The sequence below is a fragment of the Methylocystis bryophila genome (assembly GCF_027925445.1).
Taxonomy (GTDB): Bacteria; Pseudomonadota; Alphaproteobacteria; order Rhizobiales; family Beijerinckiaceae; genus Methylocystis; species Methylocystis bryophila.
On sequence record NZ_AP027149.1, the window covers coordinates 965,209 to 1,021,289 of the forward strand.

Consider the following 56,081-nt stretch of genomic DNA (forward strand, 5'->3'; position numbering starts at 1 on the left):
CCGAGGAAGGCCAACCATTTCGCGTGGCGCACGACGATGTCGAATTGATCGCCGTGGATGATCAGCAACCGCTTGCCGTCGGCGGTGACGTGCTCGGCTTCTCGCACGACTTCCACGCCGCCGAAGGTCAGCTCCGTGTAGTCGCGGGCGAACTCATCGTGATTGCCGGGCGTGTAGATGACTTTCGTCCCCTTGCGCGCTTTGCGCAAAAGCTTCTGAACCACGTCGTTGTGCGATTGCGGCCAATACCATCCGCCCTTCAACCGCCATCCGTCGACGATGTCGCCCACGAGGTAAATCGTGTCGGCGTCGTTATGGCGCAGAAAGTCCAGAAGCAGCTCGGCCTGAAGTCCGCGCGTCCCCAAGTGCAGATCCGAGAGAAACAGCGTGCGATAGCGATTGCTCGGGATTTCTTCCGTCATCCGACTCGCGCCAAGTTTGGCGAGCCGCCGATTGGCGACGCGCTCTTATTTACCGCCCGTTAGGAAGGATCAGATTCGCGTTGCGAATTCATGACACGGGCGGCGATCACTCGTGATTCGAAGGCGCAGGAAGGCGAGCGACTTCGCTAAGTCCTTGGCGACTCGCCGCTTAGCGCAACCGGGCTCAAGCCGGCTTTTCGAATGGCCTCGGCTCGTCAAAGCTGCGATCCTGTCCGCGATAACGCCACGCTTCCGAAAATCCGCGGCAAAGCCAAAGTCCCGTCAGCGAGAGGAGCAGCCTCGCCCCGGGGCAAATCGAAAGAATTGCGACACGGCTCATTCCTCGTTAGCCTATTCGTCGAGATGCGCGAGGCGTCAAAGAAGCGCTCCCGATCACCTTGTGCTCAGGCGGAAGCGCCCGGCCGCGGAAAGCGTGATCGAATCTGAAATAGGGTAGAGCGCGCTTCATGAGGCAAACCCGCTTAGAGCTTTTTCGCGCGCTGCGTCGCTTCGGCGCGGCTCGAGCGGAGGCCTGCTGCGGTCGGCGCCTACCAGCATGAGCGACCTTTTCAAAGCGGCGGGTCTCGAGGACAAGGCCCCGCGCCCGCTCGCTGACCGGATGCGACCCCAGCGGCTCTCGGAAGTGGTCGGCCAGGACCATCTTCTCGGCGCCGATGGCGCGTTGACCAGGCTCCTGCGCGGCGGCGCCCTCGGCTCGATGATCTTCTGGGGGCCTCCCGGCTCCGGCAAGACGACGGTCGCTCGGCTGCTCGCCGGGGAGACGACGCTCGCCTTCGTGCAGGCTTCGGCGATTTTCTCGGGCGTCGCGGAGCTCAAGAAGATCTTCGACGCCGCGCGCGCGCGCCGGGCGACGGGTCAGGGCACGCTGCTCTTTATCGATGAGATTCATCGCTTCAATCGCGCTCAGCAGGACAGCTTTCTGCCTGTCGTCGAGGACGGCTCGATCACCTTGATCGGCGCCACGACGGAGAACCCCTCCTTCGAGCTGAACGCCGCCCTGCTGTCTCGCGCCCGCGTCTTGACCTTTCGCGCGCTCGACGCGGCCGCGATCGAGCAGCTGCTCGAGAGAGCCGAGCAGGTCGAGGGCAAGCCTCTTCCGCTCGACGCCGACGCGCGCGCGGCGCTCGCCGCTATGGCGGATGGGGATGGGCGCGCGGCGCTGACGCTTGCTGAAGAAGTCTGGCGCGCCGCAAAGCCTGGCGAGGTTTTCGAACGCGCAGCGCTCGCCGAGATCGTGCAGCGCCGCGCGCCGATCTACGACAAGGCGCAAGAAGGGCACTACAATCTGATCAGCGCGCTGCACAAATGCGTGCGCGGCTCTGATCCCGATGCGGCCCTTTATTATCTCGCGCGCATGCTCGACGCGGGCGAGGATCCGCTGTTTCTCGCAAGGCGAATCGTGCGCATGGCGGTGGAGGACATCGGCCTCGCGGACCCGCAGGCGCTGGTCGTCGCCAACGCCGCGAAGGACGCCTATGATTTTCTCGGCAGCCCGGAGGGCGAGCTCGCGCTGGCTGAAGCCGTGATCTATGTGGCGACGGCGCCGAAATCCAACGCCGCCTATGTCGCGATGAAGCGCGCCGAGAGGCTTGCGCGCGAGAAGGGATCGCTCGCGCCGCCGAAGATCATCCTGAACGCGCCGACGAAGCTCATGCGCGAGGAAGGCTATGGCGCGGGCTATGAATATGATCACGACGCGCCCGACGCCTTCTCCGGGCAGAATTACTGGCCCGAATCACTCGCGCCGCAAAAGCTCTACGAACCCGTCGAGCGCGGCTTCGAACGCGAGATCGGCAAGCGGCTCGATTATTGGGAAAGACTGCGCAAAGATCGCAGCCAATCCTAAAATAAGCTGAAGCTTCGCTGCCTGAAGATCATCAAGGCGAATTGACTGTGGCGAATATGCCACGCGAACTGTGGCTAATATGTCACGCTTGCCGAGATTCGACACGCGACGCGCGCAATTAGACCCGTTTCGATTGACCGAGAAAGAGGCTTCGACTTAGGTTCGTTGCATCGGCGAGGTCGAATGACAAATCGCCAACTCAACGTGGCTAATACTTACGACGGGGCGAATATCATGAAAAAGCATTCTGCTCTCGCTGGCCTCGCGCTGGCGCTCGTCGCCGGATCGGCTTTCGCAGCCGATCTTCCCAGCCGCAAGGCGCCGATCATCGTCGAGCCGCCGCCGCCGGTGTTCACCTGGACGGGGCTCTATGGCGGTATCAACATCGGCTATGGCTTCGGCAATGGCGATCGGGATCCGGGCAGCTTGTTTTACTCGCCTTACAAGTATGCCATTGATGGTGTGCCGTTCTCGGTTAACCCGGCGGGTTCGGCTTGGTCGATCGGCAACGATCTCAACGGCGTGCTCGGCGGCGGCCAGGTTGGCTACAACTATCAGTTTAACCCCTGGCTCGTCGTCGGCGTTGAGGCGGACATCCAGGCGACCGACATCCACAGCCAGGGGAACGGCATTGGTGGAGCGGTCGACGGCCTGGGCCCCCACACTTCCTACGCCACGCAGAACAAGAGCGTGGATTGGTTCGGCACGGTGCGCGGACGCGTCGGCGTGACCTTCCCGAGCATCCCGAATCTGTTGGTCTATGGCACGGGCGGTCTCGCTTATGGCGGCGTGGTGCACAGCTTCAACGTGTCGGATGTTTATTCTTCGTTCCTGGGCGGCGGCTCCCTCGCCGTTCTGGGCGCGGGCACGAACTACGATCAGACGAAGGTGGGCTGGACCGCCGGCGGCGGCGTGGAGTGGTTCCCGCTCATCTCGAACCCGCTCTTCAAGGCCTTCTCGGTGAAGCTCGAATACCTCTACACCGATCTCGGCTCGACCACGCTTTATGGATCGTCGATCGGCAGCATCCCGACCGGCGGACCGGCCTTCTTCTACCAGCAGACCTCGCACACCCGCTGGAACACGGTGCGCGTCGGCGTCAACTGGCACTTCAATCCCTTCGCGGCTGCTCCGGTGCTCGCGAAATATTGATCTCACCAAAGAACATCGCCTTGGAAAACCCGGCCTTTCTGGCCGGGTTTTTCTGTTGAAGATGGCTGTATATTATTATGAACTGTGCCAAAAATATCACGCTCTCCAAGATTCTAAATGGGTAAGCGCCAAACGGCGTAGTTTCCATTGACCAAGAAAGAGGCTTCGACTTAGGTTCGTTGCATCGGCGAGGTCGTAAGACAGTCGCCAACTCAACGTGCAGCTCGCCATTCGCATTTATCGGTCTTGCGGTTGCGCCCAACACTCACGACGGAGTGAAAATCATGAAGAAGCATTCTGCCGTCGCTGGCCTCGCTCTGGCGCTTGTCGCCGGATCGGCATTCGCGGCCGATCTTCCCAGCCGCAAGGCGCCGATCATCGAGCTGCCGCCGCCGGTGTTCACCTGGACGGGCCTCTATGGCGGTATCAACATCGGCTATGGCTTCGGCAATGGCGATCAGGACCCGGGCGCGTTGTTCTATGCGCCTTACACTCACATCGTTTATCCAGGCATCCCAATAACGACCCTTCCGATGGGCACGGCTTGGTCGATCCCCAACAATCTGAACGGCGTGCTCGGCGGCGGTCAAGTCGGCTTCAACTATCAGTTCAACCCCTGGCTCGTGGTCGGCCTCGAGGCGGACATCCAGGCGACCGACATCCACAGCCAAGGGAACGGCATTGGCGGAGCGATTGACGGCCTCGGCCCGCACACATCCTACGCCACGCAGAACAAGAGCGTCGACTGGTTCGGCACGGTGCGCGGCCGCGTCGGCGTGACCTTCCCGAGCATGCCGAACCTGTTGGTCTACGGCACGGGCGGCCTCGCCTATGGCAACGTGGTCCACAGCGTCAACGTCTCGGACTTCTTCAGCGCGGTTCCTTCCACCAGCCCCATAACTGGCGCCCCCCCCTTCTCCCTCGCAGTCATGGGCGCTGGGACCAATTACGATCAGACGAAGATCGGCTGGACGGCCGGCGGCGGCGTGGAATATTTCCCCTTCGTCGCTCACCCGCTGCTCAAAACCTTCTCGGTCAAGCTCGAATACCTCTACACGGATCTCGGCTCGACCACGCTCTATGGATCGTCGCTCGGCTCCATTCCAACTGGTGGACCGGCCTTCTTCTACCAGCAGACCTCCCACACCCGCTGGAACACGGTGCGCGTCGGCGTGAACTGGCACTTCAATCCCTTCGCGGCCGCTCCGGTGTTGGCGAAATACTGAGCCAGCGCGAAAGTCGATCGCCTTTGGAGACCCGGCCTTGTGGCCGGGTTTTCTTTTGAGCATGGAAACATACTGTAGCAGCCTGTGGCAGATATATCACGCGCGCCAAGATTCAATGCGCAACGCGCGCAAAAATACCAGTTTTGATTGACCGACAGTGAAGTCTCGACTTAGGTTCGTTGTATCGGCGGAGTCGAATGATACAAGTCGCCAATTGAACGCGGCTAACACTCACGACGGGGCGAATATCATGAAGAAGCGTTCTGCCGTCGCCGGCCTCGCGCTGGCTCTTGTCGCCGGATCGGCCTTCGCGGCCGATCTTCCCAGCCGCAAGGCGCCGCTCATCGAGCCGCCGCCGCCGGTGTTCGCCTGGACGGGCCTCTATGGCGGCGTCAACATCGGCTATGGCTTCGGCAATGGCGACCGTGACCCCGGCGTGCTGGCCTACTACGCAGTCGGAAACGCGATTGCTCTGCCGAACGGAACCGCGTGGCGCATTTCCAATGATCTTAACGGCGTGCTCGGCGGCGGGCAGGTCGGCTACAACTATCAGTTCAATCCGTGGCTCGTGGTCGGCCTCGAGGCGGATATCCAGGCGACCGACATTCACAGCCAAGGGAACGGCGTTGGCGCGGGGAGCTACGCCCTCGGCGTGCATACATCCTACGCGACGCAGAACAAGAGCGTCGACTGGTTCGGCACGGTGCGCGGACGCGTCGGCGTGACTTTCCCGAGCATGCCGAACATCTTGGTCTATGGCACGGGCGGTCTAGCCTACGGTGGCGTGGTCAGCAGCTTCAACATCTCGGACTACTACCCGACAATCGCTGCCGGCGGCTCCGGCGGCGTCCTGGGCGCGGGCACGAACTACGATCAGACGAAGGTCGGCTGGACGGCGGGCGGCGGGGTCGAGTGGTTCCCGCTCATCTCGAACCCGCTCTTCAAGGCCTTCTCGGTGAAGCTCGAGTATCTCTACACGGATCTCGGCTCGACCACGCTTTATGGATCGTCGATCGGCTCCATTCCAACCGGTGGGCCGGCCTTCGCCTACCAGCAGACCTCCCATACTCGCTGGAACACGGTGCGCGTCGGCGTGAACTGGCACTTCAATCCCTTCGCGGCCGCTCCGGTGCTCGCGAAATATTGATCCGGCGAAAGATCTCCATCGCCTTGGCAAAACCCGGCCCGCGCGGCCGGGTTTTTCTTTTCCGCCGCTCCATGACAGTTCGGCCCCCATGCGTTAGAGCGGAAGCCGGGAGCGCGCCGCCATGATCCGCAAAATCCTCCTCGCCGTCCTGTTGCTGGTCGCCGTTGCGTCGCCCGCCGGCGCGGAGCCGCCGAGCCGAATCGAAAGCGACTGGCCTTGCCGACAGGTGAAAGTCGCGAGCCTTTCTCTCGAATCCATTTGGACAGGGCCGCCGATCGACCGCGCGGCGCAAGCCGAATCCGACCCGGCGCTCTCGGATCTCGTCGCCCGGCTGGCGGCGCGGCGCACTCCCCTCGAAGACGCGCAGAAGCTGATCGTTGAATTCGCGCAGGCTGCGGGCGCGCGCCGTAAGGAGCGGCTGACCGCGCTCTTCGCGCGCCTCTATGACAAGCTCGATGCGGAGAGAAGCCAGGTCGTCGGCGGTTTGGAGCGTTATGGCCGCGCGCAAAAAGAGGGCGCGCAGCGCCTGCGCGAGGAGACGCAAAAGCTGCGCGAGGCGCAGGACGCGCACCGCGAGGCCGCCGAGATCAACGAGCTCTCGACCGCGCTCGCGTGGAACACGCGCATGTTCGAGGAAAGGCGCAAGGCCGTGGTCTTCGCTTGCGAGACCCCTGCGCTGATCGAGCAGCGCCTGGGCGCCTTGGCGCGGATGATCCTGGCCGCGATGGCGTGACGCACGAGAAGGCCCGGCGACGCTGTTTCCGCCGGGCCGTTGAGTCGAGGACCTTGCGCCGGATCCTATCGCCGGCGCCGGTTGAAAGGCTTACGCGTCGAAGCCGCCGTCGCCGCCGCCATCGTCATAGTCGCCCGAATCCCAATCGGCGTCCTGCGCCCCGGAGGTATCGTCGTCGGGCCCATATGAGGCGTCGCCCGAGTGATTATCGCCGCCCGATGAGTCGTCGTAATAATTGTTGACGATGGTCGTTTCGTTCAGCCCCCCAGGGTGGAAGCCCGCGTCCATGCCTAAGCCGCCCATCCCGCCGCCGTGGAAGAGGTTGCGGATGCCGTCGGCAAGCAGCACGCCGCCCGCGACGCCCGCCGCCGTTCCGAGCGCGCCCTTCAGAAACCCGCCGCCGGGCGCCGGAGCGGCGCCGGGCGCTTGTCCGAAGCCGCCAGGAGGGGCATAGCCCGGTTGACCATAGCCTTGTTGCGGAGGCGGCGCGCCCCAGGGTCCGCCCTGCGGCGGAGCGTAGCCTTGCGGCGGCGGGGCGGGGCGCTGCGGGGGCTGCGGAGCGCCGGCTCCGCCGAACAGGCCTCCAAGGAAGCCGCCCGACGGCTTCGACTGCGATTCGAGCTCTCGGACGCGGTTTTCGAGCTGCTGGATCTTTTCATTCGCCGACCGCAGCGCGAAATCCTGCACAATCACTGTCTGCGCGAGCAGATAAGGGGCCTCGGGCTGCGCCTTCACTTGCTCGGCGATGAAATTCTCGGCCTCCTTGTCGCGCGGCGCATTCGAGTTGGCCTTGACGCGATCGAACAGGCCGGCGAGCAGCTTGGCTTCTTCGGGGGACATGGATCTCTCCAATCTGAACCGCGCCCTGCGGCGCAGCGCCGTGGATATGGGAACGAGTCCCAGGGACGCCAAGGGGGACGACTCGGGTATCGCCCGTGCGGGTACGAACCAACTCCCGCCGAGGACGTTCATTGCAAAGATGTAACGCCCGCGCGTCCGTGTCGAGGGGGCGGCGGGTCGAAGAGCGGCTCACAACGGAAGAAACGAGGAAAACCGAGTGAAAGCATCGATCTCGCCCTGGCGCTCGTTATGGCTTTCGCCCGGCGACACGATTGCGCGCGTCGTCGCCGAAAATCCGCGCCGCAACGTCCTGGCGCTCGCGGCCGTCAGCGGCGCCGTGGAGGCGCTTTGTCTTCTCGACGGAGAGCTGCTTGGCGCGCCCCTGGCTTCCCTCCCGCAGGCCTCCAACGTCCCGGTCCTTGTCCTGGTTACGGTCGCGGGCGCGCTCGGCGGCGTCGTCAACCTCTATCTCTCGGGCTTTCTCATCAACCTAGCCGCGCGTCTCTTTGACGGCGAGGGATCGCCTCTGACGACGCGCGCGGCGCTCGCCTGGAGTTCGCCGCCTTCCGCGCTGGGCGGCGCGCTCGCCCTCCTTTTCAGGGCCTTGGGAGCCTGGGGGATCGGCGCCGGCGACACTTTTTCCGTCCTCGCCTCAGCCGCGCCTTTGACCTTCGAGCTCTGGGGATGGGTCGCGGCTGTCGCGATGGTCGCGCGGGTGCAGCGCTTCTCCTGGCCGAACGCGCTGGTGGCGCTTTCTCTCGTCGAAATCGTTGCGGCGGTTGTGCTCGCCCTGACAGTGCGGACCTTTCTCTTTCAGCCTTTCAACGCGCCGAGCCGATCGATGGAGCCGACGCTGCTCGTCGGCGACTATTTCTTCGTGAACAAATTCGCTTACGGCTATAGCCGCTTTTCCTTGCCACTCGCGGCGCCGATCATTTCGGGCAGATTATTCGCAGCCGAGCCCAAGCGCGGCGACGTGGTGGTCTTCGCCCTGCCGAGAGACCCGCAGACAGCCTATGTCAAGCGCATCATCGGCCTGCCGGGCGACCGGGTTCAGCTCATCGCCGGACGGCTCTACATCAATGGCGAGATCGTTCCGCGGCGGGCCGTTTCGGGCGCGAGCGAAGACGGCGCCGTCCCGACCTATGAGGAGACGCTGCCCGGCGGCGTCGTTCATTCCATCGCCGAGGAGTTCGGCGATGCAGCCTTCCTGGACAACACCGAGGTTTTCGAGGTCCCGCCCGGCTCCTATTTCGTCCTCGGCGACAACCGGGACAATTCGATGGACTCGCGCGTGAGCCCGGAAAAAAAGGGGATCGGCTATGTGCCTTTCGAGAATCTCATCGGCCGGGTCGCCTGGGTCTTCTTCTCGCTTCAACCCGCAGAAGACGGAAAGCGAAGAAGCGTCCGCGGCGAGAGAGCAGGGCGCCTCGTGCGCTGAATGCGCATATCGCTCGAACGGCGTCGTTCGAGCGATAAGAGGGCGCGTCAGCTTCGGTTGCGGGTCGAGTCTTGCGAAATTCCCGGGCGCGAACCTCGGGCTGCTCGGGGTCTCAGCCGGCGGTCTCCTGCTCCTCGCGCACGGTCATGGCGTTGCCGTGCCAAACGAAGTCGTCGAAGAGGCATGCGTCGAGGAACATCACCGGCAACATCGCGTCGCGAATGAGCATGGCGAAGGGGAAGCGCCATCCGCGCGTCCAGCCGCACAGGCGGGCAAGTTGATACTCGCCGCAGTAGAGCGCGGCCAGAATCGAGACGGCGACGATCGCCGCGAGCCAAGGGCCCTCCAGGATCTCCGCGGAATAGGCGCCGAGCAGCACCGGCATGAAGGCGCCGTTTTGGAATTCGGGAATGAAATAGCCCGGGAAGGTCACGCGCCGCAGTCGGGACCAGCGCACATGGCGGGAGTAAACCTCGCGCGCCTTGCGCGGACCGAGCGGCTGCTCGAAGGGCATGTCGACGAGGCGGATCTTCATGCCTTGCGTGCGGATGATCTTGGTGGAGGCCGCGTCCTCGGCGATGTCGGAGGCGAGCGCGCGAATGCCGCCGGCGCGGTCGAGAACCTCGCGCCGCCACATCATGTTCTTTCCCTGGGCGAAGCCGATGCCGACGGATTCCGCGCCATACTGCCAGCGCGCCTGGAAGGTGTTCAGGATGGCGCATTCCACCAGCGCCCAGAATCCATGCGGACGCGACCCGATGGGCATCGACACGGTCATCGCTGTCTCGTCATCGACGAAGGCAGCCAGCATGGTTTGAATATAGTCGCGCGGCGGCAGCGCATTGGAATCCGCGAGGATCACAAGGCGGTGCTTGGCGGCGTCCCAGCCCTTGACGCAGTTGTTGAGCTTGGGATTGGCGCTGACATAGTCGTCGCCAATGAGCAGACGCGCGGGAATGTTCGGATATTCGGCGATGACCTGCTGCACGAGCGGAATGATCGGATCGTGCGGCGCTTGCACGCAGAAGACCACCTCATAATCAGGATAGTCGAGCTCGAAGCTCGCGCGCAATGTCTCCTCGCTGAAGGCCTCGATCCCCCGCAACGGACGCACGAGCGACACCGGCGGCGCAGAAGCGGGCGGCGGAAGGTTGCGTTCACGCGCCCGGCACTTGCGGGCCGTCACGCTCATCGCGAAAAAATTGAGACAGAGAAGAACCAGGCACCAAGCGGCGCAGAAATAAGCGACCATCGTCATTGCGGCTTCTCGTTCCTTTTTCCAATTTCCGTGGGACGCGGTAAGGTTGCGTCAACCCGCGGGCGTCATGGCGCGCAGGCGCGCCCGCCGCCGATGCGGCCAAGCCGGGTCAGTGCGCAGACCCGGTCGGGGCAGCGTCAATATTCCGCCTGACATTTGTCCCGCATCTTGGCAGAAAGGCCTGAGTTCGAAGGCCCGGATCCGCCGTGTGTCCTTGGGAACATCGCGTCGAAGCTTGCTCATGACCGCTCCAATCGTACGATTCGCCCCCTCGCCCACGGGACGCATACACATCGGCAACGCACGCGTGGCGCTGTTCAACGCCCTGTTTGCCGTGACGCAACATGGAAGATTCGTGCTTCGTTTCGATGACACCGATTTCGCCCGGTCAACCGCGGCGTTCGCGCGGGAAATCGAAATCGATCTGGCCTGGCTCGGGCTGAAGCCCGACCTGGTCGTGCGACAGTCGGAACGCGGCGCGCTCTACGATGCTGCTGCAGCGCAGCTTAAGGAGCAGGGGAGGCTCTACCCCTGCTTCGAGACCGCGGAAGAATTGGAAAAGCGGCGCAAGCTTCAACAGGCGCGGGGGCTGCCGCCGGTTTACGACCGCGCGGCGCTCAAGCTCTCGGAGGCGGACCGCGAGCGCCTCGAGGCTGAGGGTCGTCGCCCACACTGGCGTTTTCTTCTCGAGCCCAAGACCGTCGCCTGGCGCGACCTCATTCGCGGCGACGCGCATATCGACTGCGCGTCGCTCTCCGACCCGGTGCTGATCCGCGAGGACGGTAGCTATCTCTACACGCTCCCTTCGGTCGTCGACGACATCGACATGCAGATCACGCACATCATCCGGGGCGAGGATCATGTCACCAACACCGCGGTGCAGTTGCAGCTCTTCGAGGCGCTGGCGGCGGATTGGCCGGCGCCGCAATTCGCGCATCACAATCTGCTGATCTCGAGCGAAGGGGAGGGGCTCTCGAAGCGCACGGGCGCGCTCTCGATCGCGTCGTTGCGCGAGGAAGGCTACGAGGCGCTGGCCGTGGCGGCGCTTGCGACGCTGACGGGCTCCTCGGAAGCCGTGCGCGCGGTGCGTTCGCTCGATGAGCTCGCCGAGCATTTCGACCTCGCGCATGTGTCGCGCAATCCGGCGCGGTTCGATCCTTCCGACCTCGACGCCTTGACGCATCGCGCCCTCGCGCTTCTCACCTTCGAGGACGTGCGCGAGCGATTGGCGCCGCATGACATCGTCGGCTTCAAGGCGGAGCCCTTCTGGCTCGCCGTGCGTGGCAATCTGGCGCGTTTTTCCGATGCGCTCGAATGGTGGCGCGTCGTCGAGGGCGAAATCGAGCCCTTGCGGGAGGACCTGGGGTTCCTTGAAGAAGCGCGCGCGCTGCTGCCCGAGGAGCCGTGGGACGGCGAGACCTGGAGTCGTTGGACGGAGGCGATCAAGGCGAAGACGGGCCGCAAGGGGCGCGCGCTGTTTCACCCGCTGCGGCTCGCCTTGACCGGCGCGGAGAAGGGTCCGGAACTCGCGGCGCTGCTGCCGCTGATCGGCCACGCCCGCGCCGCGGCCCGCCTTGGAGGGGAGTGAGCCGACGCCCCGAGGCTCCCGATCCGAGTGGATCTGAGCCGCGGCCTGCGCTCAGTCTTGCCCCTGAAGGATGCGGCCGCCAAGAGAAGCGGCCGCTGCGCGCTGCGCCCGCAACCCTTTCTTCATTTCCGCCGGGCGCGAATCGCGCGGGCCCGATTCGGTCCTGCTTCGTTGACGGTCTGTGCGAAAAATCCCGCAGCGGGACGAGGCGGGCGATCTACGGTTAAGCTCCCGATAACCGTCACCGTGGCCCGAATGCGTCCGCAAGGTTTTCTTCATCTCCGGCCGGCGCGAATCGCAGGCTCCCGATTCGGACCGGGTTCGTTCCGGCTTCGTGCGAAAATTCCCCGCATGGGACGCGGCGTTGCGGGCCGGCGCAAGCTTTTGGCAAGGAAAGCCGCGGCTAGCCCTTGCTCAAGAGCAGCAACCGCCGCGCCTCCGCGAGATCGGCCAGAGCGAGGCGCAGCGCACGAATCTCCTCGTCCCCCAGTCCTGCGGAAAAATGCGGCTCCGGCGAAACCACGGCTGGAAGCATGATTTTGCCGGATTGCCCGACCGGGGGCGACGCTTCGACCTCGGGCGGCTCTTCGATAGGCCCAGGCGTTTCGGCGGCGCGCGTCGTCTCCAAGGCGGGCTTTAAACCTTTAGAATCGATCACATTTTCTGCGTTCAGGCCATTCCGCATGAACGCAGCGTGATCTACGCGCGGCGTGGCCGGCGGCGGCCTCTGCGGCTCCGCCTCGTCCTCCCCCGCCTCCAAGGGCGAGGGCAAACCGCCCGCCCGGGCGCTTTCGATCACGGCGTTCACGCCGCGCTCGCGCAAGAGCCGCTGCACGCCCTTGATCGTATAACCCTGGCCATAGAGAAGCGCGCGTAGCGCGGTCGCGAGCGCCACGTCGCGCGGCCGATAGTAACGTCTCCCGCCGGCGCGCTTCATCGGCTCGAGATCCTCGAAGCGAGTCTCCCAAAATCGCAGCACATGCGGGGGCAGGTCGAGCTTTTGCGCAACCTCGCCGATCGTCAGAAACGCCCCTTCCTGCTTTTCGATCGCCATGCCGTCTCCTCGCCCGGGCGAATCGCCTTAAAGCATGTTCCGGAAAAGTGCGAAGCGGTTTTCCGATCAGGACATGCTTCAAGGTTTTGATTTGGAGCTTAGTCCTTTTCGATCGCGTGATTTCCACGCGATCGGGACGCGCTCTCGATCACGCGGCGCTCCAGGGCGACCCGCCTGGACGTGCAAAACGTGATCGACTCCAAAGGCTTAGAGCGCGTTCCATGCGAAAGGCCGGCTTCCGCTTTCCCGCAACGCTCTAAGCCCGAACAAGAGGATACGCGCTTGCGGGCCGTTTCGCCTCCAGCGGCTGGCTCGCTCGGGCGGCCTGTGGACAAGCCGCAACGGCGATCCTAAGAGAAGCGCCGCCTTCCCCCTTTTTGGCCGAGAGTCCGCGACATGGTCGAAGTATTCCACTTCCCTCATCAAGTCCCCGACGTCGTTCATCGGCCGACGCCGCGAAACGCCATTGCGCTGCGCAACTGGCTCTATCTCGTTGCTGCTCTTGTCTTCGCGATGGTGCTTGTCGGCGGCGCGACGCGGCTCACCGAGTCGGGACTCTCGATCGTCGAATGGAAGCCGGTGACGGGCGTGATCCCGCCGCTCTCCGCCGCCGAGTGGCAGGCGGCATTCGACGACTATAAGAAGATCCCGCAGTTCGCCCAGATGTTTCCCGACATGGACGTCGACGGCTTCAAGGCGATCTACGCCTGGGAATGGGCGCATCGTCTGCTCGGCCGTCTCATCGGGCTCGTCTTTGCGGTCGGTCTCGCCTGGTTCTGGCTCAGGGGACGCATTCCGCCGGGCTATAAGGGCAAGCTGCTGTTCATTCTGGCGCTCGGCGGATTGGAGGGCGTCGTCGGCTGGTGGATGGTCAAATCCGGGCTTTCCCAACGCGTCGACGTGGCGCAGGAGCGGCTCGCGATCCATCTGCTGATCGCCTCGCTGATTTTTTCCGCCTGCCTCTGGGTCGCCGGGGGGCTTGGCGAACCGCGCCCGTCCCATATCCACGCCGGCAGAGGCCGGCTTCGCTTCGTCTCGAAGCTCACCCTCGGCCTCGTCTTCATCCAACTGGGGCTTGGCGGGCTCGTCGCGGGCCTGCGCGCGGGGCGCATCGATAACACCTGGCCGCTGATGGAAGGCGGCTTCGCGCCCTCGGTCGAGACGCTGTTCCGGCTCGATCCCTGGTGGCTCAATCTCGTCAACAACGAAGTGACCGTGCAGTTCATGCACCGGACCATGGCCTATGTCATTTTCGTGATTGTCTTCCTGCATTTGCTCGACGCTGCGGCCAATGCGACCGGCATGGCGGCGCGCGGCGCGGCGATTCTTTTCGGCCATGTGCTCGGGCAGATCGCGCTCGGCGTCGCGGCGCTCGTGCTCGTCGAGGGCTATTGGTATTGGGCGAACACGCCGCATATTCTGTTGGCGCTCGCGCATCAGGCGATCGGCGTCGCCGTGCTCGCCGTCGCGACCCTGCAGGCGCGACGGCTGCACGCGTTGTAGGAGCAGTCGCCGAACGCGCTAAACTCGGCGGAAGCCCTCGCCCCTCTCGGCGGCATGACGTTCGGCGACGATGTCGACCATGCGCTCGGCGGCGTGGTCGCGCACTTCCTGGCTCTTGGCCTTGCTCAGCTCCTCGCTGGCTTCCTCGAGCTGGCGCTCGGCGGTGGCGAGCTTGGCGCGCAGATCGCTCAGCGAATGCGTGAGATTGTCGCGCCGCGAACGCGCCGCCCGGGCGTAGGTCGGATAGGCGAAGTGGCTGGGGTCGCTGATGTTGGCGCGCTGCTCTTCGTTCGCGATCTCGCGGTCGAGCTCGTTCGCCATGCGCGTGAATTCGGCGATCATCTGCTGCAGTTGGGCGATCCGCCGACGCTTCTCGTCGACCTGAAACTGCTTCAGGCGCACCAATGTATCTCGCGACTTCATAATCTTTTGCTCCATAACGCACGGCCGAGCCGTCACGACGCGCCACCTTGCTTGCGAGACGGGGCGACTATGCGCGAAGGAGGTTGCGCTTTGGTTACCGCCATTTCAAATCAACGAGGAAAAGAGGTAAGCTTTTCAAATTAGACGGCGATAAGCTTTCGCTCACCAAATTCGTTAGAGCCTGTCCCGGAGATGTGCGCGGGGGTCTTCCGATCAGAACATGTTCTAGATCATGCTGGTCGGAATCGCCTGAAGCCAGCGGGCGACGCGCTAAGCCTCCGCGTCGACCCGCAGGCTCGGAAGGACCACGCGAAACACCGCCCCCATGCCTGGCGCCGAGTCGATCGTGAGCTTGCCGCGATGACGCAGCACGATATGCTTGACGATGGCGAGGCCGAGCCCGGTTCCGCCCTTGGCGCGGCTCTTTCCGACATCCACGCGATAGAAGCGCTCGGTCAGACGCGGAATATGCTCGGGCGCGATGCCCGGGCCATTGTCTTGCACGGAGAAGATCGCCTCGCGCGCCGTCGTGACGAGCGTGACCCGGATCTTCCCAGGCTCGCCGCCATCGGGACGACCGTATTTGATCGCGTTCTCGACCAGATTCTCGAGAACGCGCGCAAGCTCGTCGCGATCTCCCGGCGTGATCACATTGGGCGCGATGTCGATCTCGAGCGAAAGGCCCGTGTCCTCGGCCATCGGAACGAGCGTGTCGCAGATGTGAGCAACGAGCATGGTGAGATCGACAGGCGTGTCGGGGCGCAGATGCAAGTGCTGCTCGATGCGCGACAGCGACAACAGATCGTCGACGAGCCGCGCCATGCGCTGCGTCTGCTCGCGCATGATGCCCAAGAATCGTTCGCGCGCCTTGGGATCGTCGCGCGCCGGCCCTTGCAGCGTCTCGACGAAGCCCAGGAGGGACGCCAGCGGCGTGCGCAGCTCGTGACTGGCGTTGGCGACGAAGTCGGCGCGCATTCGTTCGACGCGTCGCGCTTCGGTGAGGTCGCGGAGCGCGATGACGGCGGCGGGCGCGTATCCCTCGACGCGGAGCGGCGCGATCAGCGCCTCGAACCAGCATTCGACCGGCAGCCGCTCGATCCACAAGGCCTTCTCGGTCCGCCCGCTCTCCAAGACCCGGCCGAGCGCATCCAGCACGTCCGGCGCGCGCAGGCTTCGCGCCAGAGGCTCGCCCTCCCGCAGCGTCGGCAGCAGCGTGCGCGCGGACGGGTTGGCCGCGGCGACGCGCTCGCCCGCGTCGATGAGGAAGATCGCCTCCGGCAGCGTGTCGATCAGCGCGCGAAGCGGCGCGTCTTCTTGGAGGGGCTTGGCTTCTTTTTGCGGCGTGGCCGCTGGTCTCTTGCTGAAAGAATCAAATCTCATCATGACGGCCCTCGCCGGCGGAGCAGCTTGAAAAAGACCTCCCGGAGCTCGGCCCAGCGATTCCCGCCGCCCTGCCGGGCAATGAGCAGCGTCGCGATCGAAAAAGGCACGAGATAATAGAAGATGCGGAAAAGCAGCAAGGCGGCGAGGAGCGACTCCTGCGAGGGCGCGTAGAGCACGCCGAGCATGAAGGCCTCGAACACGCCGATCCCGCCCGGCGCGTGGCTCGCCCCACCCACGATCGCCGCCGCGACATAGACGGCGCCGAGCGCCAGCGGGCCGACGCTCTGGGTCTCGGGCGGCAGGAAGGCGTAAATGGTCAGCGCCGCGCCGCCGAAGTCGGCGACCCCGACCGCGAGCTGGCCCAGGAACACGCGCGGACCAGGCAGTTGCAGCACGCCGCCGAAGAGCCGTAGCGTTCCGCGCTTGCCGGCGATGAAGAACGCATAGGTGTAAAGTCCGCCAAAGAGCAGGAGCCCGGCCGCGATATTCGCGAACCACGGCAGATGGTCGATCGAGGCGAGCGACACCGCGCCGAAGACGAAGCCGAGCGCCGCCAATGTCGTCATGCCGAGCCAGAAGGTGAGCGTCGCAAACAGCGTGATCGTCACGACCTCGCGCGCGGAGAGGCCTTCCTTGGAGTATATCCAGTAGCGCGTCGCGACCCCTGTCAGGAGCGGAAAGCCGAGCGTGAAGGAGAAAGCGTTGCCGGCGAGCGAGGCGAGCGCGGTCACCCGCAGCGGCGGCCGTCGGTCGAGCACGTGGAGCGCCAGCAGGTCGTAGCCCAGCAGCGCGGTATAGGAGGCGATCGTCGTCGCGAAGGCGAACAGAAGCCTTGGCCCCGATGTCGCTTTAAGCGCGGCGATGAACTCCTCAAAGCGCAAATTGACGATGATGCGACCGAGAAAATACATCGCGCCGGCAAAAAGCGCGATGGAGAGCGCCGCGCCAAGCCAGCCGCTGAGGTTATGCGGCAGGATCTCGCGCGCCTCGGGCGCGAGCGCCTCCGGCAGCGCCGCCTCGTCCAAAGCCAGCGAGTCCGCATCCGCGTCGCTTCTTCCCAACTCCTCCGACCCTTTCATAGAGCCTCCTTTGAAGAGGCGCTTTTTGATCCGTTGCATCGACTCTCCCGCGCGAACGATGACATTAGGATGACTGGACGGCCCCGAAGCTCTCGGAAGCGCTCCAAGGAGCCGCAGACGGGCGGCTCAGGCCAAGGCCTCCCTTGCCTTTCCTGCTCGTCTAAGCTTGAACTGACGGAATCTCCTGGGCCGCCCGATTCGCCGCCCCGCCAAAGGACCCTCATGCGTCTGTCCCGTTACTGCTTGCCCATTCTGCGCGAAAAGCCGAAAGAAGCCGAGATCGTCTCGCATCGGCTGATGCTTCGCGCCGGTCTCATTCGGCAGGAGTCGGCGGGCATCTACGCCTGGCTACCGCTCGGGCTCAAGGTCCTGAACAAGATCAACGCGATCATCCGCGACGGGCGGCCCGGCGCAAAATTCGCCACGCTCGATCTGATCGGTCTGCCCTGGCGGATTGTCGTCGGCCCGAAAGACCTCGCCGACGGCAAGATCGAGCTGAAGCGTCGCCGCACGGGCCAGCGCGAAAATCTCTCCCCAGAAGCTGCGGTCGCGCATGTTGTCGCCGCGGTGAAGGCGGCGCAAGGGGGATCCGAGTGACCGACGCTTCCCGCGCCCGCAATGGCGGCGGCATCTTCTCCGCCTTCGAGTGGATGGTCGCGCTGCGCTATCTGCGCGCGAGACGAGCGGACGGCTTCGTCTCGGTCATCGTGCTCTTTTCTTTTCTGGGCATCGTGCTCGGCGTCGCGACGCTCATCGTCGTGATGTCGGTGATGAACGGCTTCCATCGCGAATTGATGGACAAGATTCTGGGCTTTAACGGTCACGCCTTCGTGCAGGCGGCCGAGCCGCCCTTTAACGACTGGCCCGACGTCACAAAGCAGCTCTCCTCGATCCCCGGCGTGACGCTCGCCGTGCCCATGGTCGAGAGCCCCGCGGGGGTCTCCTCGCAATACGAGCAGAGGGGCGTTTTTGCGCGTGGCATTCGCGAGGAAGACCTCAAGCGCCTGCCCGGCGTCGCCGGGAACGTGCGCGACGGGACTTTCAACGGCTTCGACAAGGCGGGCGGTCTCGCGATCGGCGCGCGCCTCGCCGAGCAGCTCGGCGTCGGCGTTGGCGACAAGGTGAGCCTCATCATCGCCAAGGGCGCGCAGACGCCTTTCGGCGTGATGCCGCGCATCAAGGCCTATCCGGTCGTCGCGATCTTCTCGATCGGCATGTCGGAGTTCGACAGTCTCTTCCTTTATATGCCGCTTGCCGAGGCGCAGGCATTCTTCAACCGAGGCAACGAGGTCACAGTCGTCGAGGCCTTCGTCAAAGATCCGGAAAAGATCGACGATCTCAGGACCGCTGTGGGCAAATTGATCACGCGGCCGCTGATGCTCCAGGACTGGCGCGAGCGCAACAAGACTTTCTTCGACACCTTGCAGGTCGAGAAAAACATCCTCTTCATCATATTGATGCTCATCGTCGTTGTCGCGGCCTTCAACATTGTGTCGGGCCTCACCATGCTCGTGAAGGACAAGACGAAGGACATCGCCATCCTGCGCACCATGGGGGCGACGCGCGGGGCCGTGCTGCGCATTTTTCTGATCGTCGGCGCCTCGATCGGGGTGCTCGGCGATCTCTTCGGCTTCGTGCTCGGCCTCGCGCTCGCCAAGAATCTCGAGAGCATCCGCACGATGCTCAACCAGCTAATGCATTTGAACCTGTTTCCGGCGGAGTTCTATTTCCTTTCGCGCCTGCCCTCGATCGTCGAGCCGGGCGGGGTCGCGCTCGTCGTCGGCATGGCCTTCGCGCTGGCGATTCTCGCCTCGATCTATCCGGCCTGGAAGGCGGCGTCGCTTGACCCCGTCGAAGCCCTGCGAAGCGAGTAACACGCATGGCCCGTGCCGCGCTCCAGCTCATCGACCTCTGCCGGCATTATCGAGAGGGCGACGCGCGTCTCGACATTCTCGCGGGCGCGAGCCTCACGCTCTATCCCGGGGAGACCGTGGCGCTGATCGCGCCGTCGGGCGCCGGCAAATCGACGCTGCTGCACGTCGCCGGCCTCCTGGAGCGGCCAGACGCCGGCGAGGTGCTGATCGACGGTCAGCCGACCTCTCGGATGAACGACGATCTGCGCACACGGCTGCGGCGCAATTCGATCGGCTTCGTCTATCAGTTCCACCATTTGCTTCCGGAGTTCTCGGCGCTCGAAAACGTCGTGCTCCCCCAGACGATCGCGGGCTATTCGCGAAAAGAGGCGGCGGCGCGCGCGCATGAGCTCCTGAGCTATCTGGGTCTCGGCGCGCGCTGCTCGCACCGTCCGGGCGAGCTTTCGGGCGGCGAGCAGCAGCGCGTCGCCATCGCCCGCGCCGTCGCCAATGCGCCCGCCGTGCTGCTTGCCGACGAGCCGACGGGCAACCTCGATCCGCGCACCGCCGACCATGTGTTCGCGACGCTGCTGGCGCTCGCCCATGGCAGCGGCCTCGCCGCCGTCGTCGCGACGCATAATCTCGAGCTCGCCGCTCAGCTCAACCGCCGCGTGACGCTGCGTGACGGCCAGCTCATCGAGCTTGATTAGCGCGTCGTTTCCGTTGGCGCAGATGCTGTCGCGGCGCCTGTGGCGCCTTTGCAACACACTCTGAGAATTTGGTCGGCGCCGGCGACTGACATCGCATTTTCATCGAACCGTCATGCGCCGGTATGCACGTGCTGCGCGCGCCTCGATACGTTGAGAATCCGTCTCGCCGGTCAGCGCCGCAGCCCTAGAGCGCGATGCGAAAAGTGGCATTCGGCTTTTCGCATAAATCGCGCGCTAAAGCTTTGGAATCGATCGCGTCTTCCACATCCAGGCGATTCCGCCTGAACGCAGCGTGATCTCACGCCAGTCCACCCCGGAGCCTTCGAAAAATGTCCGCCGCCGTATCGCCATTGAACCGCACGCTTCTCGCTCTGGCCGCCCTGGGCGCGGCGACGCCAGCCGCCGCCGGCTCGATTTCTTCCTTCACCCAAGGGGACCTCGTCATCGAAACCGTGACGAACAGCACGGGCTTGAGCAACGCGAGCGCGCTCGACACGGCTTCGCCGATGACGCTGCAGGAATTCAGCCTCGGCTCTGGGGGGACGTCCGCTACGTCGGTGGGGACCTTCACGCTCCCGCAGACCGCCAGCGGCGCCAATTGGGCGATCTCGGGCGAATATGGCTCGGCCTCCGAAGGCTTCTTGCAGCTCTCGGGCAACGGCCATCTTCTCACGATCATGGGCTATGGCGTGAACGCCGCGACCTTCAACTCGGCGCCGCTCTCGACCTACGGCACGGCGGCGCTCGGCCAAACCACGAGCGTCTCCGGCGGCTCCTACACGGTCGTGCCGCGTGTCGTGGCCGCTATCGGCGCGAACGGAAGCGTCGACACCTCGACGGCGGTCTTGAACTTTGCGAACACGAACAATCCGCGCAGCGTCTATACGGTCGATGGTTCGTCCTTCTATGTTTCCGGCCAGGGCGGGAGCAAAACCGATCCGACGCAGGGCGTCCAGCTCGTGAATCGCGGCGCCTCGACCGGCACGACGATCAACAATCAGACCGATGTGCGCTTCGTGACGGGCTACAACAACACGCTCTATGCTTCTCGCGACTATAATCCCTCGGGAAGCGGCGCTCAGAACTACACCGGCGTCGTTCAACTCGGGTCGACGAGCGTGCTTCCGACCTCCGCGGTGACGACGCCGACCCACATCGTCCCGGCGGCTTCGCCTCTCTCTCTCGGCGGCAACAACGGCTCCATCAATCTGACGGCCGCGACCGCCAACGGGGTCAACAACTCCCGCATCGGCAGCTTCGTCTATCTCAGCCCCGAAGAATATTTCTTTGCGAGTCCGACCGTTCTTTATGTCGCGGACAGCGGCCAGCCGAAGAACGGCAACGCCAACAAGGCTGCGCTCGGCGAGGGCGGATTGCAGAAGTGGGTTCTCGACACCTCGACCGGCGTGTGGAGCCTCGAATACGACCTCTACCAAGGCCTGAACCTGGTGAACAACAACAACGTCAACCTTGCGGGCAATACGGTCACGACGGCTGGCGTCACCGGATTGTTCGGCCTGACCGGCAAGGTCGTCGGGAACCAGGTGGAGCTTTTCGCGACGAGCTATGGCTTGAACGAGCTGTCGCCGAGCTACCTCTATGAGATCACCGACACGCTGGACGCCACGACGGGGGCGGGTGAGGCTTTCACCACACTGTTTTCCGCTCCGACGAACGTCTCCATCCGCGGCGTCTCCTTCGCTCCGGCGCCGGGCCCCGTCCTCGGCCAGGGGCTTCTGAGCCTTGGCGGGCTTGTCGCAGCGGGGGCGCGCACGCTCTTGGCCCGCAGGCGCCGCCGCGACTGACAAGCCTGAGCCTAGAGCATGTCCTGGAAAAGCGCGAAGCGGTTTTCCGGTCAGAACATGCTCCAAACTTTTGATTTGGCGCGGTTCCTTATCGCCCGAACGTTTCCGTTCGAGCGGGAAACGCGCTCGCGAGCGCGCGAGATCACGCTGTCTTTGAGCGCAGTCGCTCAAAGGCGGCGGGGTCGTAATTCCAAAGGCGCTCGCATCGGAATTGGTCGCGCGGGATCGAAGGCCGAGCGGCGTCCCGCTCGAGCGAGACCACTCGGAAAGATATTCGAAGCCCGGGGCGCGAAAATCGCGCCCATTCCCTGCGCCGCGTAAACCCGGCCTTAATCATAACGACGGCTAATGTCATTTGGACGTTCGCAAGCTCGCGGGCGATCCATTTGCGATCCTCAAGCCCGCGCGGGGGCGAGCCTTGAATAGCCCGAACGTGGAAACGAGCTTCGGCAGCCCCGCCGCTCCGCGTCATCGCAGATCGCTCTGCGTTCAGGCGCCGCCGCCTGGCGCGAGCTTCGCGCGGGAAGGCGGCTTCCACTTTTTTGCAAGGCGATCTAGATGGCGTGCCGATTGCGCGGAATCACGCGATCGAAAAGGACTCGCACCAGATCAAGAAGTTAGAGCCTGTCCTAATCGGAAAACCGCTTCGCGCTTTTCGGGGACATGCTTTGGAGGCTGGCGGCGGCCGCACGGGAGGAGGACCATGACGCCAACGCGCCCGCCCGTCGACCGACACAGGCCTGTGATGCTCTCCGAGGCGATCGCCGCGCTCGATCCGCGGGCCGAGGGGCGTTATCTCGACGCGACTTTCGGCGCCGGCGGCTACAGCCGCGCCCTGCTCGAAACGGAGGGGGCGCGCGTGCTCGCTCTCGACCGCGATCCGGCGGCTGTTCGCGATGGCGCTGGGCTCGTCGAAGCGGCCCGCGGTCGGCTCAAGCTCGTCGAGGCCCGCTTCTCGAAGCTCGAGGAGGTCGCCGCTCGCGAAGATTTTCTCCCGTTGCACGGCGCGGTCTTCGACATTGGCGTCTCGTCGATGCAGCTCGATCAGCCGGAACGCGGCTTTTCCTTTCGCGAGGACGGGCCGCTCGACATGCGCATGGGCGGATCGGGACCGACCGCCGCGGATCTCGTCAACACGGCTTCCGAGGAGAAGCTCGCGGATGTTTTCTATTATTTTGGCGAGGAGCGCGCTGCGCGGCGGATCGCCCGCGCGATCGTCCATGACCGCCAGGCGGAACCCTTTCTGACGACCGGCCAGCTGGCGGGCCTCATCGCGCGCGTCGCGCCGCAGCGCCACAGCGACATTCACCCCGCGACGCGTAGCTTCCAGGCGCTGCGCATCGCCGTCAACGACGAGCTCGCCGAGCTCGTCGAGGGCCTCTGCGCCGCAGAACGCGCGCTCGCTCCAGACGGACGCCTGGCCGTGGTGACCTTTCATTCGCTCGAGGATCGGCTGGTCAAGCTCTTCCTGGCGGCGCGCTCGGGGCGTGGCGAGACGCGCTCGCGCCGCCTGCCTGGCGAGCCGACGCCCCCGCCCCAGACCTTTCGACTCGAGGGGCGTCAGCCCGTCGCGCCGCTCCCGGGCGAGATCGCCGCCAATCCACGCGCCCGCTCGGCCAAGCTTCGCGTCGCCGTTCGCACGGCGGCGCCCGCCAGGGACCGCGACGAAGTTCTGGCCCAGCGCGCCCGCCTGCCGGCGGCGCCCGGCGAAAGGAGCTAACATGCTCCGTTTGTTCAATATTCTCTCGATCTTGGTGCTGCTTGGCTCTGCGGTCTACGCCTATACGATCAAATATGAGACGACCTTCCGCACCGAGCAGATCGCCAAGGCGAAACTCGAGATCAAGTCGGAGCAGGACGCGATCGGCGTGCTTCGCGCCGAATGGGCCTTTCTGACGCGGCCCGAACGCATCCAGAAACTGGCGGACCGCTACCTCGATCTCGAACCGCTGTCGCTTGCTCAGATCGACAGTTTCGCGGCGCTGCCGGAGCGGCTCCCCCACGCCGACGCGATCGGCGACAAGATCGACCTGCTGGGGCTCGGGGTCGCGAGCACGCCTTCAGCCGACCCGGCGGCGGCGCCGGCGACGCCGCGGGCGAGGAGCGGCGCCTCGACCAAAACGACGGCGACCGCAAGATGAGGATCGCGATCGAAACCTCTCCTCGACCAACCGCCAAGGCCCAGGGCCGGTTGGCGCGGCTCGGCAGGCTGGCGCGCGGCCTCTTCTCGACGAGCCTCGCTCTCAGCGCGTCGCGCATGCGCCTCGTCGCGCTGCTTTTTCTCGGGATCTACGGGCTCGTCTGCTGCCGGCTCGTCTATCTCGGCCTGAAGCCAGAGCCCGTCAACCTGCGTCGCGCCGCGGCGGATGCGGTGGCGGCGGCGCGTCCCGACCTGCTCGACCGAAACGGGGAAATCCTGGCGACCGACGTGAAGACCATGTCGGTGTTCGCGGAACCCAGGCGCCTCAGCGACAAGGACGAAGCCACCGAGCTCCTGACCGCGACTCTGCCGGTCGACGCCAAGCAGTTGCGCGAGCGGCTCGGGTCCCGCAAGGGCTTCGTCTGGGTCAAGCGCGAGGTGACCCCGCATCAGCGCGACGAGGTCTTCCATTTGGGGCTCGCGGGCGTCGGTCTCCTCGCCGAGAACAAGCGCATCTACCCCAATGGCCCTCTCGCCGCGCATGTGCTCGGCTTCGCGGACACCGACAACATCGGCGTCGCCGGCATGGAGAAATACGTCGACGGTCAGGGATTGGCCAGCCTGCATGGCGCGGGCTTCGAGCTGACGGCCGAAACGCTGCAGCCAATCACGCTGTCGCTCGATCTCAAGGCGACGCACGCCGTGCGCGATGAGCTTGCGAAGGGAATCGAGCACTTCAAGGCCAAGGCCGGCGCGGCTGCGATCATGGATGTCAACACCGGCGAGGTCGTCGCGATGGCGTCAGTGCCCGACTACGACCCCAACGGCTCGCCGAATATCCGCGACAAGGAGCTGATCAACCGGCTCAACGTCGGCATCTATGAAATGGGCTCGACCTTCAAGGCGCTGACGATCGCGATGGCGCTCGATTCCGGCAAGGTCAATCTGAACTCGCGCCTGGACGCCCGCGGCGAGCTTAGCCTCGGGCGGGCGACGATTCATGACTATCACGCGACGCACGCCATGCTGACCGTGCCCGAGGTGTTCGTTCATTCCTCGAATATTGGCACGGCGCGCATGGCGCTCGGCCAGGGGGTCGAGAAGCACAGGGCGTTCCTGTATAAGCTGGGCCAGCTCACGCGCATGCACACGGAGCTGCCCGAGAGCGCCGAGCCGATGTGGCCGAGAAAGAGGTGGAGCGAGCTCAGCACGGCGACGATCGCCTTCGGTCACGGCATCGCCGTGGCGCCGATGCAGGCGATGATGGGCGTAGCCGCCTTGGTGAACGGCGGCTATCTCATGAGCCCCACCTTTTTGAAGCGCAGCGAGGAAGAGGCGAGGAAGAATGCGACGCAGGTCATCAAGCCGGAAACCAGCGAGGCTATGCGCTGTTTGATGAGACTGAACGCTGAGATCGGCACGGCGAAAAAGGTCAACGTCCCCGGCTATTACGTCGGGGGCAAGACGGGCACGGCCGAGAAGGCCATCCACGGACATTATGTGAAGAACAGGCTTTTCACGACCTTCATGGCGGTGATGCCGGCGGACAAGCCGAAGTATCTCTTCCTCACGCTGATGGATGAGCCTCAGGGCCTGCCGGAAACGCACGGCGAGGCGACCGCGGCCTGGAATTCCGGCATTGTGACCGGCGAGATCATCAAGCGCGTCGCGCCTATTCTGGGAATGGCGCCGCGGTCCGATCCGACGCAGCCCTTCCCGTTGCTGGCCAAGCAAGGCTATAGCTGCTCCCTCGCGCCCACCGTGGCCGCCGCCTCTGGAGCGCATTAATGCGCCTCGGGGAGCTCCTGCCCGGCGCGGACCTCGCGCCCTCCTTGCGCGACCTGGAGATTTCCGGGCTGAGCGCCGACAGCCGCGCGATCAAGCCCGGGTATCTCTTTTTCGCAATCCCCGGCCACAAGGGCGACGGTCTCGATTTCGCTTCCGACGCCGCGGCCCGCGGCGCGGTCGCCGTTGTCGCCCAGCGCGTCGCGGCGAGCGCTCCGCCGCTGATCCTCGTCCCCGACGCGCGCCGGGCTCTCGCGCTCGCAGCCGCCCGCTTTCACCCCCGCCAACCGACAACAATCGCCCTCGTGACGGGAACGAGCGGCAAGACCTCCGTCGTCGCTTTCCTGCGCCAAATTTGGCAGGCGCTCGGTCATGAGGCGGCGTCTCTCGGCACGATCGGGCTCGTGGACAAAGCGGGCGCCCGCTATGGCGCGCTGACCACTCCCGGCCCCGTCGAGCTGCACGAGATCCTCGACGCCGGCGCAGGGCGAGGAATCACCCATCTCGCGATGGAGGCGTCGTCGCTCGGCGTCGAGCAGCGCCGGCTCGACGGCGTCAAGGCGACGCTCGCCGCCTTCACGAATTTCTCGCGCGACCATCTCGACCACCACCCGGACCTGGAAGCCTATTTCCAAGCGAAAATGCGCCTCTTCGAGGCGCTCTTGCGGCCTGGCCAGCCGGTCGTCGTCGACGCCGACAGCGACGCCGCGCCGCGCGTGCTCTCGGTGCTGCGCGCGCGCGGCCTCGAGCCCTTCACCGTGGGCGCGAAGGGCGAGACGATCGCCCTGCTCGAGATGCGACCGCGCGCGCTCTCGACCGCGTTGCGCCTGCGTCACGAGAACCAAGAATACGAGATCGAGCTGCCGCTCGCGGGGGCCTTTCAGACCTCCAACGCCTTGGTCGCCGCGGGGCTCGCCATCGCCTCAGGCGACGCGCCGGCGCGGGTCTTCTCGACGCTGTCGCGGCTGCGCGGCGCGCCGGGGCGGCTCGAGCTCGTCGGCGAGAAGAACGGCGCGCCGATCTTCGTCGATTACGCGCACAAGCCCGACGCCTTGGAGAAGGTCCTGCAAGTTCTTCGGCCGCTGGCCCAGGGCCGGCTCATCGTCGTCTTCGGCTGCGGCGGCGACCGCGATCAGGGAAAGCGGCCGCTGATGGGCGCGATCGCTACGCGCGAAGCCGACGTCGTCATCGTCACCGACGACAACCCGCGCAGCGAGGACGCCGCGGCGATCCGGGCGGCCATTCTGGCGGGCGCGCGCGAGGTCGATCCCGCCAAGGCGAGCGAGATCGCCGATCGCGAGAACGCGATCAGGAGCGCCGTCGCCGGATTGGGACTTGGAGATGTCCTCGTCGTCGCCGGCAAAGGCCACGAGACAGGCCAGATCGTCGGGGGGACGACCTATCCATTCTCTGACCAGGACGTCGTCGCCAAGGCGCTCGGCCTCAACCGAAAGGACGTGGCGTGACGAATCATGCGCTCTGGAGCGGGCTAGCTCTCGTCGGCGCCCTCAACGCGCGCGTCAGCGGCAGCGCCCTGCCGCTCGGCGTCGGCGGGGTGTCGATCGATACGCGGAGCCTGGCGCCCGGCGACCTGTTCTTCGCGATCAACGGCGAATCGCGCGACGGGCACCAATTCGTGGGGGCGGCCTTCGAGCGCGGAGCGGCGGCTGCGGTCATCGACGAGGCGCACGCCGCCGAGCTCTCGGGCTCGGGGCGGCCGCTCTACATCGTGAAGGACACGCAGCAGGCGCTCGAACGCCTTGGAGCGCAAGGGCGGGCGCGCGCCGCCGCCTATGTTGCGGCGATCACGGGCTCCGTCGGCAAGACCTCGACGAAGGAGATGGCGCGAGAGGTTCTCTCGCATTTCGGCCCCACTCACGCATCTGCGGCCTCCTACAACAATCAATGGGGCGTGCCCCTGTCGCTGGCGCGCATGCCCGCCGACACGCGGTTCGGCGTTTTCGAGCTCGGCATGAACCACCCCGGGGAGATCGCCTCGCTCGTGCAGCTCGTTCAGCCGCATGTTGCGGTTGTGACCAGGGTCGCGCCGGCGCATCTTGAGCATTTCGGATCGATCGAGGCGATCGCCGACGCGAAAGCCGAAATTTTCGGGGGCTTGATCGAAGGCGGCGTGGCCATATTGAACCGCGACGACGCGGTGTATGAGCGCCTCCTCGGCGCGGCCCGGATTCTTGGGGCGGCGCATGTCTTCACCTTTGGAAAAAGCCCCGAGGCGCAGGCGCGCCTGCTCTCCTATGAAACCATAGACGGCGCGGGCGTCGTAAACGCCGAGATTTTAGGACTTTCCATGCAGTTTGGCGTTGGCGCGCCGGGAGAGCATCTTGCGCTCAACGCGTTGGCCGTCCTGCTCGTCGCCTATGTCTTCGGCGTCGACCTCGACGCGGCCGCCGCAAAGCTCGATGGCTTCCAGGCCTCCAAAGGCCGCGGCGGGCAGGAGAAGATCGCCCTGGAAAATGGCGAGATCACTTTGATCGACGAGAGCTACAACGCCAATCCGGCCTCCGTGCGCGCGGCGCTGACGCTGCTCGCCGACGCGAAGCCCGGTCCGAGAGGCCGGCGCATCGCCGTGTTCGGCGACATGCTCGAACTCGGCCCGCAATCCGGAGAGATGCACGCCGATCTCGCCGACGACTTCCGGCGCGCCGGCGTCGATCTGCTGTTCACGGCGGGGCCGCAGGCGGCAAGCGCCTTCTACGCCGTCCCCGACGCCATGCGGGGCGCACACCGCAGAACCGCCGCGGAGCTCGAGGAGCCGTTTCTCTCGTCTCTGCGCGACGGAGACGTCGTCATGCTCAAAGGATCGAACGCGATGCGCATGGGTTCGCTGGCGCACCGTCTGCGCGCCAATTCTGCAGCGAATCTGCCGCAAGGACGCTGATCATGCTCTCGTTGCTCGCCGAATATTCCCATCTCTTCGGTCCGCTCAATGTCTTTCGCTATATCACCTTCCGCGCAGCCTGCGCGGCGGCGACCGCGCTGTTCTTCGTGTTCTTCTTCGGCCCGCAAGTCATCAATGCTCTGCGCGTCAAGCAAGGCAAAGGACAGCCGATCCGCGCGGACGGCCCGCCTTCGCACCTGCTGACGAAGAAAGGCACGCCCACGATGGGCGGGCTGATGATCCTCTCGGGGCTCGTCGCGGCCACGCTGCTTTGGGCTAATCTGCGCAATCCTTACGCTTGGATCGTGCTTTACGTCACGGTGGCCTTCGGCTCGATCGGCTTCTATGACGACTATCTGAAGGTCACGAAGCAGTCGCACTTCGGCTTTTCCGGCTGGTTGCGTCTCGGCTTCGAGTTCGCCATCGGAATCGGCGCCTGCTATCTGATGATGCGCGCCGGCGGCGACGACATGCACAAGGTCGCCATTCCGATCATGAAGGGCTATTTGCTCGACCTCGGCTGGCTGTTCCCGATCTTTGGCGGCTTCGTCATCGTCGCGGCGGGCAATTGCGTCAATCTGACGGACGGCCTCGACGGATTGGCGATCGTGCCGTCAATGATCGCCGCCGGCACTTTCGCGATCATCGCTTATCTCGTCGGCAACAGCGTCTTCTCTTCCTATCTCGGCATCAACCATGTGGCGGGCGTCGGCGAGCTGACGATTATCTGCTCGGCCATGATTGGCGCGGGCCTCGGCTTCCTTTGGTTCAACGCGCCGCCGGCGCAAATCTTCATGGGAGACACGGGCTCGCTGGCGCTCGGCGGCCTCATCGGCACGATCGCGGTGGCGGTGAAGCAGGAATTTCTGCTGCCGATCATCGGCGGACTCTTCGTGCTCGAAGGCGTCTCGGTCATCGTGCAGGTCGGCTACTATAAGGCGACCGGCAAACGCATCTTCCTCATGGCGCCCATCCATCACCACTTCGAGCAGAAGGGCTGGAAGGAGCCGCAGATCGTGATCCGTTTCTGGATCATCGCCTTCGTGCTGGCGCTGATCGGCCTGTCAACGCTGAAGCTAAGGTGAGCCGATGACCCCGATCGAAAGCTTCCGCGAAAGACAGGTCGCCTTGTTCGGGCTCGACGCCCCCGGCCTCGCCACGCTGCGCGCTCTGATGGCGGGCGGGGCTTCGGTCACGGCCTGGGACGACGCCGAGAGCGCGCGCCTCCAGGCGATCGCCGAAGGGATGAACGTCGCGGATCTTTCCGTCGCGGATTGGGGCCGCTTCGACGCACTGATCTTGACGCCCGGCGCGGCGCCGACCCATCCCGTCCCGCATTGGACGGTCGAGCGCGCGCAGGCCGCCGGCGTGGAAATCATCGGCGATCTCGAGCTTTTTTGCCGGGAGCGGGAGGCGCGCGCGCCGGGCGCCGTTTTCGTCGTCGTGACCGGCGCGAACGGCCAGTCCACGACGAGCGCGCTCATCGCGCATATTCTGCGCGAGGCCGGCAGGGAGCCGCAGCTCGGAGGAGACGTCGGCCAGCCGATCCTCTCTCTTGCGCCGCCGGACGACGAGCGCATTCATGTCGTCGAGGTCTCTTCCTTCCAGATCGACCTCGCGCCCTCTCTCTCGCCGACCGTCGGACTTTTGCTCAATCTCTCTCCCGATCATCTCGATCGACAGGGCTCGATGGAGCGCGATGCGGCGGTCAAGGAGCGCGTCCCCTCGAACGCTGAAATCGCCCTGGTCGGCGTGGACGACGCTTATTGCCACGCGATCGGCGCAAAGCTGATCGCGGAGGCCGCCGAGGGTCGGCGGGTCGCGCCCGTGTCCGGCGAACGCAGCCTCGACTGGGGCTTCTACGCCGAGGGAGACGAGATCCTTTATCGCGCGGCGGGAGATCCGGAGGTTCAGGTCGAATCGCTCGGCGCCTTGCCCAAGGCGCGCGCGCTGGTTGGCGCGTATAATCGCCAGAACGCGATCTTCGCCGCCGCCGCCTGTTGGGAGCTCGGTCTCTCCGATGAAGAGATCGCTCAAGGGCTCGTCAGCTTCACGGGCGTGCCGCATCGCCTCGAAACTGTCGCGAAGGTCGGCCGCGTGCTCTTCGTCAATGACAGCAAGGCGACCGATGCGGCAGCGGCGGCGCGCGCGCTCGCCGAGTTCTCGGAAATCTTCTGGATTCTCGGCGGAAAGCCCAAGCACGGCGGGATTGAGTCCCTGCGGCCGTTCTTCCCGCGCGTCGCCAAAGCCTATCTCATCGGCGAGGCGACCGAGGAATTCGCCGAAACCCTTGAAGGCTACGTCCCCTTCGAGCGCTGCTGCGCGCTCACCGTCGCGACGGACCGGGCGGCGAGCGACGCGGTGGCGAGCGCCGCGCGCGATCCCGTGGTGCTGCTGGCGCCGGCCTGCGCGTCCTACGACCAGTTCGCTGACTTCGAAGCGCGCGGCGAGGCCTTTCGCGAAATCGTTCAAAGAATCGCCGCTCTCGATCAAGGAGACGCCTCATGATGTCGCGCGCGCATCGTTCGCCGATCGGCGAATGGGCCTGGACGGTGGATCGCTGGCTGCTCGCGGCGATCGGCGTGTTGATGGTCGTCGGCCTCGTGTTCTCGATGGCGGGCGGTCCGCCGGAAGCCGAGCGGCTGCATCTTCCGACATTCTACTTCGTCAATCGGCAGGCCATGACCTTGCTGCCGGCGATCGCCGTTATGTTCGGCGTGTCGCTGCTCTCCCCCCGTCATATTCGCCGCGCCGCGCTCGTGTTGTTTCTGGTCTCGCTCGGGCTCGTCGTCGCGACGCTGTTCTTCGGGCAGGAGGTGAAGGGCGCTCGCCGCTGGATCTTCGGAATTCAGCCGTCCGAATTCGTGAAGCCCAACTTCGTCGTGCTGGTCGCCTGGGCCTTCGCGGAGGGCGCGCAGCGCAAGGGCCTCCCGGGCAACACGATCGCTCTATTGTTGTTCCCGCTCACCGTGGCGCCGCTCGTGCTGCAGCCCGACTTCGGCCAGACCATGCTGATCTCTCTGGTCTGGGCGATCCTGTTCTTCATGGCCGGCCTGCACTGGCTCTGGGTCGCAGGCATCGGGGGTCTTGGAATTTCCTCGGCGCTGCTCGCCTATAAGTTCGTGCCGCATGTGCATGCGCGCATCCAAACCTTTCTCGAGCCGCCGCCGCCGGTCACGGCCGGCGTGCCGACGAATTTCCAGGGCGAGACGGCGCTCGAGAGCTTCATCTCGGGCTCCTGGTTCGGCAAGGGGCCGGGCGAGGGAACGATCAAGCGGATGGTGCCTGACTCGCACACCGACTACATCTTCGCGGTCATCGGCGAGGAGTTCGGCGTTCTCACATGCATGCTGCTCGCGGCTCTCTTCGCGTTCATCGTGGTGCGCAGCCTTCTGTTGGCGTCGCGCAACGAAGATCCGTTCTGCCGCTTCGCGACAGCGGGCCTCGCCATGTTGTTCGGCCTGCAAGGCGCGATCAACATGATGGTCAATCTGCAACTGATGCCGGCGAAGGGCATGACTCTGCCTTTCGTCTCCTATGGCGGATCCTCGCTCATCTCGCTCGCGCTGGGCATGGGCTTTCTCCTCTCCGTGACGCGAAAGCGGCGCCGGCGCACGGATCGCGACGCGTCGGCGAAGAGCCAGCAGGCCCTCCTCAGCGGCCCGGCCGCGAGACCGGCTCTGCCGAGCCCGGCGCTATGAGCGCGGTCCCCGCGCTTCTCGCCGCCGGCGGCACCGGCGGTCATCTGTTTCCCGCCGAAGCGCTCGCGCATGTGCTCGCCGCGCGCGGCGTTCCGGTCGAGCTCGTCACCGAGGAGCGGGCGCTGCGATATGGCGACGCTTTTCCAGCCCGGGCGACGCATATGATCCCTTCGGCGACGCCGCGCGGCGGTTCGCCCGTCGAGCGCGTCCGCGCGCTGGCTCGGCTCGGCCAGGGCCTCTTCGCCTCGGTCGCGCTGCTGCGTCGCCTGCAGCCCGGCGTCGTGATCGGCTTCGGCGGCTATCCGACCGTGCCGCCGCTCCTCGCCGCCTCGCTCCTCAAGATCCCGACGATCATCCATGAAGCCAATGGCGTGATGGGCAAGGCCAACCGGTTTCTCGCGCCGCGCGCCAGCGCGATCGCCGTTGGCTTTCCCTTGGACGGGGCTCCAGCGGCCTGGCGCGAAAAAATCGTGCTGACCGGCAATCCGCTGCGCCCCAAGGCGCTCGCCGCGACGCATCTGCCCTATCCACAAGAAGGCGCGCTGCGTCTGCTCGTGACCGGCGGCTCGCAGGGCGCGCGGATCATGGCCGATGTCGTTCCCCCAGCGATCGCTTCGCTGCCCGAGGCGACGCGCGCGCGCCTGCTCGTGACGCAGCAGACGCGCGCGGAGGATCTGGCGCGCGTCTCGGAGACCTATGCTCGCGCCGGCGTCGACGCCGAGCTCGCGCCCTTCTTCGACGACCTGCCGGCGCGGATCGCGGCGTCGCATCTCGTCATCGCGCGCTCGGGCGCCTCCACCGTCTCCGAGCTCGCGGCAATCGGGCGGGCGGCGATCCTGGTGCCCTTGCCACATGCGCTCGACCAGGACCAGGCGGCCAACGCTGCGGTGCTGAGCCGGGCGGGCGGCGCCGAGATCGTGCGCCAAGAGGCCTTCACGCCGGCCTTTCTCGCCTCCCGACTCGCGCAGCTTGTGGAAAGCCCCGGAGAGTTGCGCCGCGCCGCGCAAAAAGCGAAAAGCGTTGGCGTCGTCGACGCGGCCGAACGCCTCGCCGATCTGGCGCAGCAAGTGGGCGGCGTCTGATTGCGCGATTGACGATGCGCCCTCGGAGGCCAACGCTTCTAAAAGCGACTAGAGGCGAGCCGCGAGCGCGATCCGAACGGACCATTCGAGACCGGTAAGATTTCGCGCCCAAAGCGCGGCAAAGGAGAGACACCCGCAATGAAGTTGCCGCGCGAGCTGGGGCCCATTCATTTCATCGGAATCGGCGGGATCGGCATGTCCGGAATCGCCGAGGTGCTGCTCAATCAGGGCTACACCATTCAGGGCTCGGATGCTTCTGAGAACGCCAATGTGAAGCGGCTCGTCGAGAAAGGCGCGCGGGTGACGATCGGGCACGACGCCCGCGCGCTGGGCGAGGCCGCCGTCGTCGTCGTTTCGACCGCGATCAAGCGGGATAATCCAGAGCTTGCCGCAGCGCGCGAAAAACGCTTGCCCGTCGTGCGCCGCGCCGAAATGCTCGCCGAGCTGATGCGGCTCAAGCAATGCGTCGCCGTCGCCGGCACGCATGGCAAGACGACGACGACCTCGCTCGTCGCGACCCTGCTCGACGCCGGAGACCTCGATCCGACGGTCATCAACGGCGGCATCATCAACGCTTATGGCACGAATGCGAGGCTCGGCGGCGGCGACTGGATGGTGGTGGAAGCCGACGAGAGCGACGGCACCTTTCTCAAGCTTCCCGCGGACGTGGCGATCGTCACCAATATCGATCCCGAGCATCTCGATCATTTTCACACCTTCGACGCGATCAAGGACGCCTTTCGCCAGCTCATCGAGAATCTGCCCTTTTACGGCTTCGCGGTGATGTGCCTCGATCATCCGACGGTGCAGGAGCTCGTCGGCAAGATCGAGGATCGGCGCGTCATCACCTATGGCGAGAATCCGCAAGCCGATGTGCGCCTCCTCGACGTCAATCTCGAAGGCGGGGTCTCGCGTTTCAATGTGCTGTTGCGCGATCGCAAGAGCTCGCAGGCCGTCTATCTCGAGAACATGATGCTGCCGATGCCGGGCCATCACAACGCGTTGAACGCGACGGCTGCGATCACCGTCGCCTATCAGCTTGGGCTCAAGCCCGACGAGATCCGCAAGGCGCTGGCGGGCTTCGGCGGCGTGAAGCGACGCTTCACCAAGACCGGCGAGTGGAACGGCGTCGCCGTCTTCGACGATTACGCCCACCATCCCGTCGAGATCTCGGCCGTGATGCGCGCCGCGCGCGCCTCCACCAAGGGCAAGGTCATCGCCGTCATGCAGCCCCATCGCTACACGCGGCTGCAATCGCTTTTCGATCAGTTCTCCACCTGCTTCAACGACGCCGACGCTGTCATCATCGCGGACGTCTATCCGGCGGGAGAACAAAAGATCGAGGGCGTCGACCGCGACCATCTCGTTGCGGCGATCAAGGCGCACGGTCATCGCCGCGTCGCCGGTCTCCCGGCGCCGGAAGTTCTGCCGGCGATGATCCGCGAGATCGTCACGCCTGGCGATTACGTTGTGTGTCTGGGCGCCGGCAACATCACCCAATGGGCCTATGCGCTGCCGGAGCAGCTGGCGGCCGGCGGGCCGGGGGCGGGGTGAGGGTGAGCGATGCGGGCCGGCCTGGCGGGCGGGGTGGGGCCGTCCTTCTGAGAGAGTAGGAAGATGTGCTGGACCATGAGGAGCGCGAGCCCCGAGGACGAAGCGGCCCTCGTTGAGCTTTAGCGTAGCTGCAATTTGGTCGTGAGCTACAATGATCCAGCCGCCGACTTTCGTCTCGCGATGACGGGCGTCTGCTCTGACGTCCTCGTCGCCGAGGAGGACCAGGGTCATATCATCGGCAGCGTGCTGGTAGGGCACGATGGCCATCGGGGCTGGCTTTACTACCTCGCGACTGCAACGCGAGCGCAAGGTTCCGGAGTCGGTCGCAAACTCGTGGAAGCCGCAGAGCAGTGGCTGCGCGAACGCGGCGCCGTCAAGGCGCAACTCCTCGTGCGAGAAAGGAACTCCGGCGTAGTCTCCTTTTACGAGCGTCTGGGTTATGAAGTAACGCCGCGGGTCCTCATGAGCAAATGCTTGTGAGTCGGCGCAAGAAATCGTCGCTACGCTGCTTCTGAACGCCGTTTGGTTTGGTCGCCGCGCCCCGCCAAAAGCCCCTCGATCGAAATATCCTCGTCGAGCTCCTCCCAGTGCAGGCCAGCACGGCTGATTTCGAAGGCCTGCCGTTGCGACGGCGAGGCATTGAGCAGTCGTGGGAACCAGGCGAGGGGCACGCCCAAGGTGCGGCCGTCCGACAATTCGACCCACATGCTGTCCTCGTCGAAGCGGAGCGATTCAGCCGAAATGCTCATGCCATGCCCTCTCGATCAGCGCTGCGTTGTCTTCGATCATTCGCGCCAGTTCGCGCACTTGCCCAAGCCGGCCTCCCGACGCCGGAAGTGCTGCCGGCGATGATCCGCAAGATCGTCGCGCCCCCGCGATCACGTCGTGTGTGTGGGCGCCGGCAAGATCACGTTATGCCCTAACGCGCCGCCGGAGCAGTTGGCGGCGGGCGGACCGGGGACGGCGTGAGGGCGCCGTTGTCTCCGCTTCCTGGGCATTGTTAAGCCTTAACGCTTCTTTGAAAAGATCCATTTGCCTTCCGTCAGTCGAAGTATGCCTTTCTCGGACGGCTGCTCGGTCTGCATGTCGGTTTCCACTTCGACCTGTTTTTCGTCGGTCCAGCGAACGATACGCCAGCTTCGGTCTCCCGGGGGCGTCTCATAAAATTCTTTTGCAGGCGGAAACTTGTCCAGTCGCCATACGCCGATTGGACAGACCATGGCCCCGTAGTCACAATCGACAACAGCGAACCTGATCTGATCCGGCGAAAATATCGGCGCCGCTCCGATTTTCAGCTGGCCCGTCGATTCATAACTTAGGAACAGGAATTCGCTCCCCTCATACCCTGTTGTTCGGACGATATATGTTTTCGTGTCTGGAACGAATCCTACGAGCCCATAATCCTCGCAGCGTTCTGCGTCGTCCTTGTCGCAGGCCTTTTGATTGCTCTTGAAAGTCCTTTTGCGCCCGTCGGCAAAGGTTAGCGTGAGCTTCTCTCCTTTGCGCCTCGCGATTCCCTTTGTCGCTGCGATGCAGCCTTCCTCTCTCGTTTCCAGGCAGGAAACGAGTGGGCCCGAAGGGCTCTGAGCCAACGCAATCTCTGGGCACAAGAACGTCAGAGCAACGATCAACGAGACAACCAATATCAGAGCTCGTTGCATGGAGGCTTCTTATTGTAACGCATTAAAGCGCAGAGAATGTCGACAAAAGCCAACGCGTCCCTCACAACCCCCGCGCCCAGGCCGGGCGCAGCGGCGCGGCTTCGGGCGCGGCGATGGCCGCGCGCAGCTCGCCAAGCAACCGCTCCTTGTCTGCGCCAAGGGTCCCCTTGAGGATCAGCCAGTTCGAGGCGTGATCGCTGCGAAAGACCGTGCGCTTCAGCTCGAGCCGCGAGAGGAGAACCTCCATCTCCCGCATCAAGCCGACGACGTCGAGCGGCTCCCACTGAGGGAAATTCTCGCGAAATCGCGCCTCGCCCAGCGGGAAGCTCACGGTGAGCGTCGCGAGAAACTCGGGCTGCGTCGCATTCATCAGCGCCGCGGAATTCTCTGCGTGCTGGCGCGATAGAGTCTCGCCGCCGAGGCCGTTGAGGATCATCACCGAACGCTTGATCCCCGCCTCTCCGAGCTTCTGCAGCGCCGCGCGGGAGCTTTCGAAGGTCTCCCCCTTGTTGACGCGCGCGAGAACCTCGTCGTCGCCCGACTCTGCGCCGACATAGACGAGCGAGAGGCCGAGGCTTGCGAGCTCGCGCAGCTCCTCGACCGATTTCTTGGCGACATTGCGGGGCAGGCAGTAGCTCGAGACGCGGCGCACGCCAGGAAGTTCTCGTCGGACCGCCTCGAGCACGGCGGCGAGGCGTCGGATGGACAGCGTTATCGCGTCGCCGTCGGCGAGGAACACGCGCTTGACGGAATCCCCATAGATCTCGCCACAGCGTCGGATGGTCTCCAGAACTTCCGCTTCGTCGCGCGGGCGGAAGCGCTTCTGCGGCGCTGTATACATCTCGCAAAAAGTGCAGCGGTTCCAGGAGCAGCCGTTGGTGACGGGCAGAATAAGCGAGTCCGCCTCGCTCGGCGGCCGAAAGACGGGCTCGACATAGCGGATGGGAAGGATGCTCATGGGGGACGGGCTCCGTCTTGGCAGGGCGGGAAAGCCTCGAGGTTCAACGCGCTCCGCTCAAAGGCGAAGGCGCCGCCGCGGTGTTCATCCCTCGCTTTCGCCCGCTATGGCGTATTTACAACGGTTTTGGATTTTCGCTCAAAGGCGAAGGAGACCTTCAGGCGGCGCAATGTCGCTATCCTGAACGAGCGGGACGCGCTCTGAGCGCGATGCGAAAAAGTGGAGCCCGGTCTTTCGCGTGAATTTCGCGCTGACTGACGGTGACTTTCTGTCCCGCCACCGCTATGGGACCAAAGCAGTCAAGGCTCGCGACACTAAAGGCCGATGGGTTTTCCTGATATCAGCGCAAAAGTCCCCTCCGGCCTGCGTGGACGCGTCGCGGTCAACGAGCCGCTTGCGCCTTTCACCTGGTTTCGCGTGGGGGGACCGGCGCAACTCTTGTTTATGCCGGCGGATGAAGACGATCTGGCGCTGTTCCTGCGCGGACTGCCCCTGGAGATTCCCGTCACCGTCCTGGGACTCGGCTCTAATCTGATTGTTCGCGACGGCGGCGTGCCGGGCGTCGTGATTCGCCTCTCCGCCAAAGGTTTTGGCGAGATCGAGGTGGAGGAAGGGCATCGCCTGCGCGTCGGCGCAGCCGCGCCGGATGTGAAGCTCGCGCGTGCGGCGGCAGACGCGGGAATCGACGGCCTCGCCTTCTATCGGGGCATTCCCGGCGCGATCGGAGGCGCGCTGCGCATGAACGCCGGCGCGCATGGCGGCGAGACCAAGGACGCCTTGATCGAAGCCTGGGGCGTAAGCCGGTCGGGCGAGCGCCGCCGCTTCAGCAACGGCGAGATGGGCTTCTCCTATCGCCATTGCGGCGCGCCCGACGACGTGATCTTCACGCGCGCGCTATTTCAGGGGCGGCAAGGCGACCGCGAGATCATCCTTTCCGAAATGGAGCGAATCACCGCCGCGCGCGAAGTCTCCCAGCCCATTCGCGAGAAGACGGGCGGCTCGACCTTCGCAAATCCGGCCGGGCAAAAGGCCTGGCAGTTGATCGACGCCGCCGGCTGCCGCGGCCTCCTCCGCGGCGATGCCCAAGTCAGCGAGATGCATTGCAACTTCCTGATCAACCGGGGGGCTGCGACGGCGGCGGACATCGAAGGTCTTGGCGAAGACGTTCGCGCACGCGTGAAGGCCTCGAGCGGGATCGAGTTGCGCTGGGAGATCAAGCGAATCGGCGTCGCGGGCTGAGCGGTTCGCGGACTCTTCTGCGACCGGGGCGGGAAAGCCGGATGCTCACGAAAAATGGGGTATTAAGCGACGAAACTTCGGGCGTTCATCAAGACTGTTATACGGACTTGCGGAGGCTCTAGCCTGAGAGGAGGAAGTTACCAATATTAACCTGTCGAATTCAAAAAAATTTCGCATTTAATTGTTGTGGACAGCAGAAGTTTGATGTAAAGCTCTCTCGATCCGTGGCCGCCATTTTTCGCTTCTGTGAAACTCGCACAGTTCAAGCAGGGCGCGCCAAGTGGTCCATGTGTTTAGGGGCGAGCAAGAGAGAGCGATGAGCGACACGATGACATCCACCAACAACATCGAACTCGCAGCTGAGATAGTCTCCGCGTATGTCAGCAACAATTCCGTGCCTGCGGGCGACTTGCCTGCGCTGATCAACGACGTCCATGCGGCGCTCGTGCGCGTGGGCACCGGTGTCGTCGTCGCGCCGACCGAGCCGCCTAAACCCGCGGTGGCGGTCAAGAAATCGGTCACGAACGATCACATCATCTGTCTCGAGGACGGCAAGAAGTTCAAGTCGCTGAAGCGTCATTTGCGCACGCAATACGGACTCTCGCCGGAGGAATACCGCGAGAAGTGGGGTCTTCCTTCTGATTACCCGATGGTTGCGCCCAATTACGCCAAGGCGCGCTCCAATCTGGCCAAACAAATGGGCCTCGGCCAGCAGCGCCGACGTCGCGCGTCCAAGTGACTGGACTGAAACATTAAGTCAGCTCGTCGGCGACGCTCCTTTCCTCGGCGAAAGGGGCGTCTTCAATTTCAACAGGCGAAATCCGGCTGGAGCGAATTGCGCAAAAATCAACGGCCTTGCTTTTAGAATTCGCCTCAAGATATTGATCTAGCGCGATTTCTCGCTGCTCGTAAGATCCCGTTCGCGCGGAAGTCGCGCCAGCGCGACCTTCAGCCAGCAACAGCCCTCGAGGAGAGAAGCATGAGCACGGTCTTCGACGTGGAAAAAATGTCCTGTCAGAACTGCGTGAAGCACGTGACGAAAGCCGTGCAGGGCGTGGAGCCGGGCGCGCAGGTTCAAGTGGAGCTTTCGACCGGCAAGGTCACCGTGACGCCCTCGCCGGCAGACCCGGGGGCGGTCGCGAAGGCTATTCAAGACGCCGGCTATCCGGCGCAGGTCGCAGGATAGTTTCGGCGGCTTTCCCTTCCCCCGAATTGGCGTTAAAGCGGGCTTTCGCGAAAGCTGGCAGGCTCTTGCGAACAGGGCGCGCCGCCGCTTATTGAGGCGGCGACGCCGTTCGTGTGGCGATGCCGCCTGAACGCAGCGTGATCGAGAGCGCGAAGTGAAAAAGCGGAACCTCGTGTTTCGCCTCTTGCGCTCTGCATTTTTTGATCTACGGAAAGCCGCGTCCACCGCGGTATGGAGCCTTCATGCGTCCCAGCAAACGCGCCCTCGACGAGATGCGCCCGGTCAGCTTCGAGCGGAACGTCGCCCGCTATGCGGAGGGCTCCTGCCTCGTCAAATTCGGCGCCACGCACGTGCTTTGCACGGCTTCGCTCGAGGACAAGCCGCCCCAATGGCTACGAGGTCAAGGCCGGGGCTGGGTCACCGCAGAATATGCGATGTTGCCGCGCGCGACCCACACGCGTTCCCGCCGCGAGGTGACCTCTGGCAAGCCCTCCGGCCGCACCCAGGAAATCCAGCGGCTCATCGGACGCTCGCTGCGCGCCGTCACCAACCTTCCGGCGATGGGCGAGCGCCAGATCGTCGTCGATTGCGACGTGCTGCAGGCGGACGGCGGCACACGCACTGCGGCGATCACCGGCGGCTGGATCGCGCTGCGTGACTGTTTCGAGTGGATGCGGGCGCGCTCGATCGTCAAGGATTCGCCGCTGCGCGATCACGTCGCCGCGGTCTCCTGCGGCATGTTCGAGGGCAAGCCCGTCCTCGATCTCGATTACGCCGAGGATTCGATCGCCGAGACGGACGCCAATTTCGTCATCACGGGGTCGGGTGGCCTCGTCGAGGTGCAGGCGACGGCGGAAGGCTCGGTATTCACCACGGACGAGCTCGCGCGCCTGCTAGCGCTTGCGCAAAAGGGCGTCGACGAGCTCCTGGCCTTGCAAAAGTCGGCGCTCGCGTGAGCTCGCGCAAGCTCGAAGGCCGCCTCGTCGTGGCCTCTCATAATCCAGGCAAGCTTTGGGAGCTGCGGCAGCTGCTTTCGCCCCATGGCGTCGAAACGGTGTCCGTGGGGGAGCTCGGCCTGCCAGAGCCCGAGGAGACCGAGCCGACCTTCGCCGGTAACGCGCTTCTCAAGGCGCGGACCGCAGCTTTCGCCTCGGGCTTGCCCGCCTTCGCCGACGATTCCGGGCTTTGCGTCGAGGCGCTCGACGGCGCCCCGGGCATCTATTCGGCGCGTTGGGCCGGGCCTGAACGTGACTTCGGAGAGGCCATGGCGCGCGTGGAGCGCGAGCTGAAGGAGCGGGGCGCGACGCAGCCCTTTCGCGCGCATTTCCTCTGCGCGCTGGCGGTCGTCTGGCCCGACGGCCATGTCGAGGAATTCGAGGGGCGGATCGACGGCGTCCTGGTCTTCCCGCCGCGCGGGACCAAGGGATTCGGCTACGATCCGATTTTCCTGCCCGAGGGGCTCGACAAGACCTTCGGCGAGATGATGTCGGCCGAAAAGCACGCCATGCCGCACGACGGATCCCGGGCGCTCTCCCATCGCGCCCGCGCCTTTCAGGCCCTCGCGGCGTCGTTGCTTTAAATTCCCTAGAAATCGCTTTGTGACGCTTTTTGCGGGGCGGGCGCCTGCGCAAATTGTCGCAGTGCAGCATTTTTATTGCGTCTGGGAGCTGGCAGTCATAGTTCTGCCCATGGCCGCCGTATGATTCACGGCGAATTTGGCGCTTACGCGCGGTGCGGCACGACCTTTGCCTAAGCAGCATCGAAAGGAACGTCAGCGCCAGGAGCTTAACCATGACCAGCCTCGTAATGATCTTCGTCGTCGCGTTCCTCGCTTGCGGCTTCGTACATTTCGTCAAGAGAGACAGCGCCCGGCGCCAGGCCCAGGCTCGGGAGCTTTCGCGAAGCATTCTGACGGGCGCCTGGCTCTTGGCGCTTGCGCAGGCTGTGTCGCTCGCGAGGCTCACTTCCTAGTGCGCTTCCCGCTCGAACGGAATCGTTCGAGCGATAAGGAATCGCGCCAAATCAAACTGTTGAAGCATGTCCTGACCGGAAAACCGCTTCGCACTTTTCCGGGACATGCTTTAAAGCCCCGCGCAGTCGAGACTCTCGAAGGCCTGCGGGTGAGGCGGCTCCTAGATCACGCTGCGTTTGAGAGGGATCGCTCAAATGCAGATAAAGTGATAGATTCCAAAGTGTTAGAGCGCGATGCGCGCGAAGAATCGCGTGACGCCGAGCGGCCGGGGCCGCCCTAAGTTTCTGAACCGCCCAGAATTTTTGCCGATAAGCCCTTCCGCTCAACGGCGGCGCGTTCTAGACGACAAACGGCCGGATTCGAACAATCCGGGGCTAGCCGCTTCGCCAAATTCCGACATAATCGCCCCGCATGCATCGAGTCCGCGCGAGGCCCCGCGCTGGCCTGCCTGGTGATTCGAGGTCTTCACGTGAAAGAGCTGCGCCTCCTGCCTCCCGTTTCGCGCCGACGACTGCTGCAGACCGGCGCCGCAAGTCTGGCGCTGACGGGCGTCACGCGCCGACTCCTCGCGGCTACGCCGGAGGGCGAGACGGAGAGTCATGGTCTCTCCACCTTTGGCGAGCTGGCCGAACCGGCGGACTTCAAGCACTTCGGCTATGTCAATCCGAACGCCCCGAAAGGCGGCGTGCTGATCGAGTCGCCGGCCTCGCCGACTTTCGACACGCTGAACGGCTACGTGCTGCGCGGCAACGCAGCCCAAGGGCTCGGGCTGACGTTCGACAGCCTGATGGTGGGGAGCTTAGACGAGCGCGACGCGCTTTACGGGCTCGTCGCGAAATCCGTGCGCATTTCCCCCGATAGACTCACCTACCGTTTCACGCTGCGACCCGAGGCGCGCTTTCACGACGGCTCGAAGCTCACGGCCCATGACGCCGCCTTCTCGCTCAATATTCTGCGCAGCAAAGGCCATCCGGTCATCGCCCAGACGCTGCGCGATCTGCAAAGCGCCGAGGCCGAGGCGGACGATGTCCTTGTCTTGCGCTTTGCGGCAGGGCGCGCGCGCGACCTTCCGCTCTTCGCCGCCGGTCAGCCCATCTTCTCGAAAGCCTATTACGCGAAACGCGACTTCGAGGCGACCACGCTCGAGCCGCCGCTCGCCTCGAGCGCCTATAGGATCGATCAGCTCGAGCAGGGGCGGTTCATCGTTTACAAACGCGTGCCCGACTATTGGGGCAAAGACCTTCCCGTCAATGTGGGACAGTCGAATTTCGACGTGATCCGTTTCGAATATTTCGGCGACAGCCAGGTCGCCTTCGAGGCGTTCAAGGCGGGGGCTTTCAGCGAGCGCGAGGAGAACATCGCGCGCGTCTGGTCGACAGGCTACGACTTTCCGGCTTTCAAGGAAGGCCGCGTCAAGCGCATCGAGATTCCCAACGCCAATATTCCCGGGATCCAGGGTTGGGTCTTCAACACGCGGCGCAAAGTTTTTGCCGATCCCCGCGTGCGCGAGGCGATTGGGCTCTGCTTCGATTTCGACTGGACGAGCCGCAATTTGATGTATGACGCCTATAAGCGCATCTCGTCCTATTTCGAAAACTCGCCCTGCGCCGCCAAGGGGCCCCCGAGCGACGCCGAGAAGGCGTTGCTTGAGCCCTTCCGCGATAAATTGCCGGAGCGGGTTTTCGGCGAGCCGCCGGCGTCGCCGGTTTCCGACGGCTCGGGCCAGGATCGCGCCCTCTTGAAGCGCGCCTCCGACCTCTTCGCCGCGGCCGGCTGCCGGCGCAAGGACAATGCGCTGCTGCTCCCCGACGGCAAGCCGTTGGAATTCGAGTTCCTCGACTTTTCCAATCTGCTCGAGCGCCACACCCACCCCTTCATCAAGAATCTCAAGCTTCTCGGCGTCAACGCGCGGATGCGCGTGGTCGACGCCGCCCAGTTCAAGCAGCGGCTCGACGATTTCGATTTCGACATCGTGGTCGACAATCTGACGATGGGTTGGTCGCCTGGCGAGGAGCTGCAGAATTACTTCAGTTCGAAGACCGCGAGGGTGACCGGGTCGCGAAACCTCGCCGGCACGGCCGATCCCGTCGCCGACGCGCTGATCGAGAAGGCGTTGGTCGCCGAAACGCGCGAGGAGCTCGAGACCACCTGCCGCGCCCTCGATCGCGTCCTGCGTTCAGGTTTCTACCGCGTGTTTCACTGGTATAACCCCGTGCATCGCTTGGCCTTTTGGGATGCCTATGGCCGGCCGCAGACGCCGCCGCGATTCGATCCCGGCGTCATCTCGAGCTGGTGGTGGGACGCCGAGAGAGCCAAGCAGATCAACTTTCCGATGCGCTGATCCGATGGCGGCTTATATCCTGCGGCGTGTGCTGCTCATGATCCCGACGATCCTCGGGATCATGCTCATCTCCTTCACGATCATCCAGTTCGCGCCGGGCGGGCCCGTGGAGCGCATCATCGCGCAGCTCCAGGGCTTCGACGTTGGGGCAACCTCGCGCTTCTCGGGGGGCGGCAGCGAGGTCGGACAGGGCCAAGGCACGCAGGCGACGATCGGCGCCGCCGACGCCTCCTCGAAATATCGGGGCGCGCAGGGGCTCGATCCCAAATTCGTGGCCGAGCTCGAGAAGCAGTTCGGCTTCGACAAGCCGGCCTGGGAGCGCTTCCTGCTGATGGTCAAGAACTACGCGATGTTCGACTTCGGCCGCAGCTATTTCCGCGACGAGAAGGTCATCAAGCTCATCGGCGAGCGGCTTCCCGTCTCCATCTCGCTCGGTCTTTGGATGACGCTGATTTCCTACTTGATCTCCATTCCGCTCGGGATCGCCAAGGCCGTTCGCGACGGCGGCAAATTCGACGCCTGGACCTCGAACCTCATCGTCGTCGGCAACGCCGTTCCGAGCTTTCTCTTCGCGATGCTGCTGATCGTGCTCTTTTGCGGCGGGTCGTTTTGGCAGATCTTCCCGCTGCGCGGCCTCGTCTCGGAGAATTTCTCGGAACTGTCGCTGCCGGGCAAAATCGGCGACTATTTGTGGCACATAACACTGCCGGTCCTCGCGATGACGCTCGGCGCCTTCGCCACCCAGACCATGCTGACGAAGAACTCCTTTCTCGACGAGATCCGCAAGCAATATGTGCAGACGGCGCGCATGAAGGGGCTTACCGAACGGCGCGTGCTCTATGGCCATGTGTTCCGCAATGCGATGCTGATCGTCATCGCCGGCTTTCCCGGCGCCTTCGTGCACGCCTTCTTCACCGGCTCCGTGCTGATCGAGACGATTTTCACGATCGACGGGCTCGGGCTCCTCTCCTTCGAGGCGATCGTCAACCGGGACTATCCGGTCGTCTTCGCGGATCTCTACATCTTCGCGATGCTCTCGCTCGTCGTGAATCTGGTCTCGGACCTCGTCTACACCTGGGTCGATCCGCGCATCGACTTTGAAACCCGCGAGGTATGACGTTGATGACCGAAGCGCCCGCGCTCGACGCGTCACGCTCCTTCCTCGGGCTCCATCTCACGCCGCTCGACGAGCGCCGGCTGGAAAATTTCAAGGCCAACCGCCGGGGCTTCTGGTCCTTCTGGGTCTTCCTCGCGCTGTTCGTGATCTCGCTCTCTTCCAATGTCATCGCCAACGACCGGCCCATTTTGGCCTTCTATAAGGGCGAGCTGCTCTTTCCGATTTTCGTCTCCTATCCGGAGGAGAAATTCGGCGGCTTTTACGCGCATACGGACTATCGCGACCCGACGATCGCCCGGGAGATCGACCAGCACGGCTGGCTCTTGTGGCCGCCGATCCGCTTTTCCTATGACACGCATAATCTCGATCTGCCGACGCCGGCCCCGTCGCCGCCGACCTGGCTGCTCAACAAGGCGCAATGCGAAGCCGCCGCAGCGAAGGTGATCCCGCCGGGCGCGCCCAATCGCGGTTGTCGCGACATTGAATGGAACTGGCTCGGCACGGACGATCAGGGCCGCGACGTCGTCGCGCGTCTGCTTTACGGCTTCCGCATCTCGGTGCTGTTCGGCCTCATCCTCTCCTCAGTCTCCTCTGTGGTCGGCGTCGCCGCGGGCGCCGTGCAGGGCTATTTCGGCGGAAAGGTCGATCTGATCGCGCAGCGCTTCATCGAAATCTGGTCGTCGCTGCCGCAGCTTTATCTCCTGATCATCGTCTCGTCCTTCATAACTCCGGGCTTCTTCATATTGCTCGGAATTCTGCTACTCTTCTCTTGGGTCACGCTTGTGCATGTCGTGCGCGCCGAATTCCTGCGGGCGCGCAACTTCGAATATGTCAATGCGGCGCGCGCGCTCGGTCTCTCCGACGGGAAGATCATCTGGCGCCATCTTCTACCCAACGCCACGGTCGCAACGCTGACCTTCCTGCCCTTCATTCTGAACTCCTCGATCACAACCCTCACCTCGCTCGATTTTTTGGGCTTCGGCCTGCCGCCCGGCTCGCCTTCGCTGGGCGAGCTGCTGCTGCAGGGCAAGTCGAACCTCCAAGCGCCATGGCTCGGGCTCACGGGATTCATCGTGATCGCCTCCATGCTCTCGCTCTTGCTCTTTGTCGGCGAAGGGGTCCGCGACGCCTTCGACCCGAGGAAGACTTTCCGGTGAGCGGGTGCTAGATCTTCCCCTGAAGGAGCTCGGTCATGAACAAGATCGTGCGAGCGCATTTCCCCGTCGAGAAGCTGCCTCAGGAGTTGCGTGTCGGGCTCGACCTCACGCGGAAGGCAACGATAACGGTTGAGCTTGAAGAAAATGGAAGCTCGGACTCCCCAATGAGCTTCCTCGATATCTTCGCGGCCCGCGAACCCCCCTTCCGCAAGAAGGAAGAAATCGATGATGACTTGCGGGCGGATCGCGAGGAGTGGGGCAGGTGATCTTCTGTGCGTTCCAAAATCTATCTTGACGCCAATGTCTTCATCTATTTCGTTGAGGGCGAAGAGGTTGTCGCCACAGCCGTGCGCGATCTGTTCGCCTGTCTCGTGAAGAATGCGAGCCTCGCGGTGACCAGTGAGCTCACGCTCGCCGAAGTTTTGGCTCCGCCCAGGCGGCAGACGGCCCTGTCTCTGCCGGTCAAGCAGCGCCTCTACATGGACTTGATCGCAGAAGGCGGCGTTGTGCAACTTGAGCCCGTCACCAGAGACATCCTTGTCGGGACGGCGAGTTTGAGGCTTACGACGGCTTGCAAGCTTGCCGACGCAATACACCTCGTGACCGCAATCCACACCGACTGCAAATTTTTCATGTCTGGCGACTCTGACATGAGGCGTACGCCTAACGGAATGGTATGGCTGCCGCCCACGGCTGACGGGGTGCGCGCCTTTTTGGACAGGCTGACATGACCGCTCCCCTCCTCGATATCCGCGACCTCTCCGTCTCCTTCGTGCAGGGTGGCAGGGAGACGCTGGCCGTCGACCGCGTCTCGCTCTCGGTCGACAAGGGCAAGACTCTCGCGCTCGTGGGCGAGTCCGGCTCCGGCAAGTCTGTCACCGCCCTCTCCGTGCCGCGGCTCCTGCCATCTTCCGCCTATCATCCCTCCGGCGTCATCAATTTCGGCGGCCAGGATGTGCTGAAGATGAACGAAGCCGCCTTGCGCGGCATGCGCGGCGCGCGCGTCACCATGGTTTTCCAGGAGCCGATGACCTCGCTCAATCCGCTGCAAGTCATCGAGCGCCAGGTCGCGGAAATCCTAGAGCTGCACGGGATGCGCTCGGAGACGGCGCGGCGCGACCGCGTCGTGGAGCTGCTCGAGGAGGTGGGCATCCCCAATCCGCGCCAGCGGCTCGGCGCCTATCCGCATCAGCTCTCCGGCGGCCAGCGCCAGCGCGTGATGATCGCGATGGCGCTCGCCAACAAGCCCGACCTCCTCATCGCCGACGAGCCGACGACGGCGCTCGACGTGACCGTGCAGGCGCAGATTCTTGCGCTGCTCGACCGGCTGCGCAAGACTTACGGCATGGCGATGCTGTTCATCACCCATGACCTGGGTCTCGTGCGGCGCATCGCCGACGACGTCTGCGTGATGCAGAGGGGGAAAATCGTCGAGGCCGGGCCGGCGGCGCGCGTCTTTGCCGACCCGCAGCACCCTTACACCAAAGCGCTGCTCGCCGCGGAGCCTTCGGGCGCCGCCAATCCGACGCCGCCGAATGCGCCCGTGGTGCTCGAGACGGAGAATTTGCGCGTTTGGTTTCCCATTCGCGAAGGCTTCTTTCGTCGCATTGTCGATTACGTGAAGGCGGTGGACGGCGTCTCGCTGCAGCTCCGGGCCGGGGAGACCATCGGCGTCGTCGGCGAATCGGGCTCGGGGAAAACGACGCTGGGGCTTGCTTTGCTGCGGCTCGTCAGCTCGCAGGGCCCGATCGTCTACATGGGCAGCCGCATAGAGGCGAAATCGCGCAATGAGATGCGGCCCTTGCGGCGCGACATGCAGATTGTCTTCCAGGACCCTTACGGTTCGCTCTCTCCGCGCATGTCGGTCGCCGAGATCGTCGCCGAAGGCCTGGAGCTGCATCGCCCCGACCTCTCTCGCGACGCGCGCCGCGCGACTGTCGCCGCGGCGTTGAAGGAGACGGGCCTCGATCCCGCGACGATGGATCGCTATCCGCATGAATTTTCCGGAGGTCAGCGCCAGCGTATCGCCATCGCCCGCGCCATCGTGCTGGAGCCGAAGCTCGTCATCTTGGACGAGCCCACCTCGGCGCTCGACATGTCAGTGCAGGCGCAGATCGTCGATCTGTTGCGCGACCTGCAGAAGCGGCGCGATCTCGCTTACGTCTTCATCAGCCACGATCTCAAGGTCGTGAAGGCGCTCGCCGCGCAGCTCATCGTGATGCGGCACGGCAAGGTCGTGGAGGCGGGGCCGGCGACGGAAATCTTCGCGGATCCGAAGAACGAATATACGCGCGCGCTGTTCGCCGCCGCATTTCGGGTGGAGGCGGAGGGGTAGAGTCGGGCAGCTACAACATGTGCTGAGCCGCTTCGAGCACCATGCCCAAGGACTCCGCCTCGAATCCACGCGGTAGTCGCAGCCCCTTCGCCCAATAGCGCAGATGGCTGCGACAGCGGCGGCAGTCGGAACTACCGAACCCGTCGAGCGGCGTCGGCAGATCGGCGAGCGCGACGTTGATCGCGCATTCGTCGCCACCCGGAAAGACGAAGGCGCCGAGGACTTCTCCGGCGCAGGTGATTTGATCGACATGCCAATGCGCGCGCTTCTCCCGACGCATGTGCCGGGCCACTCTGGCCGCCAAGCCTCCGGGTCCCCGCGCCGAGCCGCAATAGAGATAGAATCCCGCCGCCAGTGACGCTCTGTTGCTGCCCGCTTTTACGGCGAGCGGCGCCGGCAGGGAGATGAGCAGCGCATAGGCTCCCGCCTCTTTGGGCGCAGCGGTCGCAGATCGAAAGAAGACCGACGACGCGCTATTCATTCTTCTCGCGCGAGGCCTTCCCGTGTCGCAAATCCCAAGGCGCGGGCCAGCGCCTGCGGCTCGTCCGTGCCCAGCCGAAACGACGCGCCATCCTTCTTCGCGATCTCGACGGCCTCGAGCCCATCGACATTATAAAGCCAACCGCGCGGCGTGAGACGAACGCCCCAGCCCCACCACCATTTGTTGCGCGCGGGCTCGGCCTTGGCGATCTCGCTTCGCGCGACGCGTCGCTTGAGCAAGCCTGGACCGAAGAACCAGACGAGCTCGTTCGGGGTCACTTCGATCGTCAGCGAGGAGAAGATCAGGCCGGTGAGCAGCATGATGGCGGCGACCAGAAGAGCCGGCGACCGCGGCGCCGCCAAATCGGCGGCGCCGGCAAAGAGCGTAGCCACTCCCAAAACAATGATGATTGTCCAACCGATTTGTCTGTGCCGGTAAAGGTTGCGCACGTCGCTCGCTCCATCACTTCCTTCCAAACAACCGCTCGATATCCGAAAGCTTCAGCTCCACATAGGTGGGCCGGCCGTGATTGCACTGGCCTGCCCCCGGCGTCGCCTCCATCTCGCGCAGAAGCGCGTTCATTTCCTGCGGCGCGAGACGGCGGCCCGCGCGCACCGAGTGATGGCAGGCGCAAGTCGCGAGCACATGGTCGAGCCGTCGCGTGAGCGCGCGCGCGTCGCCTTCCTCGGCGAGAAGATCGGCGATGTCGGCCACGAGACGCTTGGCGTCGATCTCGCCCAGGATCGCCGGCGTCTCCCGCACGAGCACGGCGCCGGGGCCGAAAGGCTCGACGACGAGCCCGAGCGCGGCGAGCTCGTCCAAGGCCGGCGTCAAGGCTTCCAGCCGCTGCGGATCGAGATCGACCACGGCCGGGATCAGCAGCATCTGGCGCGCCACGCCCTCCGTCTCGCGCTGGCGTTTGAGCTTCTCATAGACGAGCCGCTCATGCGCGGCGTGCTGGTCGACGATGACGAGGCCATCGCGCGTCTGCGCGAGAATATAGGTCTCATGCAACTGCGCGCGCGCGGCGCCGAGCGGCGCCTCGAGATCTGGCGCCATCGGGGGCTCGACGGCCGCGCGGACGTCGGCTTGCGGCGGCGCGTGCAGATAGGATGCCTGCGCCGTTTCTTCGAGACCCGAAGCCGGCGCGAACATCGCCGGCGCGTTGGGCGATTGGCGATAGTCCCAATTGGCGGGAGGCGAGGGACGATAGTCGCGACGCCCGGAAAGGAGATCGAGCGCCTTTCGCGCTGGCCCGTCGGCGCCGCGATGCAAGGCGGAGGCGAGCGCCTGTTTCAACGCGCCCACGACGAGTCCGCGCACGAGCCCAGCGTCCTGAAAGCGCACCTCGGCCTTGGCGGGATGCACATTGACGTCGACGACGCTTGGATCGATCTCGAGAAAGAGAGCCACGACCGGGTGACGGTCGTGGCTCAAGAAGTCGAGATAGGCGGCGCGCAAGGCGCCGGCGAAAAGCTTGTCGCGCACCGGCCGGCCGTTGACATAGACATATTGCATCTGCGCATTGGCGCGGTTGAACGTGGGCAGCGCCGCGAGGCCCGTCAGGCGAAAGCCTTCGCGTTCAGCCTCGATTTCCACCGCATTGGCGACGAAGTCCTCGCCGAGCGCTTGCGCAAGGCGCCGCGCGCGTCCGGCGCGATCTCCCGGGCAGGCGGAATAGTCGAAACCGCCGCCGCCGCTGAAGCTGAAAGCGACCTGCTGATGCGCCATGGCGAGGCGTTTGACGGCGTCGGACGCGGCCTGCGTCTCGGCGCGATCGGACTTCAGGAATTTCAGACGCGCGGGAGTCGCGGCGAAAAGGTCGCGCGCTTCGATCTTGGCGCCCTTTGGCCAGTCGCTCAACCGAAGCCCGCGCTTCTCTCCGGCCTCGACGCGCAAGGCGAGACCGTGAGGAGAATGGGCCGAGCGAGTCTCGATCAAGAGATCGGAAACGGCGGCGATGGAGGGCAGCGCCTCGCCGCGAAATCCCAGCGTTAAGATGCGCGTAAGATCGCCATCGGGAATTTTGGAGGTCGCATGGCGTTCGACCGCGAGGAGAAGATCCGCTTCATCCATGCCGCAGCCATCGTCGATCACGCGGATCAGTCGCCGGCCGCCGTCTTCGATCGCGACGTCGATCTTTCTTGCGCCGGCGTCGAGCGCATTCTCGACGAGCTCTTTTACGGCGGCGCTCGGCCGTTCGATCACCTCGCCGGCGGCGATGCGGTCGATGAGTATGGGGTCGAGGCGACGAACGGGCATGGCGAATCTTCGAGGAATCGGATCGACATTATAGCGCGCCGGGATCGCGCCGCGAGCGGGCGCTAGGGAAGGGCAGGCGAAAGGCCCTTTGGATCAGCGGGCGCTGGATGAAGGTTGACGGCGCGGCGAGGGCCCCAGAAGAGCGTCGAAAGCCGCCGATGCGTCGAAAAACGAGCGGGCCCGATACGATAGGCGGAAGGAAGGCGAATAGGCTTTGCGCGATCCCTGCGGCGCGTTGCGCAGGGATCGCCTCATTCAAACGAAATTACTTTTGGGCAGGCTCGGCCGACTGATCGGCAGGCTTGTCGGCTCCGCTATCCTTAGACTTGGAATGGTGCTTCTTGCTCTTCGCGTCCGCCGGGACTGTGCCCGAGACGGTCAGCGCGAAGGCGGAAAGGATCATCACTGCGGCAGCGAGCATCTTCTTCATGATTCACTCCTTCACGTTAGCTTTGGATCCGACGCGAGCCCAACCTCCTCGAGCTTAACGCCGACCAGATGCAGGTATAATCTTGACCGATCTTTCACGCCAGAGCCAGGCAAAACGCATTTCCTGCCCTAATGCGCATAATCTGCATGTTATGTGTCAAACCGGCACAGGACGCGACCGCATCGCGGAAGTCCCCCGCGCGAGGCCTGGGTTCAGCCGCCTTCGCGGTAATTGGCGATGATCGAGCGGGTCGGAGCCGAGAGAGTCCACACGAAGCCTTCGGGCAAAAAGTCCAGCGTCGCGGCGCCGTCCAGCGCTTGCGCCACGAGGCGGCGCAGCACCTTGTGGCCAAATCCCGCGCGCGGCGGCGGAGCTACAGCCGGCCCTCCCGATTCCCGCCAAACGAAGAAGAAGCGATCGGCCTCTATGCGCCAGCTCAAGGAGATGCTGCCGCCGGCGACGGAAAAGGCGCCATAGGTCAAGGCGTTGGCGGTGAGCTCGTGCAAGGCGAGCCCGATGTTTTGCGCGGCTTCGGGCTTCAGCATGATCTTCGGCCCCTCGACATGCGCGTGCTCCCCAATCTCGCCCGCGCCGACGTCGAGACAGTAGGCGATTTGCGCGCGCACGAGATCATGCATGGAGGCGCCGCGCCAATCCTGCGAGATCAAGAGATCATGCGCCATCGACAACGCCTGCAGGCGAGCCGAAAACTTGCGTTGATATTCCTCGACGGAAGCGGCGCCGGCGCTCGTCTGGCGTGACATGGACTGCACGACCGCGAGAATGTTCTTGGAGCGATGCACGAGCTCGCGCAGGAGCGTGCGCACGTGCTGCTCACGATGCTTGCGCCACGTGATGTCGCGCGCGGTTCCGACGATCCTGACGGCGCGACCGGCGTCGAAGAAGGTGCGTCCACGCACGGAAACCCAGCGCTCGACCTTGTCGTCTTGGCCGATCACTCGATATTCCGCTTCGTAATCGTCGACGTTCTCGGGGTCGAGCGCCTGGACGATCGCCTCCTGGGTGCGCTTCTTGTCCGAGGGGTGTAGTAGCGCTGCGCGAAATACGTCGAGGTTGGCCGGCGCGTCCTTCGAAAGCCCCCAGAGCGCGCGTACGCGTTCGTCGAGCAGAACCTCGCCCGTGACGAGGTTCCAGTCCCAAAGCCCAATGCGTCCTGCGTCGAGCGCGAGCTTCATCCGCTCTATCGTGAAGGCCTGCTCAAGCGGATCGCTCTGGTCGGAGGCGCCTAATGGCTCATACGAAGAAGTTTCAGACACGCTCTCATTTCCTGATCGAAGACATTCTACGTTGCTTCGCCAGCAAGCGCCATCACGATCCGCCATTCAGACTCCGTCACGGGTTGTACGGAAAGTCTGGAATTTTTCACGAGGACCATGTTGGCTAGTCTCGGCTCCGCCTTGATGTCCGCGAGCGTCACCTTGCGTTTGAGCGGCGAGACCGCCCGAACGTCGACCATGCCGAACTTGCCGCTCGGATCCGTATGGTCGGGATAATAGCGTTTGATCACCTCGACGACGCCGACGATGGCCTTCTCTTCATTGGAGTGGTAAAAAAATCCGCGCTCGCCGAGCTGCATCGCCATCATTTGCTGCTTGGCGAGATGATTGCGCACGCCATTCCAAAAAGTGCCCTCGGCGCCGGCTTCGAGTTGCTGTTCGAAGGACCAAGTCGAGGGCTCACTCTTGAACAGCCAATAGGCCATCTCAAAGCTCCGCGCCAACGACGCGCCGGAACGGCTTCACGTCGACACTCGTGAAGAGCCCAGCCTTGGCGTAAGGGTCCTCGCGCAAAAGCGTCTGCGCCGCCGCGAGATCGGCGCATTCGAGGATGAGCAGCGAGCCGATCGGTCGCTCCTCTGCGTCGAGGAACGGGCCTCCGAGCTTCACGCGCGCGGCGTTCGCCTCGAGAAAGGCGAGATGCGCCGATCGCGTCGAGAGACGCAATTCCAAATGGCCGGGCTTGTCCAGGCAGATGGCGGCAAAGAGCACGTGTGACCTCGCGAAAAAGGGCGTCCTCGCGGCGTTGCGAGAGCTAAGTCCTGCGAAAGGACCGAATAATTAGCCGGCGTGCTCTTTCGTATTGAGCATTCGCGCGCCGAGATTGACGATTTCCTGGCGCAGAGTCGCGACATCGCCGGCGTCCAGCGAGACCGAGGGCAGCGCCGAACCCCGCATGCGCTCGCGATCCTTGCGCAGGGCGTTGATCGCGCCCTCCAACATTGAATTGTCGGCGCGGGCGGTCTCGAGCTTTTCGGCGTAGTCGCGCGCCTCGTCGCGTGATTGGCGAAGGGCCAGCTCGAGTTGCGCGATCCGGCTCGCCTTGCGTTCCGAGTCGTCGCGGCTCGTGGCGCGCAAGGCGTTGAGCTCGTCTTCCAGCCCCTGCTTCCTGGTCCGAACGCTCTCGAGTTCTGGACGCAGCTGTGCGAGGTCGGCCGCCGCGGCGTCGAAGCCATTCGCTCTCGGAGAGAGCGAGGCGTTTTCCCTTTGCAGCGCCTCGACGGCGCGGCGCAGCCCGCGATAGTCCTCATGCAGCTCGGCGAGCCTCGCGTTCAGCGCGTCCTCCGCGGCGCTCAACTCGCCGCGAGCATCCGCTCCGAACGCCTGGGGATCGAGGTTCGCGTCCCGCAAGCCGTTGAGGAGTCTTTCGTAGCGCGCGATCACGCCGTGCAGCGCGCGTTCGGTCAGGGCGAGCAGTTCGGCGCGCTCGCCGAGCTGGTCGCGCGCTTCGGCAAGCTCGCGCTGCAACTCCCGAGACTGCGCCTCGGCTCGCTTTTGCTTCTCCTCCTGCTCATGGAGCTGCACGGTCTTTCGGCCGATCTCGAGGAGATGTTTGGCTTTTGTGGCTCTCGCCTCGTCGAGCTCCTGCGCGATCTTTCGCTCTCGAAAGGCGTGATCAGCGCGCAGCAGGTCGCGCTGGGCGATGGCCTCCTCGCGCGTGAAGGGCGCGAGCATCTGCAGTCGGCGCATCGACAGCCGCGAGGCCCGCGCCCAAAGCGCTGGCAGGAACAGCAAGACGAGAATCCCGGCAAGCAGGAAGCCGAGCGCCAAAAACATCGCTTGTTCGATCGACACGCTTGCAGCCTTATTCTCAAAGTCGAATTCTGGACTCGTGCGAATACTTATCGTTCGAACGATTCAGCTCGAAGGACAAGCGTACGACGAATCGCCGGCCGAGCGCGCCGGCCTGAGCGGCCTTTTTAATCCAAGGTCGCCGACAAATCAAAGCGGGCTGGCGTTCGGGCCGATCGGGCGCGTTTTGTTGAGCTGACCAAAATCTAGAAAGGTGGCGCCTTGCGCGTCGCTTCGTGACAGGTCGACATATTGATGGTCGACGAGCACCTCTCGCGCCGAATAGTGCTGCCGATCGCGAACCAGCTGATTGGAGCTTTCGTCATGGCCGCTGAAGATCACGACAATGTCGGCGTCGGAATGGGCGAAGTCCTCCTTTTCCCAACCGTGCAGCGGACTTTCCTCGTCGAGCGGATGCATCAGGGTCCAGGTCAAAGCAAAGACGGGATTGTCGTCGCGGGTGAGCCTGAGGCGATAGAATTTTCGAAAGCTTGCGCTCTCCGCTGTCCGTTCCTGGCGGATGATCCACAGTTGCGCGGCGGCCTCGGTGATCGCGTTGACGCGCTCATTGGCGAAGCGAATCATCAGCATGCGCGCGCCGTCGTGCGGGGCGATGACGGGATTTTGCGCGAATAGGAGACGCGCCCGAGGTCTCGCAAAGCGAGCGAAGGTTGCGCCGGCGACGATCGCAACCGAGGAAACGCCGACGAAGGTCGCGATGGTCGCGACGAGATGTCCGTACAGCGAGTGGGGGTGCAAGTCGCCATAGCCGACCGTCGCGAGCGTCTCGACGCTGAAGAAGAAATAGTCGGCGAAAGATCCGGGGCGGGCGTTGGCGACCGGCTCGTCGCCGAAGGCGGCGCCGAGCACATAAAGGAGCGCGAAGAGCGTGTTGAGGCAGATGAAGCCCGCAGCCAGCGCCGCGAAAAAGCGGGGCCAGCTCGCGGTCATCGCATAGTGATGCAGATCGGTCCAGAAGCTTTGCGGGAGGCGTTCGGCGATGATCTTTCGCTCGCCCAGCCGGAAGACTTTTGTTCTCGTTCGATGCGCCGCCATCGGCCGGCGCTCAGAACGGGTTCCAGGTCGGGCCGGGGGTGAACTTCAGATAGCCGAGACTGACGCCGAGCCGCGCGCCGACGCCGGAGCGGATCGGCGTCACGACGACGCCGCCGTCGCCCGACGAGAGCGACGTGAAGCCGAGGCCGCCG

The 56,081-nt window shown here is 64.5% G+C and carries 55 protein-coding genes and 1 pseudogene (2 of these 56 only partly in view); 36 read left to right on the plus strand and 20 right to left on the minus strand.

The features are described from left to right. Positions 1–422 carry the 5' portion of a UDP-2,3-diacylglucosamine diphosphatase gene (locus QMG80_RS04455; protein WP_085771723.1) on the minus strand. It extends 406 nt beyond the left edge of the window, so 422 of the gene's 828 nt are visible here — the first part of the coding sequence; the start codon lies at positions 420–422; its stop codon lies off the left edge, out of view. A 556-nt stretch (positions 423–978) separates the two neighbouring features. On the opposite strand from QMG80_RS04455, the gene QMG80_RS04460 reads away from it, so the two are divergent. From QMG80_RS04460 to QMG80_RS04480, 5 genes are all read left to right on the plus strand, one after another. Continuing rightward, positions 979–2,289: a replication-associated recombination protein A gene (locus tag QMG80_RS04460; RefSeq protein WP_085771724.1), complete on the plus strand. Its 1,311-nt coding sequence runs from the start codon at positions 979–981 to the stop codon at positions 2,287–2,289. Between the two features lie 234 nt (positions 2,290–2,523). After that, entirely contained in the window at positions 2,524–3,441 is a 918-nt protein-coding gene (locus QMG80_RS04465) for an outer membrane protein (RefSeq protein WP_085773673.1), read from the plus strand. 284 nt (positions 3,442–3,725) lie between these two features. Further along, entirely contained in the window at positions 3,726–4,667 is a 942-nt protein-coding gene (locus QMG80_RS04470; protein ID WP_085771725.1) for an outer membrane protein, read from the plus strand. 250 nt (positions 4,668–4,917) lie between these two features. Then, positions 4,918–5,814: an outer membrane protein gene (locus tag QMG80_RS04475; protein WP_085771726.1), complete on the plus strand. Its 897-nt coding sequence runs from the start codon at positions 4,918–4,920 to the stop codon at positions 5,812–5,814. A gap of 121 nt (positions 5,815–5,935) precedes the next feature. After that, a complete protein-coding gene (locus QMG80_RS04480) occupies positions 5,936–6,547 on the plus strand; it encodes a hypothetical protein (protein ID WP_085771727.1) in 612 nt (203 codons plus the stop codon). Positions 6,548–6,637: 90 nt separating this feature from the next. Here QMG80_RS04480 and QMG80_RS04485 read toward each other — a convergent pair whose 3' ends face one another. Beyond that, positions 6,638–7,387: a DUF2076 domain-containing protein gene (locus tag QMG80_RS04485; protein ID WP_085771728.1), complete on the minus strand. Its 750-nt coding sequence runs from the start codon at positions 7,385–7,387 to the stop codon at positions 6,638–6,640. A gap of 217 nt (positions 7,388–7,604) precedes the next feature. Here QMG80_RS04485 and lepB point away from each other — a divergent pair, with 217 nt between their 5' ends. Continuing rightward, entirely contained in the window at positions 7,605–8,828 is a 1,224-nt protein-coding gene (lepB, locus tag QMG80_RS04490) for a signal peptidase I (protein WP_102938091.1), read from the plus strand. Positions 8,829–8,940: 112 nt separating this feature from the next. On the opposite strand, the gene QMG80_RS04495 is transcribed toward lepB, so the two are convergent. After that, the gene (locus QMG80_RS04495; RefSeq protein ID WP_085771729.1) at positions 8,941–10,086 is read right to left on the minus strand and encodes a ceramide glucosyltransferase; all 1,146 of its coding nucleotides are present in this window, start codon (positions 10,084–10,086) and stop codon (positions 8,941–8,943) included. 241 nt (positions 10,087–10,327) lie between these two features. Here QMG80_RS04495 and gltX point away from each other — a divergent pair, with 241 nt between their 5' ends. Then, positions 10,328–11,674: a glutamate--tRNA ligase gene (gene gltX, locus QMG80_RS04500; protein WP_085771730.1), complete on the plus strand. Its 1,347-nt coding sequence runs from the start codon at positions 10,328–10,330 to the stop codon at positions 11,672–11,674. A 403-nt stretch (positions 11,675–12,077) separates the two neighbouring features. On the opposite strand, the gene QMG80_RS04505 is transcribed toward gltX, so the two are convergent. After that, on the minus strand, positions 12,078–12,728 hold the full coding sequence (locus tag QMG80_RS04505) for a MerR family transcriptional regulator (RefSeq protein WP_085771731.1): 651 nt from the start codon (positions 12,726–12,728) through the stop codon (positions 12,078–12,080). Positions 12,729–13,124: 396 nt separating this feature from the next. On the opposite strand from QMG80_RS04505, the gene QMG80_RS04510 reads away from it, so the two are divergent. Then, a complete protein-coding gene (locus QMG80_RS04510; RefSeq protein ID WP_085771732.1) occupies positions 13,125–14,231 on the plus strand; it encodes a COX15/CtaA family protein in 1,107 nt (368 codons plus the stop codon). Between the two features lie 18 nt (positions 14,232–14,249). Here the strand turns inward: QMG80_RS04510 and QMG80_RS04515 are convergent, their stop codons facing one another. The 3 genes from QMG80_RS04515 to QMG80_RS04525 form a co-directional block, all read right to left on the minus strand. After that, positions 14,250–14,654 carry a flagellar export protein FliJ gene (locus QMG80_RS04515; RefSeq protein WP_085771733.1) on the minus strand — a complete coding sequence of 135 codons (405 nt, stop codon included), beginning with the start codon at positions 14,652–14,654 and terminating at the stop codon, positions 14,250–14,252. Positions 14,655–14,924: 270 nt separating this feature from the next. Continuing rightward, positions 14,925–16,037, minus strand: coding sequence for an ATP-binding protein (locus QMG80_RS04520; RefSeq protein WP_245299889.1), 1,113 nt, complete (start codon positions 16,035–16,037; stop codon positions 14,925–14,927). After that, complete coding sequence (locus tag QMG80_RS04525) at positions 16,034–17,116, minus strand: lysylphosphatidylglycerol synthase domain-containing protein (protein WP_158658722.1); 1,083 nt, start codon at positions 17,114–17,116, stop codon at positions 16,034–16,036. The genes QMG80_RS04520 and QMG80_RS04525 overlap by 4 nt, the downstream gene beginning before the upstream one ends. A gap of 222 nt (positions 17,117–17,338) precedes the next feature. Here QMG80_RS04525 and QMG80_RS21660 point away from each other — a divergent pair. The 16 genes and pseudogenes from QMG80_RS21660 to QMG80_RS04600 all read left to right on the plus strand — a co-directional run. Next, positions 17,339–17,512, plus strand: a pseudogene (locus QMG80_RS21660) (proline--tRNA ligase); the annotation flags it as partial. A gap of 57 nt (positions 17,513–17,569) precedes the next feature. Then, the gene (locus tag QMG80_RS21665; RefSeq protein WP_425351469.1) at positions 17,570–17,713 is read left to right on the plus strand and encodes a His/Gly/Thr/Pro-type tRNA ligase C-terminal domain-containing protein; all 144 of its coding nucleotides are present in this window, start codon (positions 17,570–17,572) and stop codon (positions 17,711–17,713) included. A gap of 53 nt (positions 17,714–17,766) precedes the next feature. Continuing rightward, complete coding sequence (locus tag QMG80_RS04535) at positions 17,767–18,990, plus strand: lipoprotein-releasing ABC transporter permease subunit (RefSeq protein ID WP_085773676.1); 1,224 nt, start codon at positions 17,767–17,769, stop codon at positions 18,988–18,990. Positions 18,991–18,995: 5 nt separating this feature from the next. Continuing rightward, a complete protein-coding gene (locus QMG80_RS04540; RefSeq protein ID WP_085771735.1) occupies positions 18,996–19,679 on the plus strand; it encodes an ABC transporter ATP-binding protein in 684 nt (227 codons plus the stop codon). Between the two features lie 329 nt (positions 19,680–20,008). Beyond that, the gene (locus QMG80_RS04545; RefSeq protein ID WP_085771736.1) at positions 20,009–21,484 is read left to right on the plus strand and encodes a hypothetical protein; all 1,476 of its coding nucleotides are present in this window, start codon (positions 20,009–20,011) and stop codon (positions 21,482–21,484) included. Positions 21,485–22,187: 703 nt separating this feature from the next. Further along, positions 22,188–23,204, plus strand: a complete 1,017-nt coding sequence (rsmH, locus tag QMG80_RS04550) for a 16S rRNA (cytosine(1402)-N(4))-methyltransferase RsmH (RefSeq protein WP_085771738.1) — start codon at positions 22,188–22,190, stop codon at positions 23,202–23,204. A 1-nt stretch (position 23,205) separates the two neighbouring features. After that, positions 23,206–23,625 carry a cell division protein FtsL gene (gene ftsL, locus QMG80_RS04555; RefSeq protein ID WP_085771739.1) on the plus strand — a complete coding sequence of 140 codons (420 nt, stop codon included), beginning with the start codon at positions 23,206–23,208 and terminating at the stop codon, positions 23,623–23,625. Further along, positions 23,622–25,412, plus strand: coding sequence for a peptidoglycan D,D-transpeptidase FtsI family protein (locus QMG80_RS04560; protein ID WP_085771740.1), 1,791 nt, complete (start codon positions 23,622–23,624; stop codon positions 25,410–25,412). Before ftsL ends, QMG80_RS04560 begins: the two co-directional genes overlap by 4 nt. Beyond that, complete coding sequence (locus QMG80_RS04565) at positions 25,412–26,875, plus strand: UDP-N-acetylmuramoyl-L-alanyl-D-glutamate--2,6-diaminopimelate ligase (RefSeq protein WP_085771741.1); 1,464 nt, start codon at positions 25,412–25,414, stop codon at positions 26,873–26,875. The genes QMG80_RS04560 and QMG80_RS04565 overlap by 1 nt, the downstream gene beginning before the upstream one ends. Next, positions 26,872–28,308, plus strand: a complete 1,437-nt coding sequence (locus QMG80_RS04570) for a UDP-N-acetylmuramoylalanyl-D-glutamyl-2,6-diaminopimelate--D-alanyl-D-alanine ligase (RefSeq protein ID WP_085771742.1) — start codon at positions 26,872–26,874, stop codon at positions 28,306–28,308. Before QMG80_RS04565 ends, QMG80_RS04570 begins: the two co-directional genes overlap by 4 nt. A gap of 2 nt (positions 28,309–28,310) precedes the next feature. Beyond that, entirely contained in the window at positions 28,311–29,393 is a 1,083-nt protein-coding gene (gene mraY, locus QMG80_RS04575; RefSeq protein WP_085771743.1) for a phospho-N-acetylmuramoyl-pentapeptide-transferase, read from the plus strand. 4 nt (positions 29,394–29,397) lie between these two features. Beyond that, a complete protein-coding gene (gene murD, locus QMG80_RS04580; protein ID WP_085771744.1) occupies positions 29,398–30,816 on the plus strand; it encodes a UDP-N-acetylmuramoyl-L-alanine--D-glutamate ligase in 1,419 nt (472 codons plus the stop codon). Then, positions 30,813–32,009: an FtsW/RodA/SpoVE family cell cycle protein gene (locus QMG80_RS04585; protein ID WP_085771745.1), complete on the plus strand. Its 1,197-nt coding sequence runs from the start codon at positions 30,813–30,815 to the stop codon at positions 32,007–32,009. Before murD ends, QMG80_RS04585 begins: the two co-directional genes overlap by 4 nt. Beyond that, on the plus strand, positions 32,006–33,091 hold the full coding sequence (gene murG / locus QMG80_RS04590; RefSeq protein ID WP_085771746.1) for an undecaprenyldiphospho-muramoylpentapeptide beta-N-acetylglucosaminyltransferase: 1,086 nt from the start codon (positions 32,006–32,008) through the stop codon (positions 33,089–33,091). The genes QMG80_RS04585 and murG overlap by 4 nt, the downstream gene beginning before the upstream one ends. Positions 33,092–33,229: 138 nt before the next feature. Further along, positions 33,230–34,645, plus strand: coding sequence for a UDP-N-acetylmuramate--L-alanine ligase (gene murC / locus QMG80_RS04595; RefSeq protein ID WP_085771747.1), 1,416 nt, complete (start codon positions 33,230–33,232; stop codon positions 34,643–34,645). 135 nt (positions 34,646–34,780) lie between these two features. Continuing rightward, positions 34,781–35,125, plus strand: coding sequence for a GNAT family N-acetyltransferase (locus tag QMG80_RS04600; RefSeq protein ID WP_285892576.1), 345 nt, complete (start codon positions 34,781–34,783; stop codon positions 35,123–35,125). Between the two features lie 20 nt (positions 35,126–35,145). Here the strand turns inward: QMG80_RS04600 and QMG80_RS04605 are convergent, their stop codons facing one another. From QMG80_RS04605 to QMG80_RS04615, 3 genes are all read right to left on the minus strand, one after another. Beyond that, entirely contained in the window at positions 35,146–35,394 is a 249-nt protein-coding gene (locus QMG80_RS04605) for a DUF2442 domain-containing protein (protein WP_085771748.1), read from the minus strand. Positions 35,395–35,652: 258 nt separating this feature from the next. After that, entirely contained in the window at positions 35,653–36,306 is a 654-nt protein-coding gene (locus tag QMG80_RS04610) for a hypothetical protein (RefSeq protein WP_158658724.1), read from the minus strand. A 61-nt stretch (positions 36,307–36,367) separates the two neighbouring features. Then, on the minus strand, positions 36,368–37,264 hold the full coding sequence (locus tag QMG80_RS04615) for a radical SAM protein (protein WP_085771750.1): 897 nt from the start codon (positions 37,262–37,264) through the stop codon (positions 36,368–36,370). Between the two features lie 324 nt (positions 37,265–37,588). Between QMG80_RS04615 and murB the strand changes: the two genes are divergently transcribed. The 12 genes from murB to QMG80_RS04675 all read left to right on the plus strand — a co-directional run bounded on the left by murB (position 37,589) and on the right by QMG80_RS04675 (position 48,611). Beyond that, positions 37,589–38,503 (plus strand): UDP-N-acetylmuramate dehydrogenase, encoded by a 915-nt coding sequence (murB, locus tag QMG80_RS04620; protein WP_085771752.1) that lies wholly within the window; start codon positions 37,589–37,591, stop codon positions 38,501–38,503. 328 nt (positions 38,504–38,831) lie between these two features. Further along, positions 38,832–39,242 carry a Ros/MucR family transcriptional regulator gene (locus QMG80_RS04625; protein WP_085773677.1) on the plus strand — a complete coding sequence of 137 codons (411 nt, stop codon included), beginning with the start codon at positions 38,832–38,834 and terminating at the stop codon, positions 39,240–39,242. Positions 39,243–39,482: 240 nt separating this feature from the next. After that, on the plus strand, positions 39,483–39,689 hold the full coding sequence (locus QMG80_RS04630) for a heavy-metal-associated domain-containing protein (protein ID WP_085771754.1): 207 nt from the start codon (positions 39,483–39,485) through the stop codon (positions 39,687–39,689). A gap of 242 nt (positions 39,690–39,931) precedes the next feature. Next, positions 39,932–40,645 carry a ribonuclease PH gene (rph, locus tag QMG80_RS04635; RefSeq protein ID WP_085771755.1) on the plus strand — a complete coding sequence of 238 codons (714 nt, stop codon included), beginning with the start codon at positions 39,932–39,934 and terminating at the stop codon, positions 40,643–40,645. Further along, positions 40,642–41,268, plus strand: coding sequence for an RdgB/HAM1 family non-canonical purine NTP pyrophosphatase (gene rdgB, locus QMG80_RS04640; RefSeq protein ID WP_085771756.1), 627 nt, complete (start codon positions 40,642–40,644; stop codon positions 41,266–41,268). Before rph ends, rdgB begins: the two co-directional genes overlap by 4 nt. 212 nt (positions 41,269–41,480) lie before the next feature. Continuing rightward, the gene (locus QMG80_RS04645) at positions 41,481–41,660 is read left to right on the plus strand and encodes a hypothetical protein (RefSeq protein WP_158658725.1); all 180 of its coding nucleotides are present in this window, start codon (positions 41,481–41,483) and stop codon (positions 41,658–41,660) included. 470 nt (positions 41,661–42,130) lie between these two features. Next, positions 42,131–44,002: an extracellular solute-binding protein gene (locus QMG80_RS04650; protein WP_245299892.1), complete on the plus strand. Its 1,872-nt coding sequence runs from the start codon at positions 42,131–42,133 to the stop codon at positions 44,000–44,002. Positions 44,003–44,006: 4 nt separating this feature from the next. Further along, the gene (locus QMG80_RS04655; RefSeq protein ID WP_085771757.1) at positions 44,007–45,119 is read left to right on the plus strand and encodes a microcin C ABC transporter permease YejB; all 1,113 of its coding nucleotides are present in this window, start codon (positions 44,007–44,009) and stop codon (positions 45,117–45,119) included. Positions 45,120–45,124: 5 nt separating this feature from the next. Beyond that, positions 45,125–46,276, plus strand: a complete 1,152-nt coding sequence (locus tag QMG80_RS04660) for an ABC transporter permease (protein WP_245299893.1) — start codon at positions 45,125–45,127, stop codon at positions 46,274–46,276. Positions 46,277–46,311: 35 nt separating this feature from the next. After that, a complete protein-coding gene (locus QMG80_RS04665) occupies positions 46,312–46,542 on the plus strand; it encodes a hypothetical protein (protein WP_085771759.1) in 231 nt (76 codons plus the stop codon). A gap of 6 nt (positions 46,543–46,548) precedes the next feature. Then, a complete protein-coding gene (locus QMG80_RS04670; protein WP_085771760.1) occupies positions 46,549–47,007 on the plus strand; it encodes a type II toxin-antitoxin system VapC family toxin in 459 nt (152 codons plus the stop codon). Continuing rightward, a complete protein-coding gene (locus QMG80_RS04675; protein WP_085771761.1) occupies positions 47,004–48,611 on the plus strand; it encodes an ABC transporter ATP-binding protein in 1,608 nt (535 codons plus the stop codon). Before QMG80_RS04670 ends, QMG80_RS04675 begins: the two co-directional genes overlap by 4 nt. A gap of 10 nt (positions 48,612–48,621) precedes the next feature. Here the strand turns inward: QMG80_RS04675 and QMG80_RS04680 are convergent, their stop codons facing one another. The 10 genes from QMG80_RS04680 to QMG80_RS04725 form a co-directional block, all read right to left on the minus strand. Further along, positions 48,622–49,092, minus strand: coding sequence for a GIY-YIG nuclease family protein (locus QMG80_RS04680; RefSeq protein WP_085771762.1), 471 nt, complete (start codon positions 49,090–49,092; stop codon positions 48,622–48,624). Beyond that, complete coding sequence (locus tag QMG80_RS04685) at positions 49,089–49,541, minus strand: hypothetical protein (RefSeq protein WP_085771763.1); 453 nt, start codon at positions 49,539–49,541, stop codon at positions 49,089–49,091. The genes QMG80_RS04680 and QMG80_RS04685 overlap by 4 nt, the downstream gene beginning before the upstream one ends. Before the next feature lie 13 nt (positions 49,542–49,554). Then, positions 49,555–51,354 (minus strand): DNA mismatch repair endonuclease MutL, encoded by a 1,800-nt coding sequence (mutL, locus tag QMG80_RS04690; RefSeq protein ID WP_085771764.1) that lies wholly within the window; start codon positions 51,352–51,354, stop codon positions 49,555–49,557. Between the two features lie 265 nt (positions 51,355–51,619). After that, positions 51,620–51,784, minus strand: a complete 165-nt coding sequence (locus QMG80_RS04695) for a hypothetical protein (protein WP_158658726.1) — start codon at positions 51,782–51,784, stop codon at positions 51,620–51,622. 212 nt (positions 51,785–51,996) lie between these two features. Continuing rightward, entirely contained in the window at positions 51,997–53,061 is a 1,065-nt protein-coding gene (locus QMG80_RS04700) for a sensor histidine kinase (RefSeq protein ID WP_245299894.1), read from the minus strand. Positions 53,062–53,087: 26 nt separating this feature from the next. Beyond that, entirely contained in the window at positions 53,088–53,507 is a 420-nt protein-coding gene (locus QMG80_RS04705; RefSeq protein WP_085771767.1) for an EVE domain-containing protein, read from the minus strand. A 1-nt stretch (position 53,508) separates the two neighbouring features. Further along, positions 53,509–53,793, minus strand: coding sequence for a YciI family protein (locus QMG80_RS04710; protein WP_085771768.1), 285 nt, complete (start codon positions 53,791–53,793; stop codon positions 53,509–53,511). 69 nt (positions 53,794–53,862) lie between these two features. Then, the gene (locus QMG80_RS04715) at positions 53,863–54,876 is read right to left on the minus strand and encodes a coiled-coil domain-containing protein (protein WP_085771769.1); all 1,014 of its coding nucleotides are present in this window, start codon (positions 54,874–54,876) and stop codon (positions 53,863–53,865) included. 147 nt (positions 54,877–55,023) lie between these two features. After that, positions 55,024–55,929 carry an ion channel gene (locus QMG80_RS04720; protein WP_085771770.1) on the minus strand — a complete coding sequence of 302 codons (906 nt, stop codon included), beginning with the start codon at positions 55,927–55,929 and terminating at the stop codon, positions 55,024–55,026. A 10-nt stretch (positions 55,930–55,939) separates the two neighbouring features. After that, positions 55,940–56,081, minus strand: the 3' end of a protein-coding gene (locus tag QMG80_RS04725) for a DUF1134 domain-containing protein (RefSeq protein ID WP_245299895.1). 464 nt of this gene lie beyond the right edge of the window; the window shows 142 of its 606 coding nt (coding positions 465–606); its start codon lies off the right edge, out of view; it ends in the stop codon at positions 55,940–55,942.

Excerpts from the sequence above, each read along its gene's own strand:
- QMG80_RS04460 (WP_085771724.1), top strand. The coding sequence starts at position 979 with ATGAGCGACCTTTTCAAAGCGGCGGGTCTCGAGGACAAGGCCCCGCGC.
- QMG80_RS04465 (WP_085773673.1), top strand. The coding sequence starts at position 2,524 with ATGAAAAAGCATTCTGCTCTCGCTGGCCTCGCGCTGGCGCTCGTCGCC.
- QMG80_RS04470 (WP_085771725.1), top strand. The coding sequence starts at position 3,726 with ATGAAGAAGCATTCTGCCGTCGCTGGCCTCGCTCTGGCGCTTGTCGCC.
- QMG80_RS04475 (WP_085771726.1), top strand. The coding sequence starts at position 4,918 with ATGAAGAAGCGTTCTGCCGTCGCCGGCCTCGCGCTGGCTCTTGTCGCC.
- QMG80_RS04480 (WP_085771727.1), top strand. The coding sequence starts at position 5,936 with ATGATCCGCAAAATCCTCCTCGCCGTCCTGTTGCTGGTCGCCGTTGCG.
- QMG80_RS04485 (WP_085771728.1), bottom strand. The coding sequence starts at position 7,387 with ATGTCCCCCGAAGAAGCCAAGCTGCTCGCCGGCCTGTTCGATCGCGTC.
- QMG80_RS04495 (WP_085771729.1), bottom strand. The coding sequence starts at position 10,086 with ATGACGATGGTCGCTTATTTCTGCGCCGCTTGGTGCCTGGTTCTTCTC.
- gltX (WP_085771730.1), top strand. The coding sequence starts at position 10,328 with ATGACCGCTCCAATCGTACGATTCGCCCCCTCGCCCACGGGACGCATA.
- QMG80_RS04505 (WP_085771731.1), bottom strand. The coding sequence starts at position 12,728 with ATGGCGATCGAAAAGCAGGAAGGGGCGTTTCTGACGATCGGCGAGGTT.
- QMG80_RS04510 (WP_085771732.1), top strand. The coding sequence starts at position 13,125 with ATGGTCGAAGTATTCCACTTCCCTCATCAAGTCCCCGACGTCGTTCAT.
- QMG80_RS04515 (WP_085771733.1), bottom strand. The coding sequence starts at position 14,654 with ATGAAGTCGCGAGATACATTGGTGCGCCTGAAGCAGTTTCAGGTCGAC.
- QMG80_RS04520 (WP_245299889.1), bottom strand. The coding sequence starts at position 16,037 with ATGATGAGATTTGATTCTTTCAGCAAGAGACCAGCGGCCACGCCGCAA.
- QMG80_RS04525 (WP_158658722.1), bottom strand. The coding sequence starts at position 17,116 with ATGAAAGGGTCGGAGGAGTTGGGAAGAAGCGACGCGGATGCGGACTCG.
- QMG80_RS04535 (WP_085773676.1), top strand. The coding sequence starts at position 17,767 with ATGGTCGCGCTGCGCTATCTGCGCGCGAGACGAGCGGACGGCTTCGTC.
- QMG80_RS04540 (WP_085771735.1), top strand. The coding sequence starts at position 18,996 with ATGGCCCGTGCCGCGCTCCAGCTCATCGACCTCTGCCGGCATTATCGA.
- QMG80_RS04545 (WP_085771736.1), top strand. The coding sequence starts at position 20,009 with ATGTCCGCCGCCGTATCGCCATTGAACCGCACGCTTCTCGCTCTGGCC.
- rsmH (WP_085771738.1), top strand. The coding sequence starts at position 22,188 with ATGACGCCAACGCGCCCGCCCGTCGACCGACACAGGCCTGTGATGCTC.
- ftsL (WP_085771739.1), top strand. The coding sequence starts at position 23,206 with ATGCTCCGTTTGTTCAATATTCTCTCGATCTTGGTGCTGCTTGGCTCT.
- QMG80_RS04560 (WP_085771740.1), top strand. The coding sequence starts at position 23,622 with ATGAGGATCGCGATCGAAACCTCTCCTCGACCAACCGCCAAGGCCCAG.
- QMG80_RS04565 (WP_085771741.1), top strand. The coding sequence starts at position 25,412 with ATGCGCCTCGGGGAGCTCCTGCCCGGCGCGGACCTCGCGCCCTCCTTG.
- mraY (WP_085771743.1), top strand. The coding sequence starts at position 28,311 with ATGCTCTCGTTGCTCGCCGAATATTCCCATCTCTTCGGTCCGCTCAAT.
- murD (WP_085771744.1), top strand. The coding sequence starts at position 29,398 with ATGACCCCGATCGAAAGCTTCCGCGAAAGACAGGTCGCCTTGTTCGGG.
- QMG80_RS04585 (WP_085771745.1), top strand. The coding sequence starts at position 30,813 with ATGATGTCGCGCGCGCATCGTTCGCCGATCGGCGAATGGGCCTGGACG.
- murG (WP_085771746.1), top strand. The coding sequence starts at position 32,006 with ATGAGCGCGGTCCCCGCGCTTCTCGCCGCCGGCGGCACCGGCGGTCAT.
- murC (WP_085771747.1), top strand. The coding sequence starts at position 33,230 with ATGAAGTTGCCGCGCGAGCTGGGGCCCATTCATTTCATCGGAATCGGC.
- QMG80_RS04605 (WP_085771748.1), bottom strand. The coding sequence starts at position 35,394 with ATGAGCATTTCGGCTGAATCGCTCCGCTTCGACGAGGACAGCATGTGG.
- QMG80_RS04610 (WP_158658724.1), bottom strand. The coding sequence starts at position 36,306 with ATGCAACGAGCTCTGATATTGGTTGTCTCGTTGATCGTTGCTCTGACG.
- QMG80_RS04615 (WP_085771750.1), bottom strand. The coding sequence starts at position 37,264 with ATGAGCATCCTTCCCATCCGCTATGTCGAGCCCGTCTTTCGGCCGCCG.
- murB (WP_085771752.1), top strand. The coding sequence starts at position 37,589 with ATGGGTTTTCCTGATATCAGCGCAAAAGTCCCCTCCGGCCTGCGTGGA.
- QMG80_RS04625 (WP_085773677.1), top strand. The coding sequence starts at position 38,832 with ATGACATCCACCAACAACATCGAACTCGCAGCTGAGATAGTCTCCGCG.
- QMG80_RS04630 (WP_085771754.1), top strand. The coding sequence starts at position 39,483 with ATGAGCACGGTCTTCGACGTGGAAAAAATGTCCTGTCAGAACTGCGTG.
- rph (WP_085771755.1), top strand. The coding sequence starts at position 39,932 with ATGCGTCCCAGCAAACGCGCCCTCGACGAGATGCGCCCGGTCAGCTTC.
- QMG80_RS04645 (WP_158658725.1), top strand. The coding sequence starts at position 41,481 with ATGACCAGCCTCGTAATGATCTTCGTCGTCGCGTTCCTCGCTTGCGGC.
- QMG80_RS04655 (WP_085771757.1), top strand. The coding sequence starts at position 44,007 with ATGGCGGCTTATATCCTGCGGCGTGTGCTGCTCATGATCCCGACGATC.
- QMG80_RS04660 (WP_245299893.1), top strand. The coding sequence starts at position 45,125 with ATGACCGAAGCGCCCGCGCTCGACGCGTCACGCTCCTTCCTCGGGCTC.
- QMG80_RS04665 (WP_085771759.1), top strand. The coding sequence starts at position 46,312 with ATGAACAAGATCGTGCGAGCGCATTTCCCCGTCGAGAAGCTGCCTCAG.
- QMG80_RS04675 (WP_085771761.1), top strand. The coding sequence starts at position 47,004 with ATGACCGCTCCCCTCCTCGATATCCGCGACCTCTCCGTCTCCTTCGTG.
- QMG80_RS04680 (WP_085771762.1), bottom strand. The coding sequence starts at position 49,092 with ATGAATAGCGCGTCGTCGGTCTTCTTTCGATCTGCGACCGCTGCGCCC.
- mutL (WP_085771764.1), bottom strand. The coding sequence starts at position 51,354 with ATGCCCGTTCGTCGCCTCGACCCCATACTCATCGACCGCATCGCCGCC.
- QMG80_RS04695 (WP_158658726.1), bottom strand. The coding sequence starts at position 51,784 with ATGAAGAAGATGCTCGCTGCCGCAGTGATGATCCTTTCCGCCTTCGCG.
- QMG80_RS04705 (WP_085771767.1), bottom strand. The coding sequence starts at position 53,507 with ATGGCCTATTGGCTGTTCAAGAGTGAGCCCTCGACTTGGTCCTTCGAA.
- QMG80_RS04720 (WP_085771770.1), bottom strand. The coding sequence starts at position 55,929 with ATGGCGGCGCATCGAACGAGAACAAAAGTCTTCCGGCTGGGCGAGCGA.